The 57,671-nt window shown below is 44.0% G+C and carries 49 protein-coding genes and 1 pseudogene (2 of these 50 only partly in view); 30 read left to right on the top strand and 20 right to left on the bottom strand.

The window, feature by feature from the left end; all coding sequences use genetic code 11:
- The 6 genes from BK120_RS05790 to BK120_RS05765 all read right to left on the bottom strand — a co-directional run.
- Positions 1-355, bottom strand: the 5' end (the start) of a protein-coding gene (locus BK120_RS05790) for a family 16 glycosylhydrolase (RefSeq protein ID WP_076266521.1). Its footprint begins 2,273 nt before the window's first position; the window shows 355 of its 2,628 coding nt (coding positions 1-355); it begins with the start codon at positions 353-355; its stop codon lies off the left edge, out of view.
- Positions 356-549: 194 nt separating this feature from the next.
- Entirely contained in the window at positions 550-2,121 is a 1,572-nt protein-coding gene (locus BK120_RS05785) for a response regulator transcription factor (protein WP_076266520.1), read from the bottom strand.
- A 3-nt stretch (positions 2,122-2,124) separates the two neighbouring features.
- Positions 2,125-3,963 carry a sensor histidine kinase gene (locus BK120_RS05780; RefSeq protein ID WP_076266519.1) on the bottom strand — a complete coding sequence of 613 codons (1,839 nt, stop codon included), beginning with the start codon at positions 3,961-3,963 and terminating at the stop codon, positions 2,125-2,127.
- Between the two features lie 144 nt (positions 3,964-4,107).
- Positions 4,108-5,772, bottom strand: a complete 1,665-nt coding sequence (locus tag BK120_RS05775) for an extracellular solute-binding protein (protein ID WP_076266518.1) — start codon at positions 5,770-5,772, stop codon at positions 4,108-4,110.
- A 79-nt stretch (positions 5,773-5,851) separates the two neighbouring features.
- Complete coding sequence (locus BK120_RS05770) at positions 5,852-6,736, bottom strand: carbohydrate ABC transporter permease (protein ID WP_076266517.1); 885 nt, start codon at positions 6,734-6,736, stop codon at positions 5,852-5,854.
- Between the two features lie 18 nt (positions 6,737-6,754).
- The gene (locus BK120_RS05765; protein ID WP_076266516.1) at positions 6,755-7,675 is read right to left on the bottom strand and encodes an ABC transporter permease; all 921 of its coding nucleotides are present in this window, start codon (positions 7,673-7,675) and stop codon (positions 6,755-6,757) included.
- Positions 7,676-7,822: 147 nt separating this feature from the next.
- Between BK120_RS05765 and BK120_RS05760 the strand changes: the two genes are divergently transcribed.
- On the top strand, positions 7,823-8,569 hold the full coding sequence (locus BK120_RS05760; RefSeq protein WP_076266515.1) for a glycoside hydrolase family 16 protein: 747 nt from the start codon (positions 7,823-7,825) through the stop codon (positions 8,567-8,569).
- A gap of 185 nt (positions 8,570-8,754) precedes the next feature.
- On the opposite strand, the gene BK120_RS05755 is transcribed toward BK120_RS05760, so the two are convergent.
- Positions 8,755-9,510, bottom strand: coding sequence for an SDR family NAD(P)-dependent oxidoreductase (locus tag BK120_RS05755; protein ID WP_076266514.1), 756 nt, complete (start codon positions 9,508-9,510; stop codon positions 8,755-8,757).
- Between the two features lie 152 nt (positions 9,511-9,662).
- On the opposite strand from BK120_RS05755, the gene BK120_RS34525 reads away from it, so the two are divergent.
- The 4 genes from BK120_RS34525 to BK120_RS05740 all read left to right on the top strand — a co-directional run bounded on the left by BK120_RS34525 (position 9,663) and on the right by BK120_RS05740 (position 12,040).
- Positions 9,663-9,980, top strand: coding sequence for a hypothetical protein (locus BK120_RS34525; RefSeq protein WP_083681650.1), 318 nt, complete (start codon positions 9,663-9,665; stop codon positions 9,978-9,980).
- The gene (locus BK120_RS05750) at positions 9,977-10,807 is read left to right on the top strand and encodes a helix-turn-helix domain-containing protein (RefSeq protein WP_083681648.1); all 831 of its coding nucleotides are present in this window, start codon (positions 9,977-9,979) and stop codon (positions 10,805-10,807) included. Before BK120_RS34525 ends, BK120_RS05750 begins: the two co-directional genes overlap by 4 nt.
- A gap of 89 nt (positions 10,808-10,896) precedes the next feature.
- The gene (locus tag BK120_RS05745; RefSeq protein ID WP_076266513.1) at positions 10,897-11,469 is read left to right on the top strand and encodes a TetR/AcrR family transcriptional regulator; all 573 of its coding nucleotides are present in this window, start codon (positions 10,897-10,899) and stop codon (positions 11,467-11,469) included.
- A 73-nt stretch (positions 11,470-11,542) separates the two neighbouring features.
- Entirely contained in the window at positions 11,543-12,040 is a 498-nt protein-coding gene (locus BK120_RS05740; protein WP_076266512.1) for a DUF2798 domain-containing protein, read from the top strand.
- A 107-nt stretch (positions 12,041-12,147) separates the two neighbouring features.
- Here the strand turns inward: BK120_RS05740 and BK120_RS05735 are convergent, their stop codons facing one another.
- A complete protein-coding gene (locus BK120_RS05735) occupies positions 12,148-12,759 on the bottom strand; it encodes a TetR/AcrR family transcriptional regulator (RefSeq protein WP_076266511.1) in 612 nt (203 codons plus the stop codon).
- A 229-nt stretch (positions 12,760-12,988) separates the two neighbouring features.
- Here BK120_RS05735 and BK120_RS05730 point away from each other — a divergent pair, with 229 nt between their 5' ends.
- The gene (locus tag BK120_RS05730) at positions 12,989-14,488 is read left to right on the top strand and encodes a DHA2 family efflux MFS transporter permease subunit (protein ID WP_076266510.1); all 1,500 of its coding nucleotides are present in this window, start codon (positions 12,989-12,991) and stop codon (positions 14,486-14,488) included.
- A gap of 93 nt (positions 14,489-14,581) precedes the next feature.
- On the opposite strand, the gene BK120_RS05725 is transcribed toward BK120_RS05730, so the two are convergent.
- Positions 14,582-15,178: a TetR/AcrR family transcriptional regulator gene (locus BK120_RS05725; RefSeq protein WP_076266509.1), complete on the bottom strand. Its 597-nt coding sequence runs from the start codon at positions 15,176-15,178 to the stop codon at positions 14,582-14,584.
- Between the two features lie 290 nt (positions 15,179-15,468).
- Between BK120_RS05725 and BK120_RS05720 the strand changes: the two genes are divergently transcribed.
- Together BK120_RS05720 and BK120_RS05715 are read left to right on the top strand one after the other, a co-directional pair.
- Positions 15,469-16,575, top strand: coding sequence for an MFS transporter (locus BK120_RS05720; RefSeq protein WP_372238956.1), 1,107 nt, complete (start codon positions 15,469-15,471; stop codon positions 16,573-16,575).
- An 86-nt stretch (positions 16,576-16,661) separates the two neighbouring features.
- Positions 16,662-17,246 (top strand): Crp/Fnr family transcriptional regulator, encoded by a 585-nt coding sequence (locus BK120_RS05715; RefSeq protein ID WP_076266507.1) that lies wholly within the window; start codon positions 16,662-16,664, stop codon positions 17,244-17,246.
- A 5-nt stretch (positions 17,247-17,251) separates the two neighbouring features.
- Here the strand turns inward: BK120_RS05715 and BK120_RS05710 are convergent, their stop codons facing one another.
- Entirely contained in the window at positions 17,252-17,974 is a 723-nt protein-coding gene (locus BK120_RS05710) for a DUF4386 domain-containing protein (protein WP_076266506.1), read from the bottom strand.
- Between the two features lie 97 nt (positions 17,975-18,071).
- Between BK120_RS05710 and BK120_RS05705 the strand changes: the two genes are divergently transcribed.
- The 8 genes and pseudogenes from BK120_RS05705 to BK120_RS05670 all read left to right on the top strand — a co-directional run bounded on the left by BK120_RS05705 (position 18,072) and on the right by BK120_RS05670 (position 27,892).
- Positions 18,072-19,022 (top strand): alpha/beta hydrolase, encoded by a 951-nt coding sequence (locus tag BK120_RS05705; RefSeq protein ID WP_076266505.1) that lies wholly within the window; start codon positions 18,072-18,074, stop codon positions 19,020-19,022.
- 260 nt (positions 19,023-19,282) lie between these two features.
- Positions 19,283-20,089, top strand: coding sequence for an SDR family NAD(P)-dependent oxidoreductase (locus tag BK120_RS05700; protein ID WP_076266504.1), 807 nt, complete (start codon positions 19,283-19,285; stop codon positions 20,087-20,089).
- Between the two features lie 115 nt (positions 20,090-20,204).
- Positions 20,205-20,939, top strand: a complete 735-nt coding sequence (locus BK120_RS05695; RefSeq protein ID WP_076266503.1) for an SDR family NAD(P)-dependent oxidoreductase — start codon at positions 20,205-20,207, stop codon at positions 20,937-20,939.
- Between the two features lie 68 nt (positions 20,940-21,007).
- Positions 21,008-21,427, top strand: coding sequence for a MarR family winged helix-turn-helix transcriptional regulator (locus BK120_RS05690; RefSeq protein WP_076266502.1), 420 nt, complete (start codon positions 21,008-21,010; stop codon positions 21,425-21,427).
- A gap of 177 nt (positions 21,428-21,604) precedes the next feature.
- Positions 21,605-22,264, top strand: a pseudogene (locus tag BK120_RS05685) (3-hydroxyacyl-CoA dehydrogenase); the annotation flags it as partial.
- A 553-nt stretch (positions 22,265-22,817) separates the two neighbouring features.
- Positions 22,818-25,232, top strand: coding sequence for an RNA polymerase recycling motor HelD (helD, locus tag BK120_RS05680; RefSeq protein WP_076266501.1), 2,415 nt, complete (start codon positions 22,818-22,820; stop codon positions 25,230-25,232).
- Between the two features lie 95 nt (positions 25,233-25,327).
- On the top strand, positions 25,328-26,902 hold the full coding sequence (locus BK120_RS05675; protein WP_076266500.1) for a sigma-70 family RNA polymerase sigma factor: 1,575 nt from the start codon (positions 25,328-25,330) through the stop codon (positions 26,900-26,902).
- A gap of 45 nt (positions 26,903-26,947) precedes the next feature.
- Positions 26,948-27,892 carry a hypothetical protein gene (locus BK120_RS05670; RefSeq protein WP_076266499.1) on the top strand — a complete coding sequence of 315 codons (945 nt, stop codon included), beginning with the start codon at positions 26,948-26,950 and terminating at the stop codon, positions 27,890-27,892.
- 87 nt (positions 27,893-27,979) lie between these two features.
- On the opposite strand, the gene BK120_RS05665 is transcribed toward BK120_RS05670, so the two are convergent.
- Positions 27,980-28,588 (bottom strand): TetR/AcrR family transcriptional regulator, encoded by a 609-nt coding sequence (locus tag BK120_RS05665; protein WP_076266498.1) that lies wholly within the window; start codon positions 28,586-28,588, stop codon positions 27,980-27,982.
- 248 nt (positions 28,589-28,836) lie between these two features.
- On the opposite strand from BK120_RS05665, the gene BK120_RS05660 reads away from it, so the two are divergent.
- Positions 28,837-30,042, top strand: a complete 1,206-nt coding sequence (locus BK120_RS05660) for a multidrug efflux MFS transporter (protein ID WP_076266497.1) — start codon at positions 28,837-28,839, stop codon at positions 30,040-30,042.
- A 69-nt stretch (positions 30,043-30,111) separates the two neighbouring features.
- The gene (locus tag BK120_RS05655; RefSeq protein WP_076266496.1) at positions 30,112-30,762 is read left to right on the top strand and encodes an MBL fold metallo-hydrolase; all 651 of its coding nucleotides are present in this window, start codon (positions 30,112-30,114) and stop codon (positions 30,760-30,762) included.
- 115 nt (positions 30,763-30,877) lie between these two features.
- On the opposite strand, the gene BK120_RS05650 is transcribed toward BK120_RS05655, so the two are convergent.
- Positions 30,878-31,279: a RidA family protein gene (locus BK120_RS05650; protein WP_076266495.1), complete on the bottom strand. Its 402-nt coding sequence runs from the start codon at positions 31,277-31,279 to the stop codon at positions 30,878-30,880.
- A gap of 461 nt (positions 31,280-31,740) precedes the next feature.
- Between BK120_RS05650 and BK120_RS05645 the strand changes: the two genes are divergently transcribed.
- Positions 31,741-34,527: a glycoside hydrolase family 3 C-terminal domain-containing protein gene (locus BK120_RS05645; protein ID WP_076266494.1), complete on the top strand. Its 2,787-nt coding sequence runs from the start codon at positions 31,741-31,743 to the stop codon at positions 34,525-34,527.
- A gap of 117 nt (positions 34,528-34,644) precedes the next feature.
- Here the strand turns inward: BK120_RS05645 and BK120_RS05640 are convergent, their stop codons facing one another.
- Complete coding sequence (locus tag BK120_RS05640) at positions 34,645-35,697, bottom strand: phosphatidylglycerol lysyltransferase domain-containing protein (protein ID WP_076266493.1); 1,053 nt, start codon at positions 35,695-35,697, stop codon at positions 34,645-34,647.
- Between the two features lie 150 nt (positions 35,698-35,847).
- On the opposite strand from BK120_RS05640, the gene BK120_RS05635 reads away from it, so the two are divergent.
- Together BK120_RS05635 and BK120_RS05630 are read left to right on the top strand one after the other, a co-directional pair.
- Entirely contained in the window at positions 35,848-36,381 is a 534-nt protein-coding gene (locus BK120_RS05635) for a cysteine hydrolase family protein (protein ID WP_076266492.1), read from the top strand.
- A gap of 81 nt (positions 36,382-36,462) precedes the next feature.
- Positions 36,463-38,046, top strand: coding sequence for a stalk domain-containing protein (locus BK120_RS05630; RefSeq protein WP_076266491.1), 1,584 nt, complete (start codon positions 36,463-36,465; stop codon positions 38,044-38,046).
- A gap of 55 nt (positions 38,047-38,101) precedes the next feature.
- On the opposite strand, the gene BK120_RS05625 is transcribed toward BK120_RS05630, so the two are convergent.
- From BK120_RS05625 to BK120_RS05615, 3 genes are read right to left on the bottom strand one after another with little or no spacing between them, the layout of a single operon-like run.
- Positions 38,102-38,344 (bottom strand): hypothetical protein, encoded by a 243-nt coding sequence (locus tag BK120_RS05625; RefSeq protein ID WP_076266490.1) that lies wholly within the window; start codon positions 38,342-38,344, stop codon positions 38,102-38,104.
- Entirely contained in the window at positions 38,341-38,898 is a 558-nt protein-coding gene (locus tag BK120_RS05620) for an RNA polymerase sigma factor (RefSeq protein ID WP_179089748.1), read from the bottom strand. Before BK120_RS05620 ends, BK120_RS05625 begins: the two co-directional genes overlap by 4 nt.
- Before the next feature lie 10 nt (positions 38,899-38,908).
- Positions 38,909-39,616: a hypothetical protein gene (locus BK120_RS05615; protein ID WP_076266488.1), complete on the bottom strand. Its 708-nt coding sequence runs from the start codon at positions 39,614-39,616 to the stop codon at positions 38,909-38,911.
- Between the two features lie 165 nt (positions 39,617-39,781).
- Between BK120_RS05615 and BK120_RS05610 the strand changes: the two genes are divergently transcribed.
- From BK120_RS05610 to BK120_RS05580, 7 genes are all read left to right on the top strand, one after another.
- Positions 39,782-40,438, top strand: a complete 657-nt coding sequence (locus BK120_RS05610) for a response regulator transcription factor (RefSeq protein WP_076266487.1) — start codon at positions 39,782-39,784, stop codon at positions 40,436-40,438.
- A gap of 4 nt (positions 40,439-40,442) precedes the next feature.
- Positions 40,443-41,882 carry a sensor histidine kinase gene (locus BK120_RS05605; RefSeq protein ID WP_076266486.1) on the top strand — a complete coding sequence of 480 codons (1,440 nt, stop codon included), beginning with the start codon at positions 40,443-40,445 and terminating at the stop codon, positions 41,880-41,882.
- Positions 41,879-42,646: a hypothetical protein gene (locus tag BK120_RS05600; RefSeq protein ID WP_076266485.1), complete on the top strand. Its 768-nt coding sequence runs from the start codon at positions 41,879-41,881 to the stop codon at positions 42,644-42,646. The genes BK120_RS05605 and BK120_RS05600 overlap by 4 nt, the downstream gene beginning before the upstream one ends.
- Positions 42,647-42,930: 284 nt before the next feature.
- Positions 42,931-44,331 carry an ABC transporter substrate-binding protein gene (locus tag BK120_RS05595; protein WP_076266484.1) on the top strand — a complete coding sequence of 467 codons (1,401 nt, stop codon included), beginning with the start codon at positions 42,931-42,933 and terminating at the stop codon, positions 44,329-44,331.
- Positions 44,324-45,220 carry a carbohydrate ABC transporter permease gene (locus tag BK120_RS05590; protein WP_083681644.1) on the top strand — a complete coding sequence of 299 codons (897 nt, stop codon included), beginning with the start codon at positions 44,324-44,326 and terminating at the stop codon, positions 45,218-45,220. The genes BK120_RS05595 and BK120_RS05590 overlap by 8 nt, the downstream gene beginning before the upstream one ends.
- Before the next feature lie 52 nt (positions 45,221-45,272).
- Positions 45,273-46,106 (top strand): carbohydrate ABC transporter permease, encoded by an 834-nt coding sequence (locus BK120_RS05585; RefSeq protein ID WP_372238959.1) that lies wholly within the window; start codon positions 45,273-45,275, stop codon positions 46,104-46,106.
- A 21-nt stretch (positions 46,107-46,127) separates the two neighbouring features.
- Positions 46,128-47,267 carry an efflux RND transporter periplasmic adaptor subunit gene (locus BK120_RS05580; RefSeq protein ID WP_076266482.1) on the top strand — a complete coding sequence of 380 codons (1,140 nt, stop codon included), beginning with the start codon at positions 46,128-46,130 and terminating at the stop codon, positions 47,265-47,267.
- Between the two features lie 372 nt (positions 47,268-47,639).
- On the opposite strand, the gene BK120_RS05570 is transcribed toward BK120_RS05580, so the two are convergent.
- Both BK120_RS05570 and BK120_RS05565 read right to left on the bottom strand, forming a co-directional pair.
- Positions 47,640-49,286, bottom strand: coding sequence for a glycoside hydrolase family 19 protein (locus BK120_RS05570; protein ID WP_144376692.1), 1,647 nt, complete (start codon positions 49,284-49,286; stop codon positions 47,640-47,642).
- 372 nt (positions 49,287-49,658) lie between these two features.
- Entirely contained in the window at positions 49,659-50,270 is a 612-nt protein-coding gene (locus BK120_RS05565) for a hypothetical protein (protein ID WP_076266479.1), read from the bottom strand.
- Between the two features lie 163 nt (positions 50,271-50,433).
- Here BK120_RS05565 and BK120_RS05560 point away from each other — a divergent pair, with 163 nt between their 5' ends.
- Positions 50,434-50,733 (top strand): hypothetical protein, encoded by a 300-nt coding sequence (locus tag BK120_RS05560; RefSeq protein ID WP_076266478.1) that lies wholly within the window; start codon positions 50,434-50,436, stop codon positions 50,731-50,733.
- 109 nt (positions 50,734-50,842) lie between these two features.
- Here BK120_RS05560 and BK120_RS05555 read toward each other — a convergent pair whose 3' ends face one another.
- Positions 50,843-51,889 carry a bifunctional transcriptional activator/DNA repair enzyme AdaA gene (locus BK120_RS05555; RefSeq protein ID WP_076266477.1) on the bottom strand — a complete coding sequence of 349 codons (1,047 nt, stop codon included), beginning with the start codon at positions 51,887-51,889 and terminating at the stop codon, positions 50,843-50,845.
- A 309-nt stretch (positions 51,890-52,198) separates the two neighbouring features.
- A complete protein-coding gene (locus BK120_RS05550) occupies positions 52,199-57,055 on the bottom strand; it encodes an S-layer homology domain-containing protein (RefSeq protein WP_076266476.1) in 4,857 nt (1,618 codons plus the stop codon).
- Positions 57,056-57,465: 410 nt separating this feature from the next.
- Between BK120_RS05550 and BK120_RS05545 the strand changes: the two genes are divergently transcribed.
- Positions 57,466-57,671, top strand: the start of a protein-coding gene (locus tag BK120_RS05545) for a class II fructose-bisphosphate aldolase (protein ID WP_054025684.1). Its footprint extends 652 nt past the window's final position; only the first 206 of its 858 coding nucleotides appear in the window; the start codon lies at positions 57,466-57,468; the stop codon falls past the right edge of the window.

The following is a 57,671-nucleotide window of genomic DNA, read 5'->3' as shown; positions in this document are numbered from 1 at the left end:
AATGCCCCCAGTTTTGGTTATAGACGTAGCCGCTGGCACTGTCAATATTGACCCAGTTGCCCCCTACTTTCACTTTTACGCCTACGTCATCGGAAACATCGTTCCATGTGGCGGAGCCCCCGTTAAATATAGGCATAACGAAACCGTAGCTCGCTTGCCCAACCCCTGATTTTGAAATGACAGGCCCGTCTCCTGCTGAAAAGTAAGCCATAGAGGTAACGGTGGTGCCTGCTGCATCGACGGTTTGAATTTTCGAAAATGGCAATAGCCCGACGCTCGCCATCATCGCTACCGCCAAGAACAAGCTCAGTACCTTCCGCTTAAACCGTTTCTGTGAATGGTGAAGTACCTTCATTATTGTCCTCCTTCAATAAAATATGGTTACTCCTGCGGCTCCTTTTATTTTGAGGCAATTGATTGTGTAAGTACTCGGAGGAAACCGCTTACATTGGAGTGCACCTTTATTCTATCGAATACAATAAACAGCTGGAAAGGTCCATTTGTTTTTGTTATGACCCAATTTTTTGGATTTTCATTATTTTTGAAGGCTTATAGCGCTTTGCCCTGATATTTTCCTTCTCTTTCAAGCTTCCGCCGCATTAGCTGCCGGTACTCCGTGGGCTGCATATTCATAACATCGCGAAATGCCCTTGTAAAGCTTTTGTAGCTTTCATACCCAACCATGGTGGCTACCTCGATAATTTTATGATCGGTTTCGGCTAGCAAGCGGCGGGCCTTATCTAGTCGCACATCGCGCAGGTATTCTGCAAAGCCTTTGCCAATATTCTTTTTAAACAGGTTGGAAAAATAGGCGTAATTAAGCGACACATGGTTGGAAACCATCGCTAGATCCAGCGGCTTATGGTAACACTCGTGTATAAAACGAATGGCTTCATTTAAGTCCTGCGTTTTGCGATAGCTGCACTTGTAATCATAATAAAACTGGTTCAGCCGAAGCAGCTGCTGCTGCAGCGCCTGAATATAATCTCGAATCCCCGGATAATCGAATAGATTCCGCAAGCATTCGATATCAAGCGCCTCTTCCCCCATGTAGGGACGGATCACCCGCTCATACTCCTCCAGCATCTGCACCGTTGCGCTGCATAACTGCTGTGTGTACCTTATATGGTAACGCTGCAGCACATTTTTGTGGAATAGCGTAGAAATGCCTTGGGCAATTTTCCCGCTGTTTTTGGTGCCAATAAGCTGAAACAGGGCATATAGCTCTTCATAGGGAATTTCCCATTGCGACTCCAGCCTATCTATATGCGCGGGTAGGATGCATTTCTTATCAGGGAACAAGTAGCTATGGCGATATAGTTCAAGTACCTGTGTATAGCTGCCGGGAAGCCCTTTTAAGCCTTGCTGAGGTCCTGTCATAGCCGCTGTGGCATCAATCTGACTTGCCTTAAGTGCAGCAGGCAAAGCATTCGTATCTGTGGTCGCATCAACCGCAAGAATCAGGTATGGGCGGTGCTGCAGGCATATATATCCTTGGCTGCCATAGACACGGTAAGCAATAGATTCGATGCTATGGGCACTGTCTGCCCCCGGTTGGTTAATCCACAGCTCTTCCCGCAGCAAGCACAAACGGTAATTGTGCCAAAGTTTTGGGTTTTGCTGCTGAATCTGCCGAATCCATGCCTCATCGTTCACTGCGCCTTGCATAAACATGCAAAGCTCTTTACGGTCTGTCTCCTCAGCGCGGCGGGACATATGCTCCATATTGCGGGAAAGGGCTTGCCGCGCCTTTATTTCCTGACCAATATGCTCTACTGCGGTAAGCAGATCCTCCCGTTTTACCGGCTTGAGCAGGTAGCCTTTTGCCCCAAGCCCAATGGCTTTCTGGGCATAAGCAAAATCACTATAGCCGCTAATTATGAGGTAATCCACGTTGAGGTGTTCTTCTTTGGTTTGCTCCATTAGCGCCAGTCCGTCCATATCCGGCATCATAATATCGGTAATCACCAGATGAATGTTATGCTGACGCAATAAGTGCAGCGCCTCAATTCCGTTAGCGGCACAATAAATAGCGTCAAGCTGCAGTGGAAATTGGCGCAGCATGGCCTGCAGGCCATCGCGTATGTGCTTTTGATCATCTACAATTAGAATATTGATCATGCCCTACCATCCTCCAAGATTCACATTTTCCCAAGGCAAACGTAAGGTTACGCAGGTATAAGCACCCTGTACACTGTCAATTGAAAGACCGCAGCCCTTGCCATAATGAAGCTGCAGGCGCTTATGCACGTTTTCGAGGCCGAGGCCGTTTTTGCTGGTCACAATTGGCGTATCTGAATCGCCGCTCAGCACAGCTTGCAGACTAGCCAGCATCTTCGGATCAACACCCGCACCGTCATCGCGTATCTCAATTCGTAATTGGCTGTCATTCTCGACTTGTACGGTCATTTGTATGTGTACACTGCCGCCTAAAGGTGCCGCGTGATGAACCGCATTTTCAACGATGGGCTGCATGCACATTTTAGGAATAGCATAGTGAAGCACCTCCTGCGGGAGATCCGCCGTCAATACGATGCTGCCACCCTCCATAAAGTTAATGAATTTGATATAGCTTTCGATGTTGGCGAGCTCCTCACGGAGGGCGACGGTATCGCTTCGCCACTGCATGCTGTAGCGCAGCTGTGAGCCTAACGATACGAGCGCATCGGCGATTGCAGGCTGCTGCTGAACTTCCGCCAGCATCCGAATGGATTCCAGCGCGTTATACAAGAAGTGTGAATTGATCTGCGAATGGAGCGAGTGCAGTTGTGCGTTTTTGGCAATGAGCTGCTTATCCACCACCTGCGTCATCAGACGACTAATTTCGTCCAGCATTTTGTTGTAGCTGATGGCTACCTCATCGATTTCATCACCGGTCTCGTGTTCATCGAGGCCGATATTAATCTTCGCATCCAATTGGCCTTTCCGCACCTGACGCATAGAAGATAACACGCTGTCCAATCGGCGGAAAATGCGGCGGGTCGTATGCGATACGAGCAGCATGATCAGGAGCAATACACATAAAGCAATGACTACCACAAAGGCATACCAGCTGCGCGGACCCTTCATCAGTGCTTGATGGGAAGCAATATCTACAACATAAGCGTTCAGTGGAGCGATATAACGGTAAAGCGCGTAGTAGGTTTGATCTCCCACTTGGACCTTCATAGGGCTATCCTGTTGAAGTACATCCAGCTGCCGATGAATGCTGCCAAGGATACTATTCAGCCCCTCCCCAGCGGTTTGAGAAAATAGATGCTGCGGATTATATATATTTTTGGAAGGATTTGTTCCGTCCATGACAACCGAGAAGAAATCCCCTCCGCTCTCCTCCAGCAGGTCGTTGAAAAATACGCTGTGCTCGGCACGGATTTCCATAATGGTAGGAAACTTGTTCTGTTGACCCTGAAGCCGTACCAATCGATAATAGGCTAGCGTATGCTCGCCATCCTTAAAAGCAAACAGGCGGTATGCTGCGCCGCCTTCATCACGAAGGGTCTCCCAATAATCCTGCGGCCAAAACTTGTCATAATGATAGATTTCAGGCCAAATTTCGAACAGGTTAGGGTTATCGACATAAAAGCTGAGCTCACTGATCATCTCATGGCTTTCAATGATATTATGCATCTGCTCAAATTGATTTTGTTTAAATTTCACGAGGCGGAGACCATCCCCGCGCATATTGGAGTGAATAAAATCCACGAATGCCTTTTGAGTCAGCGCTGTCGAGGAAGCGTTTTCAAACATGTCCATTTTGCTGCGCAGCTGTTCGTTCAGCCGTGCGACATGGCTGCTGCCGGTGGCCATAGCGTCTTTGTATAACTGGGCTTCCTGTATACGGATAAATAAAAAGGACACCAAAATGGCAGGGATTGCAATGACTAGGCTAAAGGCCAGAAACAGCTTTTGGGATATGCGGGCATTGCGGTAAAGCTTTCTCATTTTGGTCAGCATATACTTCATTTAACGGTCCTCCCTACCTCCGTAATATACCATATATTACAAACCGGCTGGTAGGTAACAAGGCTTTACTTACAAATGTGTAAGTAAAGCCGGAAATACCGGCCACCATTTCGGCAGCCGGCAGTAAATAGCGTATAGATGTAATTACTCCGCCATTTTTGCTTTTCGTACATCCAGCTCGGCTTGGCGATATTCCATCACCTTGTCGAAACCGTAACTCACGCGGCGGGCAAGAAAATTATCAAAGATTTTATCAAAAGCTGCTTCATCCTTAGCCGTAATCAGCTCAGGCAGCACTTCCTCCCAATTTTGAGAGATGCGTGACCAGGCTACCGCTACTTCAGAATCACCCAGTGGATCTAAGCCTTTGTAGATGCCGCTGTCAATATCGGCCTGCGCATTGGCGAAGTCCTCCATTTGCTTAATGACAGGAGCTTTCTCCGGTCTCCATTGGTTGATAATAACAGGGTTCCGCATCATCCAGTAGGTATCCATAATGCCGTATTCCTTTTCAAACTTTTCAATATCCGTTTCAAGCAATTTCACCATTTCAGCCTTCAGCTGAGGCTTGCCGCTCACCATTTCCCACGTCTCGCCTTCCTTGCCAAGGAATAAATCTCGTTGGCCTTCTTCACTGGCTAGGTACGTCAGGAAGCGGATAGCACGTTCAGGATTTTTAGTTGATTTGCTGATCATTGTAACCATCCAGCCGTCCATGTTGCCAGGGAACAGCTTTGCAGAATCACCCTTACTGTTCTGCGGTCCATCTACTGCAATGTAGTTGGAATCCGGGTTCCCGCTTGCGGCCAGCATCGGATTGACAGCCGTCATTCCCGTCCATTCGCGAATCATCATAAAGTAGCGGGCGTTGTTCGTTTTTTCCTCTACTTGCGTATCGGAGTCCACTAGGAAATCCACATTGATCAGTCCACGCTCGTATGCTGTGCGGAAGGTTTTCAGCCAAGCGAGGTAATCTGGATCGGTAATGCGGTCGTAGACTTTGCCGTCTTTTTCATGCGGAACAGCGAGTAGATTTTGCAGGTATTCACTCATTCCATAAGGAACATTCCCCTGTGCAAAGAAGGGACTAATCGGTTGGCCTTTATACTCGGGATACTTATCCTTGAGCAGCTGCAGTGCATTTAGAAAGCCCTCCGGCGTACTCAAATCTGGTTTGCCCATCTCCTCATACAGATCTTTTCTCACCAAAAAGGTTTGGTTGGCGGCTGTCATGCCTGTTTCATGCATGAGATTAGGGCTGTAGGAATCATTCGGAATGCCATACGTATTGCCATTTTCTTGACGATACCACTTCAGGGTGCCGTCTCCCGCCACCTTGAAGAAGTAGGGATCATACTGTTCTGCCAATTCATTTAAAGCATATACATGGTCGCCTTCCCATAGTTTCTTGACAGCGTTTTCCCAAGAGCCCATAGAAATTAAGTCTGGCAGCTTGCCAGAGGTCATCATTAAGGTAATATGCTCATTTGCTTCGCCAGAAGGTACTTCGAGCTTAATATTGACGCCTGTTTTTTCGGTTACGTACTTGGAAGTCAAGCTCTCTCCCCAGCTGTGGGCATACCAGGATGCGCCTACGAACCAAGATAGCTCGACTGGGCTGGTATCCAGCTGCCAAGCAGGCTGTTCGGGGCTTGGCGTTGATTCGCCTTGTGGCTGCTCGGTACTTTCCGCAGGGGTTGAGGTCGGCTTATTTTCGTTATTCTCCGATTTGGTACACGCGGCCAAGCCTAATGTAAGTATTACGGCTAAAACAATTACCATGCTTAGCTTGATGAGGTTGTGCTTCATGACATGAACACCCTTTCTTTACTGTTTTTTTATAGGCCCCATACGCCTCGCTAACGATTCTTAGAGAAACGCACAGCACTTACCCTTTAATCGCGCCAATCATTACGCCTTTGACCAGATAGCGCTGAATAAAGGGGTAGAACACGAGAATTGGCAGCGTTGCCACCATCATCGATGCAAATTTGATGGAGTTGCCAGGCAGTCTTGCGCCGAATTGAGCCATGGCTTGCTGCTGCATGAAGGACATGGAGTTCTCTGCAATAATTTTGTACAGTATGGTTTGCATAGGCAGCTGATCCTGCGAGCGAATGTAGATTACGCCCTGATAATAATCATTCCAGTGATAGACGGCTGAGAAAAGCGATATGGTAGCCAGTACGGCCATGCTGTTAGGCAATACGATTCGAAACAGAACGCCATAATCGGAAGCACCGTCTACCTTTGCGGATTCCTCTAGGCTATCGGGAATCGTGCGGAAGAAGCTCATGAATATAACCATATTGAAAAAAGTGTACATAGCCGGGATGATGAATACCCAAAAGCTGTCATAAAGGCCCAGCTTTGTCATCAGAATAAAGGAAGGGATTAAGCCGCCTGAAAACAACATTGTAATCAAGGCGATTTTGAGATAGATTTTGCGGCCGATTAAGTTGGATTTACTCATTCCATAAGCCACAATGGCGGTAAATAACACATGTACCGCTGTTCCTATCACCGTGCGCAGCGTAGTAATGTAGAAGCCGTGCATTAGACTTTTATCATTGAATACAACACTGTAGCTGGCTAGTGAAAATTCCTTTGGAAACCAGTTTACGGTGCCCAGCATGGCTTGCTCCGGTGCATTAAGCGAATTTATAAATACGAACCACATCGGGTACAGCGTAATGAAGCAAACTGCCAGCATCAGCAGCGCATTGCACACCTCAAATACGCCAATTCGCCGCAATCTTCTGCGTCTTTCCATGTATCTGCCCTCCCTTTCTTAAAAAATGCTGTCGCCAGTTAATTTCTTGGATGTGTAATTGGCCAAAAATAATAGCCCTAACGCCACAATGGAGCGGACAAATAAGACGGCTGTTGAGAAGGAATGGCGCCCAGATACCAAGCCCATGTTATAGATGTACAAATCTAGGCTTTCGGCCATTTTCATGTTCATGTTGTTCTTCAACATAAAGATCTGTTCAAAGTTGCTGCCGAGTATCCCGCTGACAGCGAGGATAAACAAAATAGCGATGGTAGGACGAATGCTCTGAATGGTAATATGCCACATCCGCTGCCAACGGTTGGCGCCATCGAGCTCAGCTGCCTCGTATAGCCCTGGATCAATGCCAGCGATTGCAGCGATATAAATGATGGCACTCCAGCCCGTTTCCTTCAGCGTATCGGAGAAATAGGTAATCCACCAAAAATATTTAGCGTCACTATTAAACAGAATTTCGCGATCCTGCAGTCCGAGCGCCATCATCAGTTGGTTGATGACACCGCCCTCGCCCAGCCAATTGAGCATAATGCCGCCAAAAATGGTCCAGGCAATAAAGTGCGGCAGGTATGAAATGGTTTGTACTGTGCGCTTAAATCGAATCGTCCGTATTTCATTAAGCATCAGGGCGAAAAAGATGGGAATGGGAAAACCTAGCAGCAGCTTGATGCTGCTCATCCCTAGCGTATTGCGGATCGAGCGCCAAAAACGGTCATCCGTAATAAAATCTTGAAAGTGTTTCAGCCCTACAAAGGGTGATTGCAGCATGGGCTTGGCGATACTGAAGTCCATAAATGCAATAATCAGCCAAAACATTGGAATATAACAAAAGATGAACATCCATATAATGCCTGGGATTACCATGCTTTGCAATTGCCATTGCCTAAAAAAAGTTTTTATTTGTCCCGTCCTGTGTTGAAACATGTTCTGCGCCCCCTTCCTTTTCATCGTATGAAAATAGACCTAGGAAAAAAAGGCCATGATTTTTGACCCTATCCCATTTTTTTGGATTTGTTTGACTGGGCGTCAAAATTAAGTATGCTGTGAATAAATGAAGGGAGTGTGCATGGGATGGGCAAACTTTTATGGGAGCAGGATTTTTTAAATAGAAACACCGATTTGAGCGCATGGAACATTCGACTTGGCAACGATTTGCTTGATAACGATGGCAAACCAATAGACCCGGGCTGGGGCAATGGGGAACAGCAGTTTTATACCGGACATGCTAACAATCTATATATCGATGAATTGGGGCTAAACCTATGCGCGCGACGTGAAGCCATTGAAAAAGACGGTCGGCAATTTGCGTACACCTCGGCCCGCATAGATACAAAAGACCACCTCTCCTTCTGCTATGGAAAGCTTATCGTTCGCGCAAAGCTGCCAGTAGGACAGGGGTTATGGCCAGCCATATGGCTGCTCCCGCAGCATCAGGCTTACGGTTCTTGGCCTGCCTCTGGCGAGATTGACATTATGGAGGCTAGAGGCCGCTTGCCGAGGCAAGTATCCGGAACGCTGCACTATGGGAAGGATTGGGACCATAAAGTTACCGATGAGTTCTCCTACCAGCTTGAACAGGGAACCATTAACGAATTCCGTAATTATTCACTGGAATGGGATGCTGGCTCCATAAGGTGGCTGGTAGATGGACATTGCTTCGCCGAGCGCCCTATGGAGCCGGGCATTATGCCCTTTGACGAGCCTTTTTATTTGGTGCTTAACCTTGCTGTTGGGGGCTGGTATGACAATGTGGCGGTGGATGAAACAGCGCTGCCAGCGGTCATGACGGTTTCAAACATATGGCTGTATCAAAGTTGAAAAAATAGCTGCTTGGGGTCATTTTTGGGGGAAGAAGAATAGACGGAGTTACAACTGTAAAGCCAAGAATAATAGGGCATACCCGTATTGGGAATGCCCTATTTTCGCTATAGTCTGGATGGGGGGGACTTTACTCGCGTATACTTTGAACGGTTTGAATTCAGTAAAAAAGCATTTTCATTCGTTTAAAGTGTCAGCCCACCATCGACCAGTACGATGGAGCCCGTCATGTAGCTGGAGCGATCGGAAGCAAGGAATGTGACGACCTCCGCCAGCTCGTCCGGCTTAGCATAGCGGCCCATTCGCATATTTCCGACTTCCTCTGGTACATATCCACCGGACATGAAAGCCTGTTCTACACTCTTCGTCAGAGCCGTTTCCACACCACCTGGACAAATGCCGTTGATACGGATACCTTTTTTCACATACTCGATTGCCGCACCTTTCGTAAGACCGACAACCGCATGCTTGCTTGCGGAATAAGCGGATGCGCTGTGCTCACTTTTGACTCCAGCTGTCGAAGCGGTATTAATGATCGTTCCGCTTTCTTGCTCCTCCATTACCTTTAATACATATTTCATGCCGAGGAAGACGCCCCGGACATTAACGTTCATAATTCGGTCGAACTCGTTCTCATCAATATCCGCGAGCTTCGAGAACTTCTGTACAACGCCGGCATTGTTGAAGAAAATATCGATACGTCCGTAAGTATCGACGGCCGCTTTTACATAACGCTGAACATCCTCGCTTTTTGACACGTCGGCCGGTACGAAGATGGCTTCGCCGCCCTGTTCCTGAATCATTCGAACCGTCTCTTGACCGGATTCCTGATTAAAATCAACAGCGACAATCGTTGCGCCGTTGCTGGCCATTTTCAAGCTGCTTGCACGGCCGATGCCGCTTCCTGCTCCAGTAACGATAGCTATTTTATTTTCCAACATATGAGTTCATCCCTTTCGAGTGTAATAGCAAAGGATCTTTGCTTTCTTCATTGTAATGCGCTTTCATTTTTGAAAATTGTATTTATCAACGATTTGTAGTACTTTCTTATCATCTTCTTTTTTAACCTTAATCGTACCCTATGGAGGTTCGTATGAATAAGCTCTCTGAACTGGTTGTTTTTGGCCAGCTTCTCTCTGATGTGATTGGAATCCCTGTATTTATCATTCATCCGGGTCGGACAATTGAAGCGGAATATGCTGACCGTTCGCTTCAGTCTAATCCTTACTTTACGTCCATTCGTGAACAGGTGGCGGGCTACGCTTATGCGCTTTATGCTGCAGAGCAGCCGGTTCATTTTACCCGATCACGGCTCCAATATTTTTTTGTAAATGCGATGGATGAGAACCAGCTTACTGGTACGCTTGTCGTTGGTCCGTACATGAATGAGCAGCCGCATGTAGCCGAATGATTTATTATGTGCTTCGCAGGCAGCTCGTTGATTCGTCGATTAGTCTTCTAGCGGATGCAATGTCGATGCAGGAGTCGGTTGTGGAGAAGAAAGAGCCGGATGCTGAGCTGTCGCGAAGACGTCGAAGCGGTATGCTGCACGCCAACCTGTCGCATGAGCGTGTCATGCTGCACTATGTGCGTAGCGGAGAGCGGGAGAGAATAAGAACATTCGTCATGGAATCCATCATTGCCGAGGACGAGTTTGGCGTGCTGGCCAAGCGGAGCAGGATTCGAAGCGAGAAGAACCTGATGATTACGGGAATCGCCCTGATTTGCCGAGCTGCAATTGAAGGAGGAATGCACGAGGAGGATGCGTTTACGCTGAGTGATTTCTATATTCAGCAGCTGGAAGAGAAGGATACACTGCAAGCAATAAGCGCCATCATGACCGAGGTGCTGTTCGACTTCGTTGACCGGGTCTCGGAGGTTCGCCGGGGCCACTACTCACCTGCAATACAGGATAGTCTTCACGAAATCGCTAACCATTTATACGGTGACATTACTCTTGAACGGCTAGCCGAGAGTGCGAATCTTAGCCCCAACTACTTGTCGAGCCTATTCAAGAAGGAGGTTGGACTGACTATTTCCGAGTATGTCCAGCGTGAACGGATTGAGGAAGCGAAGAGGCTGCTCACATTGACCGATTACCCGATTGCCGATATCGCAGCATGGCTGAATTTCAACGATCAAAGCTATTTCAACAAGGTATTTAAAAAGTGGAATGGCATGTCGCCGAAGGCATATCGGAAGAGCGAAAGGCGTCCGGCGCAAAAATATTCGGAATGAAGTGTAAAAAAACACTTACATCGGGGATAAATATTTTGTTATAATACCAAACAGACCAGTCGGTATGTTTTTGGGGGAGATGTTTTAAATTGAATACAAAATCGCTAATCATCGAGAAGGCTACCGTCCTATTTCAGCAAAAGGGATACAAAAGTGTAGGTCTAAATGAAATTTTAAAAGTCTGCAACGTTACAAAAGGAGCGCTGTATCATCATTTTCCAAATGGTAAAGAAGAGCTGTTAATTGCTTGTTTGCAAGCTTTAAACGAAGCCATTACGACAGATATCGAAAATATTTTTAGAAGGTATCCATCAACCATAGAAGCCACACAAGGCATGATCGAAAAACTAATTCACAACTTAGAAACTGACGGTACGATTACCGGTTATACATTTAGCAGTATTGTCAGTGAAATGGGCACAGTGAGTGAGCCTGTCCGAAAAGCATGCAGTGTGCTGTATGAAAATATTCAACATATTTACTATGCGAAACTTGTAGCTGAAGATTATTCTGATGAGTCAGCTGCTGCTATTGCATTGATGATGACTGCTACAATCGAAGGTGCTATGCTGCTTTGTTTAACGCAAAAATCATCAGATCCCTTAAAAACGATCGCTAGAATGTTGCCAAATGTATTGAAGACCTTTAATACAGAAAATTAGTTATGTTGACTGTACCTGATCTGTATTTATCGAATGATTAAACAAAGAAAAGTTTTTTGAAAGGAAGAAGAGAATGAACTTAGAAACAAGATTGCCGAGAAACGGAAAAGAGGGAGCATTGTATGGTGCAATTATTTGTACATTGACCGTTCTGTTTATGACGTCATTAAATATAGTTTTAGCTTCCCGAGAATTTAATGCAGAAGTTGCCTTCATGATTCTTAAAACGCTGCCGATCATGTGGATTATTGTCATGATTTTGGAGCCTGTGTTTATTGGCCGTATCGCTGAAAAATTGGTTGATAAATTTACTGATCCCACGGATAGCTTTAATTCCAAAATTATGTTCCGTATCTTATTTACTGTACTAGGAATGTCAGCTTGTATGACGCTTATTGGTCATATTGTAGGAAACGGTTTTAGTTCAGAAATTTTTAGCAACTTCTTAACCAACTGGCCAAGGAACTTCTTAATTGTACTAATCGCTGAGAGCTTAGTTATTCAACCGATTGCGCGATTAGCAATGGTAAAGCTACATGCTGTCCAAGACAAAAAAACGATGGAATGTTGATGTCACCGCAACCATATAGCATGTAAAGCAACACTACTGAAAATATAAATAAGCTCTTAGTAGAACTGATACGTTCGACTGAGAGCTTATTTATGTTTTCGGAGAAGTTATTCCAGATCTACGCGCTGGTCCGTATTTTGATGCAAACGGAACAGCTGAGAGAGCTGCTTGGCAAGAAAAAGCGGCGTATAAGGCATATCATTGCGAAGCCAGCAGACAATTGTACCAATAAAGGCGGAGGAGCCGTACCAGATTGCAATATCTTTGGATACGATTACCGCCGGTTTAGATGAGTTGGTGTTTTGGTACTCTCTTCTGCTGGTGATAAGATCAACAATTAAATTCGAAAGCTTATCCGTGAAGATTGGTATGCGCTGCGAAGCGAGCAGAACCTTATAAAACTTAGAATTCTCAGCAATATGCTCGAGCACTTTAAGCAGAATGGACCAATCCAAATCAGTAGAACGAGGCTGATTTCGAATATCATGAAGAATAGTATGTATTTCATTAATCATGTCGTCTGATAATCTCTCAAGCATTTCCGGAATATCTCGGTAATGAAGATAGAAAGTAACACGATTGATGGTCGCGCGTTCTGCAATACGATTCACAGTTATTTTTTCTAGATCCGTCTCCTGCAGCAAATCTACAAAGGCGTCTCGAATCAATTGACGCGTGCGAAGTACACGTGGATCCATTCGCGGTGAGGTAGTTGACATAGGTACTCATTTCCTTTCCCTACAGATTATTTAAACTACAAGTATAGTTCTTTATGTAGTTTATTCTCGGTATAGACGACAGAATCTGATGATCTGTAAACTAATAAACATTTTCAAAAAATCTGTAGTTTGTAAATTAGGCGCGATGTAATTATAATCTTTTACATTGAGTTTATTATACTACAAAGTGTTTATTAAATTCACGAACAATTTGAAGGGATTGAACATCATGAGTACAAGTTTAGCTTTTGACAGTAATTCAATTAAGAAAGGTCCCTTATTGTTTGTCATGATACTGGGTGCGTTCATCGCAGTTCTGAATCAGACGATAATGAGCGTTGCGCTGCCAGAGTTGATGATTGACTTTAGCATTGAGGCGTCTACAGCGCAGTGGCTGACAACCGGATACATGCTGGTTAACGGGGTACTTATTCCAATCACTGCATTCCTAATGCAGCGCTTTACGACCCGTGAGCTGTTTCAGTCTTCCATGATCATTTTTCTCGTCGGTACGATTGTTTCGGCAGTTGCGCCTAACTTCGACATTTTGCTAACTGGCCGCCTTATTCAAGCTGCTGGGGCGGGGATTATTATGCCGCTGTTAATGAATGTTATTTTGACCGTATTTCCTCCGGATAAGCGCGGAGCTGCCATGGGAATGGTTGGATTGTCTATTATTTTTGCTCCTGCAATCGGACCTGCAGTTGCTGGTTATGTCATGGAGCATTATTCATGGCGTACGATGTTTTATGGAATGCTTCCAATTGTCGTCCTCATTATTGTGGTTGCTTATATTTTTCTGAAAAATGTAGCTGAACGAACTTATCCTAAAATTGATATTTTGAGTGTCATTCTGTCAACAGTCGGTTTTGGTACCGTTCTTTATGGCTTCAGCAGTGCTGGAAGCAAAGGCTGGTCAAGCGCGGAAGTGATTGCATCGATTGTTATTGGTGTGGTTTCCTTGATTTTATTTACATGGAGACAGCTGATTTCGAAGGATCCGCTTCTTGATCTAAGAGCGTTTAAATACAGCATGTTTTCTCTTACCACCATTATTAATATTGCTGTAACCATGGTCATGTATGCAGATATGATGCTGCTTCCGCTCTATTTGCAGAGTGCACGTGGATACACCGCTTTGGAGTCAGGGCTGCTTATGCTCCCTGGTGCGCTTCTAATGGGACTTATGATGCCGATAACAGGAAAGCTATTCGACCGGTTTGGAGCAAAATGGCTGTCCATTATCGGTATGGCTATTACGATTATCACAACGATCGGCTTCGTTAATCTGACCGATTCGACTAGCTATACGTATTTAGTGCTGATGTCCACAGGACGCCGCTTCGGTATGGCAATGTTCCTGATGCCAATCACTACGGCTGGTCTCAACCAACTGCCAGCAAGACTAAATGCGCACGGTACTGCGATATCCAATACCATCAAGCAGGTAGCTGGCGCGATAGGTACTTCACTGCTTGTTACGGTTATGGCTAGCCGTACAAAAGCACATCTTATAGATATGTCTGCAGCAGGCGACGCGGCTAATTTTTCGAAGGAGCATATTATGATGGAGGCTTCTATTCAAGGTATTAATGATGCTTATCTTGTCATCATTGGAATCGGAGTAGTAGGTCTGGTGCTTTCCTTCTTCATTAAGCGTGTAGGGCAAGCTGAGGAAGTAGAAGAAACTAAAATAGCTCTGAACCGAAAAACGGCTGTTGAGGCGTAAGGAATAACGGTAGTTCCTAAATGTTTGCTCATTACAAATTATTAAGAAGAGCCTCGTGACTACTCACGAGGCTCTTTTTTGGCTTGAAATCAACTAACTGGATTCGCGCAAGTTTTTTAAATAAGCAGCAAAGCTCTTAATATTCATCCGGATATGCCGATTATTGCCTTCAAGCTTGCTCATCATAATGCCGCCCTGCATGATGGAAAGGGAGAAGGTAGCCAGCGCCTCTATATCAAGGTCTTCTTTGAACTCACCGCTTTGCACACCTTCGGATATAATTTTTCTTTTGGCTTCCAGCGTACCTTGCAATGCTTGCTGGGCTTTCTCGCGTAGGCCTGGATGACTGTCGTCGCTTTCGATAGCGGTGTTGAGGAGCGGACAGCCCCCGATGAAGGGAGGCGCTTCAACGACTTTCTCGTATATATTTAAATATGCCAGCAGCTTGCCAGAGGCCGTTTCCTGCTGACTGATTGCATGAGCAAGCTGAGCCCCAACAATACGCCCGGCATAACTAAAAGCTTCATATGCAATCTCATCTTTACTGGAAAAATGACGATATATGCCGCCTTTCTTAATGCCTGTCAGCTCTGTTATATCAGATAAGGATGAGCCCGAATATCCCTTTTGGTTAAAAAGTTCAGCGGCTTTCGTTATGATGTAATGGCGTGTCTTTTCACCTTTCTCCATCGTCATCCCCCGTTCGTAACTGTATTTGTACACGTAGTATATCAAACGAATTTGCACTCTTGCAAAACATACCATCTATGTTATCATAAAAGATACCGAACGGTATCTTTTATGAGCGACAGGGGTGAAACGATAATGGACACAACATGGTTTAAGGAATCCAGCTATGCATGGATTGGATTAGGGTGTCTTTGGATTATTGGATTTATTGGTGCATTGACTAGGTTCAGCATGTCTTTTTTCAGGTGCAAATAGCAATGGATTTACAGATTAGCAGGGGATTTATTTCGATGGCATGGTCGACAAATTTATTAATTACAGCGATATGCGCCCCTTTGGGAGGCTGGCTTGTAGATCGTTACGGTGCAAAAAGGATATTGTTTATAAGTGCAGTCTTGAGTACTTTGGGTACTGGCGTTGTCGTGTTAGGGAACCAGCCTATCTTGTTTTTCATTGGGTATGGTGTAATCTCTGGTTTAGCTGGTATTGGGCTGACGACAAGTTATATATTGATGTTTGAATGGTTTAAGCATCATCGTGCTAAAGCAATGGCACTGCTTGGGAGTGCTTCCTCTGTAGGATTAGCGATTATTACGCCAATTTTTGTATCCGCGGGATGGCTGACTTGGAAGGATGCCTTTATGGCTTCTTTTGCCCTAGGAATTGTTGTGACATTACCTGTTATTTGGCTGGGAATTAAGAGCTCTCAACAGCAAAATATAAAAAAAGCTCAAACCGATCGTCCAGTAGTGATCGAGGAGCATGATATGCCGCTTAAAGAAACAACACCACCCAAGAAATTTGTCCATCTTCCTATCTTTGTCGTGGTCGCTATTGCGCTGTTCACCTGCGGTATTAATATGGGTTCCGTCGAAATGAACTTGGTAGCTATACATCAGTTGGCAGAAGTGTCACCAAGCATGATCGCCTTATCCATGAGTATACTTGGAATTATGGAAATTACGGGGGCTCTCATTTGCGGCTATTTTCTGGATCGATACAATAAATTAATGATGATGTCCATATTGTATGGCATACGTATTTTGGGTTTTGTTTTCCTCTTTATGCACTTGGGAAGCTCGCCCATTGTATTTGCAATCGCGTTTGGAATTACTTATTTAACCGCAGTACCGGGAGGAATCCTTGTCATTAATGAATTTGCGAAAGGGAAAGGAAAACATACGGGAGTCCTTCTTCTATTCCACCAGGGAGGCGGTATAGTGGGAGCTTTAATTGGAGGCTTATCTTTCGATTATTTTGGAAGTTATCAGAACCTGATTGCCGTTGACATTCTAATCTGTATCCTTGTAACGCTGGGGTACTTCATATTATTTACGACCCATAAACGGAAGCTTCGAATCCCCAATAATAAGGTTGCAGCAAGCGAGGCGCTTTGACTTATTTTGAGGGAAGGTGCGCTTTAAAATTCACTTTCTAGATGATATGCTGAACCGTAAAGCGGTACTGATGAAAGGATAACGAGATGAAAAGCATATTGTTTAAGTATATGACTAAATTTACGTCTCTTAGCGATGGGGAACAACAGGCTATTGTCGATGACATCCTTGTCGAGGAATATAAAAAGGGAACAGTACTCCTTAGACAAGGAGATGTTCCCACAAAGTGTTATTTCGTGCTGAAGGGCATTGTCAGACAGTACTTAATAGATGAAGCGGGAAAAGAGGTTACATCGAATTTTTTCACTGAAGAGCAAGCCGTATCGATCTTCAATCGTCATCAGCAAGATAAACCGTCCGCGTATACCTTAACTTGCCTTGAAGATTGTGTATTGGTGGTTGGGGAGCTCGGTGATGAAAAAGGCATGTTTAATAAACACTTACAACTTGAATCAATGGTACGCATAATGGTAGAAGAAAATCTGGGTGAGGTACAAGATGAGTTGACATCATTCATTGCCTCTGCACCTGAAGAACGCTACAAAGCGCTATTACGAAAAAGGCCTCATCTCGTTGATCGTGTGCCCCAACATCAATTGGCAAGCTATCTTGGCATAACGCCAGAGTCATTAAGCAGAATCAAGAAACGGGTCAACACCAGCGATAGTTAAGGAAGCTATCTTTCACTTCTGGGAAGTTTCCCTCCTCTGAGCAGCAGCCAAATTCCAAAGCCTAGCTCTCCTGCAATCATTGGCGCCATAAATACGACGTTAAGTACATCAATTACCCCATCGTATTGTGAAAGAAACGTTTTGCTAAGGTGAACGACGATATAGCCCATTGAAGCAAGCAGCAGTAGAATGCTGATTACTTTAGGAATACGGTTTGATTTTAAAGCCACATAGCCCACAATGAACAAATGCCCGCCAAAAACGACCAAGCCAATAGACCAAATCGATTGGAATGCCTCAAGAAAAAGCATCATAAGAGATTGCGTCTGTTCGATATTAAATGAGACCAACTGGTCTGTATTTTTCGAGAGCAGCCATACAAGGATCAAGTTTAGAATGGCAATTCCGAGTATTGTCGTATAAGTAAGACGGAGCCATGCACCTAGCAATGAAAGGCTCTTATTCAATGGCTCTAGGAACACATAAAAAGCCCAGGTGACTAGAATGTCAGAAATCATAATGATGACCCAGCCAAAGATTTCACCTTTGAAAAGGCTATTTGATGATACGATGTTGTTGAATGTCGCGCTGGCATCGCCTTCCACAACAAGGCTCCCATGGACAAAGCCATAGGAAAAAAATGAGGCAAGAGTCATGATGATGAGTGAAATGCCAGCCGTTAGTGCAGCAGTTTGCTGATTTGATTTTTCTTGTACGGTGAAAGTCATAAGAAAGCCTCCTATAGATCCTGTATTGTTTTCATTTTAACTAGGAGGATTATGACCGGTCATTGACTTAAATCAAGGAAGAGGGATTTTTAAATTCATGAATACGCCTCAAACCTATAATCAATCGGTGGATTACTGGAAGCAATATCAGAAGTTTTTTCCTGAAGAAATGCAGATAAATGAAAACGGATTGCCAAAAGAAGAATGGATGACTTATAACAATGTTCATATTCATCTGGATCGAATGCCTGCTCCGGATGCAAAATTAAAAATTATTTTCATCCATGGCGCTGGCGGGAATGGAAGATTGCTGGCCCCATATGCACGAATACTGCAAACATACGGTTATGAAGTGGTATCGCCGGATCTGCCGCCGTATGGCTTAAGCTATGCAAAATCGGCAAAACAATTAGATTATCAGCTTTGGATTGACATACTTACTGCGTTAATTGATGAGGAATTGAAGCGGGACGGTAAACCGATTATTTTGCTGGGCACTAGTATAGGAGGCATGTTAGCTTATCACACCGCTGTACAGAGTAAGCAAGTGAAAGGATTAATTGCAACAACATTTGTTGATACGTGTGATTCCAGCGTTCGTGATCAATTAGCTCCTAACAAACTCATTAGCCGGTTGGGGAAATTTTTGATGGACAGTTTTCCTAATCTGTTAGATTCCTTACATATCTCTGTTAATCGTGTATCTCGTATGAAATTAATTACGAACAATGTCGAGTTGACCAAGCTTATTATGAATGATGCTCATGCTGCAGGCACGAATATCCCTTTGCGCTTATTAAGAACGTTCTTAAATATGAAACCGGCAATAAAACCTGAGCATTTTGATGTTTGTCCGGTTTTGCTCGTCCATCCTCAATTGGATCCTATGACTCCGTATAGCTTCAGCAAACCATTTTTTGAAAAAATAAAAAGTAAAAAGGAATATGTAGCTTTAGAAGGGGCAGGCCATTTTCCAATTGAACAGCCGGGGCTAGAGCAGATGAATGCTGCGGTGCTATCTTTTTTGAAAACAATAGAGAACGAATAATAAGTAGAACAACTATTCATATCGACTTAAAAAAGCCCTTTTTGCGGAATGCAAAAGGGCTGATATGCGTTTATAGGCTGTACGATTTTATCGCGATGGCGTTTGTCGCTATTTTTCTTGCGTATTTTCGATACCAAATTGTACCCTTGCACGATAATTATTAATTTGATAGTATTTAGACATCGAATAGTTAGACGTCTAAATACAATGCGATCATATTACTTTATCGTGAGTGTCTCTAAGGAAGGGGTTTACGAATAATGGGAAGAATGAACGAGAAAGTGGCGCTTATCACTGGAGGAGCTTCAGGCATAGGCTTGTCCGCAGCTAACTTGATGGCAAAAGAGGGAGCAAAAGTAGTCATTGCCGATTTTAATGCTGAGGGGGCAAAAGAAGCTGCCGAAAATATTAAAATCCAAGGCGGCGAAGCCGTAAGCGTATTTCTTGATGCCGGGGACGAAGTGTCCATTAAGGAAGCAGTTGAATTTACGGTACAACAATATGGTAAAATCACAAGCCTGTTCAACAATGTTGGCTCGACAAACCTGAAGAAGGATATAGATGTTGTTAATGTTGATCTGGATGAGTGGGATCGGCTTATGAATGTTAATTTAAAGAGTGTTTTACTCGGCTGCAGATTTGCTATCCCGCATATGATTCAAGCTGGTGGAGGTTCGATTATTAATACAGCTTCCATGGCGGGTTTTCATGGAGATGCAGTTCGGGTTGCATACGGAGCTTCGAAGGCCGGTGTTATAAATCTTACCAAATATATCGCTACCCAATATGGGAAGAATAACATTCGTTGTAATGCAGTAGCACCTGGATTGATTTTGACGCCGGCTGCTAAAAATAATATGCCCTCGGAGGTATTGGATATCTTCGCTAAATATAACGCACTGCCTTATCACGGAGAACCGGATGATATTGGACATACCGTCCTGTTCCTGGCTTCAAATGAATCCAGATTTATTACTGGACAGACGATTCAGGTTGAGGGAGGGCATTATATTGCAAACCCATCCGTCCCTGATTTTGAGCAATATATGAAATTGGCACAGCATTAATAACAGCTGAAGCGGCTAGCCAAAGTATGCTGACATGAATAATAGAAATTCGCGATGCGGTATTAATGATAGGAACAAATAGCAGATCAATCAAATTACGTGAGGAGTATGCAATATGGGGAAATTGGACAATAAAGTAGCAATCATTACTGGCGGGGCATCGGGTATAGGCGAACATATGGTTAATCTATTTGCACAAGAAGGAGCTATCGTTATTGCCGCAGACATTAATGAGGCAGCTCTTGAAATGGCAAGTCAAAAACAGAATGTTTACGGAATGAAATTGAATGTTGCCTCTGATGATGATTGGCAGGCGCTTGCAAAGGATGTTCATGATCGTTTTGGTAAAATTGATATTCTCGTCAACAACGCAGGCATCTCTTCTGAAAAACCATACGAGCAAATCAATATCGAGGATTGGCAGAAAATGCTCTCCATTAATGGGTTTGGCCCATTTGCCGGGATGAAGCATGTCACTCCCTATATGGCAGCCCAAAAGAAAGGCTCCATCGTTAATATTTCTTCGTACACGGCTTTGATCGGCCAAGGCTTTAATCACTATTCAGCCTCTAAGGGTGCGGTTCGCGCGATCTCTAAAGCGGCGGCTACAGCTTTTGGCCGTCAAGGCATTCGGGTAAACGCACTATTTCCTGGGATCATTGAAACACCAATGACACAAGCTTTAAGCACCTCAAAGGACCTGTTGGACCGCTTAATCCAGGCCACACCTCTACAGCGTTTAGGCCAACCTGACGATATTGCCCAAGCAGCGCTGTTCTTAGCTTCTGATGATTCTTCGTATATTACAGGATCTGAGTTAGTCATTGATGGTGGATACTCAGCTCAATAATGTGTAATATGATGACAGCCCTTAATTTTAATTAAGGGCTGTCATTTATGTGCGCCAAGGAGGTCTTTATGGAAGAGCAAACCATCTTTAATCTCATACATAACATGGATAAGTTCACCAATAAAATGATTATTCAGTGGAACAAGTCATTCAATGAGGACTTAGGTGTTTCTCATGTGCTTGTGCTCGGCCATCTTAAACAAAACGGAAAGAGCAGGCCATCGGACATTGCAAAAATATTAGGGCTTACCCCGCCAACGCTTAGTTATTTATCGGAAAAACTTGTTGCCAAGAAATTAGTCGTCAGATTAATGGATGAGTCTGATCGTCGAATTATTTATTTGGGCATTACCGACAAAGGCGCAGATATTCTTAAAAGAGCACAGCTGGAGGGGCAAAGGCTGCGTACAAATTTATTAGATAAATTGACCGAGCAGGAGCGGGAGCAGCTAGCCAACCTGTATAGTAAGCTGAATAGTGAGGACTAGATTTTCTGTTTACGTACGATTGTGGTTGCGGTGAATCGTACTGGTGTTTGTTAAAAAGAGGATAGGTAAGCCTTGCGAGCTGCCTATTATTTAAAACATGCCTAAGACGGTCCAAAGGACGCTCTTAGGCATGTTCTCGTTTATGCTTATTTCTTTAATTGTAGCAAATTGATAATGATCGTTGATGCCGATCTTGTCATTGAAGCTATACCTGAGGTCGTACAAATGAAAATTGATTTCTACAAGAAGTTGGGAGAGGCTGCTCCTGCCAAAACGATTTTTGCAACAAACTCTTCAATTTTATTGCCAAGCCAATTTGCGGATGCAACAGCTCGTCCGGAAAAGTTTCTAGCGCTGCATTTTGCAAATGAAATTTGGAAAAACAATACGGCGGAAATCATGAGGCATCCGGGAACAGATATGAAGGTATTCGATGAAGTTATTGCGTTTGCGAAAGCCATCGGAATGGTTGCTTTGCCTTTACATAAAGAACAGCCAGGTTATATTTTGAATTCTTTATTAGTTCCTCTATTGGAAGCTGCGCAGTTGCTCCTAGTCAAAGAAGTTGCTGATGTAGAAACGATTGATAAAACATGGATGGTAGCAACAGGAGCACCACTAGGCCCGTTTGCCATCTTGGACGTTGTAGGCATCAATACCGCTTACAATATCGGACTTGCAAAAGCGCAGGCTACAGGTGATCAAAATTTTGAGAAAGTGGCTACGCTATTGAAGTCAGAGTACGTAGATAAAGGAAAGCTTGGAAGAGCTACCGGAGAAGGATTTTATAAATATCCGAATCCTAATTTCATTAAACCGGATTTTTTGAAAAGTTAGTTCTATTTTTACAAAAGAAAAGGAGCTGTCCCAAGTAGATTTATCTACGCTTGGAGCAGCTCCTATTTTTTATGAAGCGTAGGCAGAATGATCTCCTCCCCTTAGCATATTCACAGCTTACGAACCTAGCAGGTCTTATTTTAACCATTTGTAGTGGATTAAAATTGTAACGAACCCCAGAATCGTTATTTCGAGAAAAGCAGCTCATAACACGTTACAAAGCATGCAATAACGTTAATAAGATTCGTTAAAATGGAACGGAAGCCGTTTTCTGCATAATAAGCATCATACAGTTCGTTAGAGAAATGGTCTTGGGATGTTATGAGCTAAATTAAAAAGACCCCGGCAGACGCTGCCGGGGCCAACTATATAAAATAAATTGCGCACAAAGAAGGACTATGTTAATATTAATGAACCACTGATCATTTTATACAAAGTTCGCAGATTTATTACATCTTATCTACACTCTTATCTTATCACATGGATTTACAGTTTGTCAAATGTTCTTTTTCTTCTCCAGACCAAACGAATAAGGAGCGTGTTCAGGAGGATGATGAATGCAAAAGATTGGCAGCAAGAGCAGGAACGGTTGGATATGGTTACGAAACAGCTGCAAGCAAGTATCGCTGAGCTAGAGCCTGAAGTGGATCAGCTTCGCGATCAGGCGGCGGACATCCGCAAACGATTTTGGGAAGAGGTTACGGTCGATACGAGTACAGACGAAGATTTTGAAGAGACCTTCTTAACGATTAAGCAGCAGTCTGCGGTTTTGTCCGAACGGGAACGAAGCCACGCGCAGCTGAAGAGGCAGTGGAAGAGTATGAACCGCTTGCTGCCTTCTCCCTATTTTGGGCGTATCGACTTTCATGAGGATGGTCTTGAATCCAAGGAGCAAGTTTATATCGGCGTATCGTCCTTCGTCGATGCAGATGGTATGAGCTTCCTAGTGTATGACTGGCGTACACCTATAGCGAGTGTATACTATGACTATTCGCCAGGGTTGGTCGCCTTTGAAACACCAGGTGGGCATGTCGCTGGGAAAATGGAACTGAAGAGGCAATACCAGATTCGGGGCGGGCAGATTCAGAATTTGTTCGACTCGAGCTTAACTATAGGCGACGAACTGCTTCAGCAGGTGCTTGGCAAAGGCGCAGATGCACAGATGAAAAGTATCGTTGCAACTATTCAAAAGGAGCAAAATGAGATCATTCGCAATGATAATAGCCGAATGCTCATTGTGCAAGGAGCCGCGGGCAGCGGGAAAACCTCTGCGGCACTGCAGCGTGTGGCGTACTTGCTGTACAAACACCGCGAGAGGCTGAAAGCGGACCAAATCGTGCTTTTCTCGCCCAATCCGATGTTTAACAGCTATGTCTCCACCGTTCTTCCCGAGCTTGGCGAGGAAAATATGCAGCAGACGACCTTTCAGGAATATCTGGAATATTGGCTTGGACGGACATTTCGTCTGGAGGACCCGTTCGATCAGCTCGAATATGTGCTGACGGAAGAATCCGATCCGGGATACGAGGCGAGGATGAAGGGGATTCAATATAAGTCGTCGGAAGTTTTCCTTCAAGCTCTCCGAAACTATGCTTTATGGCTGGGCCAGAAAGGCATGCGATTTCAGGCGATTCAGTTCCGAGATCGTGAATTAATTACCGCGGATCAAATGAAATCGCAATTTTACAGCTACGACCCCTCCATCCGCTTGGTCAATCGTGTCGTTTTACTGCAGGAGTGGATACTGCGTGAGCTGGCCATGCTGGAGCGTAAGGAGCGGGACGAAAGCTGGGTGGAGGAGGAACTCAACTACCTCGATAATGATCAATATGCGGCTGCCTATCAGTTTTTGCGTAAAGATAAAGGGATCTTCGAGTTTGCAGAGCAATATGTCGAAGCCTATAACATCATGAACAATAAGCACCAGCAAGAGGACGATGTATTTGATTTTGCCCAGCAGGAGGAAGAGCTGCTGCGCCGAATGGTTGTAAAAGAAAACTTTAAACCGCTGAGGCAAAGTGTGAGACGGTTGTTATTTATAGATATGGTTGGTATTTATGATCAATTGTTCAGTGATCGTAACGCCTATCAGGAAATGACGAATGAAACCGTAGTGCCTAGTGATTGGACAGAAATATGCAAGCAAACGAAAGAGAAGCTGAGCAAGCTCGAATTGTTTTATGAGGATGCGACACCATACTTGTATTTAAAAGAACTCATTGAGGGTATTCGGACCAATACGGAGGTTCGGCATGTATTTGTTGATGAGGGCCAGGATTACTCGATGTTTCAGTATGAATTTCTCAAAAAGCTGTTTCCCCGTGCTCAAATGACGGTACTCGGTGATTTCGGCCAGGCGATCTTTACGCAGGCGACGAACTTGCACGAGATGGATTCGCCGCTTATAAGGCTTTATGGCGAAACAGAAACGAAACGCTTCTTTCTAGTTCGAAGCTATCGCTCCACCCGTGAAATTGTGGAATTCACGAGATTGTTGCTGCCATACGGGGAGGCGATCGTGCCCTTCGAAAGAGGAGGCAAGAAGCCGCTTCTCTGTATGACGGATAGCAGTGAGAAACGAGTGGACAGAATCGCGGCAGATCTTGCTGCCCTTCAAGCTGAAGGCTTCGAATCTATCGCCGTCATTACAAAGACAGCGACCGAGAGCTGTGATGCCTACGAAGCGTTGACAGACGTGGGCTGTCAGGCGCTTCGGCTCATTACGAAGAAGACGCCTACCTTCGAGAATGGAGTGCATGTCATTCCTGCGTATCTTGCCAAGGGAGTGGAATTCGATGCCGTATTGATCTACGATGCTTCTTCGCAGACCTATCATCGGGAAAGCGAACGCAAGCTTTTCTATACGGCATGTACACGTGCGATGCACCAGCTTATCCTCTACACGACAGGAGATTGGACATCTTATATTCAAGCCGTGGATCGTTCCTTGTATGATTTGGAGCAATAAGGGGCTGCTGTGATTTGCAGTGCAAAAACCAAAACCCGTAACCTTTGAGAAATCCGTTGGCACTTCTATATCATACGGAAGAAAGGAGCGGGAGCATGCTTCAGTATATCGAAGACGCAAAACAAGGGGATCGGCAAGCTTTTGAAACTATTGTCCGGCACTATACAGCAATGGCGAATGCGGTTGCGTACGAGAAGCTGCACGATTTTCAACTAGCGGAAGATGCAGTACAAGAAGCATTCACTGAAGCCTTTCTGCATTTAAATAAACTGCGAGTAGGAGAAGCATTTCCGGGATGGTTCAAAGCTATTGTGATACGGCAATGCTATCGTATTACACGTAGAAAGCATCATCCCATGGTGCCTTACGAGGAAGCTGCACAATCGGCAGAGGCTCAAGTTAGTGTCTCCGATATTATTGAGAAAAGAGAGCTGCAGCAGACCGTTCATGATTCTATAGCTTTATTAACACCGAATATGAGAATTGCGGTTCAATTGTTTTATATTCAAGGGTATTCTCTTCAAGAAATTTCAAGCTTTGTGGGCACTTCGGTTCCGATATTAAAGAAGCGGCTCTTTGATGCTCGTCGAAAATTGAAGGGTGCTCTGCCAGTAGCCGATTTGGTCTCCGTATATAATCATTTGTATGTAGGAGGAAAAGGTGTGCTTCATATTGTAAATGGAGATTCAGTAGCAGAGAAGCTGAGGCAAGGCATCGTGCAGGGCGAGATTTTAGTATGGCGGGAAGTTTACCCTCAAGGTCCTGTGTTTTTAGATTCTGCTGCATTAGACAATCGTTCTAGACGATCACAATATTTGGAACAAACAATGGGTATCCCTCGCTCTGAGTTTGTTCAGGGCAGTGAAGCGCAGGAGAAAGTGTTGGCTGATTTTCATAAATATGAGGAGATTGTGCTTTGGTTTGAGCATGATTTGTTCGATCAGACGATGCTGTGCCATTTGCTCCATTGGTTCTCAGGGCAGTCTTTGCAGAAAACAAAGCTGAGCTTATTGTGCATCGGGCAATATCCGGGAATTGAACTGTTTCGCGGGTTGGGACAGCTTTCTCGGGAGCAAATGGAGACGTTATCGGGGACTTGGAAATCGATTGGGGCAGAAGAGCTGGACTTAGGCAGAACGTTTTGGCAAGCCTATACGTCACAGAATCCACAGCAGCTGCAGCAATTGTTAATTCAAGATACGTCCGTGCTGCCGTTTGCGCAAGAAGCATTTCAATTTCATTTATCGCGGTTCCCATCTATACAAAATGGTCTTGGTATTGTAGAGCAGACAACGCTTGCGATGATCAAGGATGGAATAAACGGTCCGTATGAATTATTTCAGCATGTTGGAAACAAACTCAACGCCTTGGGTATGGGTGATCTGCAATACTGGCATATTTTAAAGGAAATGTCTCGAGATCCGTATCCGTTAATACAAATCGGCGGATTACAGACAATCCCGTCTTATCTTGATTCATCGCTATCATTCCGCGATTGTATCGTTACGTTAACCGAATTCGGAAAAAGGGTGTTGGATGGAAAAGAGGACTGGATCGCGAATAAAGGAATAGATGAGTGGTACGGCGGAGTGCATTTGCAGGGATATTTTCCGCGGTGGCGCTGGAATACAATCGAACAAAAGATCATTGAGATAGGCGCAGAAACGTGACCTTATTTAAAAGATAAAGTTTATGCTTAAAGGTGGGGTGGGGAGATGGACAATCGCATCCTAGAAAGAGGCCTATCGATCATATCGCAGTGCAAGGGTCGAACGGGTGATATATGGGAGGCGCATTTCGGGGCGGCAGCTATCGCAAGCTATTTTTTCGTGAAAGAAAACCTGATGCCAGCCGAGACGTCAGCTCGAATAGCAGCAGAATCAGACGTAATGCTTCGCAGTCGAGCATACGAGCATATCGCTCGCAGCGGAGGAGAGCTGGATGCCGAAACAGCCGAAAAACAAATTCTGGCTGCTCTATTGCCTACAATGGATGGGCTCCACTGGGTCGGACACAATGTTATCTATGCAGCTATCAGTTTGATGGCGATCAGAGAACTTGACGGTTGGGGACATGCGGATGATATTGAAGGCATTACAAGCTTGATTGCATCTTTTAATAAAACCATTCCCGGAAGGTCATGGCTAGGGTATTCGGCATCGGACGTGAAGCGGCTGGAAGTGGCAGAGAGTGATCGCTTTCCTGCTATTCAAAATGCTGAGCAGCTATCCGAATTTATCATAAATGAACTTTCGTCTTTTCAAACCATTTACAGATCAGAGGCTCATCATGATCTAATTGGACATATGCTTACTTTTTCGCAAGCATTAACGATTTTGCATGAGCTCGGTCATGTCGAATATTTTCTGAAAGGCATTCCCTCTATTCAAAAGCTGGTTAAAGTTCTTCGTACCAGTCATCACATAAATCCGGAGCAGCCGCCAAAATTGTTCTCTTCAGTAGAGCGTTGGCCTCTACCACTGGCATGTCGATCAGATTGGCTGCCTGTTGAGGAAGAATACTGGCTGCAAAGCTTTCAACATACGGATTGGGATTTTGGTCACACATTTAAATTCCCGTACAGCTTTTATAATCATATTAACCGGCTCACCACAGCTAACCTTGAAGCAGTGGAAAACTTCCGATACATTATCGGGTAATGAAAACGGCAACCTACGACGGTATTTACTCGTCTAGGGTTGCCGTTTTTTTGCTGTATTTTAGGAAACTATATACGATCGGCATCCTCATGAATGTGTATTGAAGGTTAACCAGATTTGTTCCAAAAACATTTCGGGTGTATAGCCGCGCTCTTCTTTTTGGAAGGAATAGGATTCGCTGCTTAAAGCCATCAACAGCATATCAGCTTTAAAGACGCTGCTTGGTTGAGTGCGCCCGGTTGTTTCCATTTCCTCAAACAGCTGTACTAATAGTTCATGCAGCTCGATGTAGAGGGGACTCTGCGTCCGGGATGCATACCGATTGGTTGGTGTGGATTGTTCAACTCCTGCAAGCAGCTGGGATTTCTTTTCTCTGAAACGGATGAATAAGGTGAGAATCCCTTTTAATCGTTGGCTTGGCGGGGCTGTACGGTTTTGCTTCAAGTACGCTTCAATATTCTCGAAGAGGATAACGATGTTTTCTTTCATTAAATCCAGGCATAATTCGCCCTTGTTGCGATAACGGCGATAGAGCGTTCCCGGCCCGATCTTAGCCTCCGTGGCGATTTGATTCATGCTGACCTGTTCGACGTCGTTTTGCTCGAATAGCCGAAGAGCCGCATCCAGTATACGCTGTCGGTTTTCTGCAGCATCACGACGCTCGGAGCGGCCGTTTGTTTCCTCGGTATCATTCATGACTTCATCACTTCCTAAGTAAGGTTTGCAGACTGCTCTTGACAAGCGGAGACATCTCCGTTTAATATCAAGTGGAGAACTCTCCGGTTAATACTAACATATTCAAATTGAGCTTACAACCTAAGCTCAATCAGCAAAATAATGCCGTGTTTTTGCACATGCATGAGCTGACCGTCGACGCTCGGGTTGTCGCCTAGGGTTGAAAAACGGAGCCTATAGCTGGCTCTGCGGAAAGAAGGCATAACATCATGCCGATTTGGAAAAGAAATTTAATCGTCTGTTGGTTTGGCATGTTTGTATCAGGCGTAGGAATGAGTATGCTCGCCCCTGTATTGCCGCTCTATATCAAGCAGCTTGGTGTTCATGATACAGGCTCCATTGCCCAATATTCTGGAATTGCGTTTGGTATCACCTATATCATATCCGCTATTTTCTCACCTATATGGGGTCATGCGGCCGATAAGTTTGGACGAAAGCCGATGCTCCTCCGCGCAAGCCTTGGGATGGCGATTGTTATAGGCTGTATGGGTTTTGCGACGAATGTGCACGTTCTGATTGGATTAAGATTATTGCAAGGTGTCATAACGGGTTATGCAACAGCTTGTACAACCTTAATTGCGACGCAGACGGATAAGGAGCATTCCGGCTACGCTTTAGGCACACTTTCAACAGCAAGTATTGGTGGCTCATTGCTTGGACCATCAATTGGCGGCTTTATAGAAGAGGGATTTGGTTTACAAAACGTATTTTTTATAACAAGTGGGCTGCTGCTAATCGCATTCCTAACGACAGCCTTATTTGTAAAGGAATCATTCACTCGCGAGGACAAAAAGGTGCTTCCCCTCAAGGCGGTCTGGCAGCTCATTCCTGAGAAAAGCTTAACGATTACGATGTTCGTTACCTTCTTCATATTAACAGTGGCCTTATATTCCGTGGAGCCCATTATTACCGTCTATATTACTCATTTATCCCATGATTCCAGTCATATTGCACTGATAGCCGGATTAACATTCTCCGCTTCAGGTCTGGCCAACATCATTGCTGCGCCAAAGCTTGGGAAACTCTCCGATCGAATCGGGGTTCATAAGGTGATGCTCGTTGCTCTTGCGGCGGCAGGAATTATTTTTATACCGCAAGCTTTTGTGAGTAATCCTTGGCAGTTAATGGGCCTTCGCTTTATATTAGGTTTAACGGCAGCAGGCCTCACGCCTTCCGTTAATGTTCTAATTAAGAAAATAACGCCAGCCCCCCTTACGGGCAGAGTGTTCGGTTTTGCCATGTCGGCCGGCTATTTAGGCGTCTTCGGAGGTTCGATTTTAGGAGGACAGGTAGCAGCTTGGTTTGGTGTTCAATATGTATTTCTCATCACGAGCGCATTGTTGCTGTTGAACGCAGTGTGGGTTTATTTTAACGTATACAAAAAACTTAATAGGCAAGAGAAGCTTACGATGTGAGCGAGTGCGAGATCGTTCTCGGGTTTAGCCAGCGAAATAAGTTAGATATAGGAGAGGAGATTTTTTAATATGCGCATAAAATGGTTCGGTCACTCTTCGTTTTTACTGACTTCGGAGGCAGGGACGCGGGTTCTCATCGATCCCTATTATAAATTTCTAGGCTACCGCATGCCGGTACCCATTGAATCAGATATCGTCGTTGTTACGCATGATCATACTGACCATAATAAAATTAATGCCGCATCAGGCGATTATTTGCTGGTGAATGAGCCTAAGGAATACAGTCGCGGCGATGTGAGCATTACAGGATTCAAGACGTTTCACGACAAGGTAAATGGTGCGAAAAAAGGTCCGAATATCGTTTTTCGCTTCCAGATGGATGGACTAACGATTTGCCATTGCGGAGATCTGGGTCATCTATTGACCGAGCAACAAATAAAGGAAATCGGCAAAGTAGATATTGCCATTGTTCCTGTTGGAGGAAGAATGACACTGGATGGACCGGAAGCTGCTCAAGTTGTGCATCAATTACAAGCGACCGTTGCGATTCCGATGCATTACAGTACGAAGGCGCTAGGGATTTTAGGAAGATTTGTTTTCGCCAAGGCGGATAAGTTCATTAAGGCTGTTGGACATAGGACGACCGAAGTGAATACATTAGAAGTTACAAAAGAAAACGTGTCCCAATTTGCTGGCGTCGTCACGATGCAGTATGAATAATAGAAGGAAAACTCTGTGTTATTAAGGGTTAGATTGCACAAAAGAAGGCTCCGCGAGATGATCATGTCATCTGCGGAGCCTCTTTTAGCTTGATTTATGTGCAAAGAGTCTGGCTCTAGCCTGCTGCCCAAACGTCTAATTCAATTTTTAATTCGGGCAAACCTAATCCTTTGATATAAGCAACCGTCATGGAGGGGGGAGTTTGGCCAAACACTATATCCCAAATGGCATAGAAATGATCCCAATCTATTTCTTCCGTAGCCCAAATGTTGATTTTAATGACATGATCGGGAGTTAATTGTTGTGAAGAGAGGATATCAACAATATTACTCATTGTATTGGTTACTTGCTGATTAAAATCGGTAGGAATATTGTTGTTCTGATCAATGCCAATTTGACCGGAAAACACATACATCTCCGCATTTCTGCTTATTTTCGTTACATGACTATAGCTGCCAACCGGCTTCGCTATATTTTCCGGATTATATCTATGAACAACCTGATTATTTAAATTCATCGTTTGTAAGTCTCCTTATGAATGGAAAATAAACAAATATGAATAGTTTATTTTCACTGTATTTTTATCTTTTTATGATTGAAGACAGACCTATCCCGTCTTAATCAATTTTAGAAAAAAACAGCAGTAGAATACCCGATTCCAACAGATAATGATTTAATCGATCTCTTCTTCATCAAGTATCCCTCCTTCATTTATAAGTAAAATAACTTACAGTAGAATAATAACATTGTTGAAGTGAAAAGAATAGCAAGACTGTTGCATGACACCGATGAGGTAAGAACTGTTAATTTTGCTTTTTTAGAAGCTGTGCTTGTATATTGTTAGTATATCTTTTTTTAAAAAAAGGATTTTATAGGGAACATGCATGGGTTCGTGAAAACTGGAAATGTAGAAAGAGAATAAATACTTTTCTATCGAACCAGCCATATGTGTGGAATAGACAACCGGGAGGAAACAAAATGAGTACACAGAGTCTGGGAGTTCCATTAGAAGGTTTTGCTGAATTTAGTCGAACCGTAGCTGCAGAAGGCGCGGTACTGTTAAAAAATGAAGGACAAGTGCTTCCGCTTCGAGACGGCGAAAACGTTGCTGTTTTTGGCAGAACCCAAGTGAATTACTACCGCAGCGGTACAGGATCAGGCGGGAGCGTCCATGTTTCTTATACAACGAATTTATTAGACGGTCTTCGCGGTAAAAAGAACCTGGCAGTCAATGAAGAGCTTGCGGCTGTCTATGAAAAGTGGATAGAGCAAAATCCATTCGATAATGGCGGCGGCGGCTGGGCTGCTGAGCCATGGCACCAGAAGGAAATGCCGTTAACTGATGAACTAGTGTCGGGCGCAAGAGCTAAATCGAGCAAGGCAATCATTGTGATCGGACGTACAGCGGGAGAAGATCAGGATAATGCCGATGCACCGGGAAGCTATCAGCTAACCTCGGACGAAAAAGCAATGCTGAAGCAGGTAACAGCCTATTTCGAGCAAACCATCGTGGTGCTGAATGTATCGAACATTATTGATATGAGCTGGATGAACGATGAAAGTTATGTCTACCCCATTTCAAGTGCGATCTACTCTTGGCAGGGCGGCATGGAAGGCGGCAACGCCATTGCCGATGTTCTGGCCGGAGAAGTGACTCCGAGCGGTAAATTGACGGATACCATTGCTTATTCCATCGATGATTATCCATCCACTCGAAACTATGGCAATGAATTTAAAAACTTTTATCAAGAGGATATCTATGTAGGCTATCGTTATTTTGAAACATTTTGTCCAGAGAAGGTTCAATATGAATTCGGATACGGGATTTCGTATACCTCATTTAAAGTCGATTCTGAGCAAGCAATACTGACCACTAAAGATGGGAAGAAATACGTTGAAATTGACGTAACGGTTACCAATTCAGGAGCTGACTACGCGGGTAAAGAGGTCGTGCAGGTTTATTATGAAGCACCGCAAGGGAAATTGGGACAACCGGCTAAAGCTTTGGCTGCATTCGGCAAAACCAAAGTGCTTCAAGCAGGTGAATCAGAGCGCCTAACAGTGAGTTTTCCTGTAGATACAATGGCATCTTATGATGACGCTGGTGTGACAGGGCATGCTTCCGCTTATGTTCTAGAAGCGGGAACGTATCGTTTTTATGTAGGAACAAGCGTTAAAAACCTTATTGCAATAAGCGTACAAGGTAAAGACGGTTACGTTGTGGAAGCTCTTCAGGTCGTAGAGCAGCTGCAAGAGGCACTGGCACCAATAGAGGGCTTTAGCAGAATGAAGCCGGGCGCTCGGAAGGAAGACGGTTCATATGAGCTGATTACGGAAGAAGTACCCACTCGCAGCGTTTCCTTAGCAGAACGGATTGAGAAGAATCTTCCTGCAACACTTAAGCAAACTGGAAATAAAGGATTTAAATTAAGGGATGTTTATGAGCAGAAGGTTGGCATGGAAGCTTTTATCGCTCAGCTTAGCGACCAAGATTTGGCTGCCATTGTCAGAGGAGAAGGCATGAGCAGTCCGCTTGTTACGCCGGGTACAGCTTCGGCTTTCGGCGGAGTAAGCGACAGCTTATTTAATTACGGTATTCCCGTTGCTTGTACAGCAGATGGCCCGTCAGGTATTCGCATGGATAGCGGGCAGAAAGCGACTCAGGTTGCTATTGGTACTTTGCTTGCGGCAACTTGGAATGCAGAGCTGGTCGAAGAGCTCTACGTTATGGAAGGGCAAGAATTGTTAAGCAATAACGTAGATGCTCTGCTTGGGCCTGGCCTCAATATTCGCCGTAGCCCGCTGAATGGCCGCAACTTTGAATATTTCTCAGAAGATCCGCTCATTTCCGGCGTATTTGCAGCAGCATGTACTCGAGGAATTATGAAAGGCGGCTCTAACGCTACGCTGAAGCATTTTGCCTGCAATAACCAAGAAAAGCATCGCAGTAAAGTAGACGCTATCGTATCAGAGCGCGCTCTTCGTGAAATTTATTTGAAAGGCTTTGAAATTGCGGTAAAAGAGGGCGGCGCGAATTCAATTATGACCTCCTATAATCCAATTAACGGACATTGGGCGGCTTCTAATTATGATATGAACACTACCGTGCTTCGCGGCGAATGGGGCTTTAAAGGTATTGTCATGACAGACTGGTGGGCCATCATGAACGATGTCATCAATGGAGGAGCAGCGGATCGTAAATATACGAACTGGATGGTTCGTGCACAAAATGATCTATATATGGTTGTTCCTAACTATGGAGCGGAAATCAATGGCTGGGATGACAATACGATTGAATCGCTGGAGAATGGAACGTTAACAAGGGGCGAGCTTCAACGCTCTGCGATGAACATTTGTGAGTTCATTATGCATGCCCCTGTATTCTCGAGAAAACAAGTCATTGAAGAGAAGGTCGATACATTCAAAGCGAATGCATCTCTATCTCCGGAGCAAGCACAAGTACTTTCTGAGAATGCACAAGTTAAACCAGCGGCGGTAGGATCAAGCTTTATGAAAGTGGATCAAGCTGGCCAATACCGGATTATTGTCAGCATTATGTCTCCTGAGCCTGAACTGGCTCAAAGTGCTTGCAACGTGACACTGAACGATCAATTGATGACGACTATTCAGACGAATGGAACGGAAGGCAAATGGATCAAGCAGAAGCTTGTGAAAGTCGAGCTGGAAGAAGGTCTTTATGAACTGAAGCTGGAATTCATCAAACCAGGCTTGCAGATTGAATGGATCGAATTTAAAAAAGTGTAATGCAGAATAGCTGTGCGTAATACTTACCAGAAAAAACGAGGGCACCCGAAAGGGTGCCCTTGATTTTGCCTGCTTATAAAATCGGTATAGTAATGCTGTGACTTCATTGCTCTGCGACTAAGCCCTTTTCTTTGAAGACAGCACTTTGTGTATAAAATGCTTAGGCGGAATTTGGCTGGGCGATTGTTTATTGGAATCGTTAGAATGGATGATTAATGCTAGTAGCGCAACGTTTATGGAAGTAGCTGCAGCCTGCGAAACGAGGTAGACATTTTCCCAGTTTGGAGCGAATTTATTTTTATATTCATAAAGCCCTTTAAAGTTATACAGCTTGTTCCCATACTTATAGAGAAGCTTGATGATGTGCGAATCAGTAACGTTAGCAAGCGGAGCCATGCCTAAGCTGCAAACATCATAGGCTTGTTCTTTGGCCCAAAGGAACAGGGAAACAAATAGAACATCCATTGTGCCATGCGGGCATGCTTTTGTATAACGCATGAGATCAACCGTTAATCGCCGACAAACAGATTCTGCTTCCATAAATGGCTGATGATCCCCTGCAATGGTAACAAACGCTTCATAATTTCCATCAGGCCCAACGAGCACCGCGACTGGAAAACGCATGACATACTCCTTTGCGAAAGAGCCTACAGAAAAGCTTTTTTCTTTCCGATTACCCAGCCATTCATCTGAAATGTCTTGAAGACGATGGAGGAAGGAGTCGGAATATGGCGGGTGCAGAACCTCGAAGGTAAACCCGGAGCGTCCAAATTTATTCATGCGATTTCGCAGCTTAAGCCATTGCTTTCCATTCAGTTGAAAGGTAGATAAGTCGACCTGTGCTTCTTCTCCGATCTTGGAGCAGCGCAGCCCAAGCTTCTCATACAGCGATAGAAATGAGGATTTTGCTTGATAGAATACGGGTATTTGCTTATTCTCATTGCAGTCTGCTACAAACTGCTCAATAACGCGCCTAGTAAACCGGGGGTTTCCAACTGGGTCGCCAAGTACAATTCTTCTATTTAAGGCTGTGCGGTACACGATCAAAGCCTCGTAATCGGAATCCCAGAACCATTCTTTATCGCCAAGGTAGTATAAATGCGTGTGTGAGTTATTGCCGTATCTTTCAAGCAGTTTTGTCAGACGTTCTTCAGAATTGACATCAATCATGGTGAAGCCTCCAAGTAAGCAGTCTCTGGGAGCCAGCTGAAATAATATTTGTCTTCCTATTAAACAGGGATTATAGTTAAAAATTATACCAGTAATACCTAAGTTTTAGGTTTTTTTCTTGCGAATATAACGAATGTGGAGGAAGTTTTCATGAAAAAAGCATTGGTCGTTATCGATGTACAGGAAGCCTTTTTTTCGTTGCCGGAAAATTATCTTTACAAAAAAGAAGAGTTAGTAGCGCGAATCAATGAGTGGATTACTGCCGCGCGGGAGGGCAATGTCCCCATTATTTTTATCCAGCATACAGATTATGACAACGCAAATGATGAATTTTATGTAGATTCACCGGATTGGAAGCTGCATCATGGGCTCGACATAAGGGCTGAAGACACAGTCATACGCAAAACAAGCTGGGATTCGTTCTACGATACCGAACTAGCATCTACGCTAGAGGAAATGTCGATTGAGCAGCTTATATTTGCTGGAGCACAAACGGAGTTTTGTTTGGACACCACCATTCGGGCAGCTTACAGCCGTGGTTACAAGAACAATATTTTAGCGAAAAACAGCCATAGTACATTAGATAACACCGTCCTGACTGCACAAAAAATCATCGAACATCATGAGAAGGTTTGGAATAGAAGATTTGTTAATATTCTTGATGTAAATGAAGTGGCATTTTAGGAGCGCAATCTATTTTCAAGCCTACTTTTACTAGAAGAAATGATATAATGGTAATAATTTCTAATGGGAGGGCTTGAAGAAGTGCGTTTAATAAAAAATGCTTTATTGCTAGTCTTAATATTTAGTTCTTTATCGTTATTTGAGTATGGGAATTCGGTCAGCGCTGCCAGTAAGCCACTCATTAAGGTTATTGTTGATGGTGCTGAGATTAAACTGCCCGTAAATCCGATCGAGGTTAAGGGCAGCGCAATGCTGCACGCAAAAAGTATTTTTGATGCGCTGAAAATCAGCTCGAAATTCGACAAAAAGCGGATTACCGTGAATCACGGGGGAGTTACTTTTAAAGCGGAAGTAGATCAAACGCGTATTTATATCGGAAATCGAGAGCTTCGTTTGACACAGCCGCCTATTGTAAAGGACGGACGCACTTATGTACCGGCACGATTCATTGCCATTGTACTTGGCAAGGATGTGAAATACGATTCGAAAAATAGCCAACTGGTTTTCGGATTGACTGAAGATGCGAAAAAGGCTTTACTGCGTAGTTTGTTTGAGGCTGCGAGGAAGGGCGATGCCGCTGCGGTTACAAGCTTGATAAAGCGGGGAGCGGACCCGAATGGTAAATTGCTCGTCGAATATTTAGATAATACACCATTAAATTATGCTATCTCTAATAACAGAACGGATGCTGCTCGTGCACTATTAAATGGCGGGGCTACAATTAAGGATGCTGGTTCAGACATAGGCTTTAGTGTAATTGTGCTCCAGAATGCTGAATTGCTGGATTTACTGCTTACGTCAGGACTAGACCCAAATTATAAGGATAGGACGGGTTCGCTGCTGGAGTCAGCATCAGGCATTATTGGCATTTCTGAGAATGGAACTTTTTCAAAGGACTTGTATCCTTCCCCAGCTCTGGTTGATACATTGTTAAAGCACGGAGCTGACCCGGGGATAGACAACTCCCTCTATCGTGCTGTCCATGCTCAAAATTACAGTATTGTACAAGCTCTACTGAAAGCAGGCGCTGATCCTTATAAAACGAATCAACACGGCACTACACCGTATGATTTAAGTGTTCAGCGAAATATAAACCGTTGGCTGATCATACAGGAAAAACGTGTTGGACTGCCAACGCTAAGCATTACGGATGCTAAGGGGAACATAGTTGAAAATGGAAATTTAAATCTTCGCTCCATGGATGATTTTAAGAGCCCGCAATCCTATGTTGATTGGACTGCTGGACAAATTCATGTGGATGAGCCGAATGGCAAATATCAAGTCGTGAACGTAACGGTAGACGGTGGCACGTATATTTTACCGCAAAGTTTTAACTTTACGATCCAAGGTGAGACGGTAACACCGAGCACGTTAAAATTGCCTGATTTCAATGTCAATGGTACGTTAAGCAGTGAATTAGTTCCCATAAATGGCGGATATATTATGCTTTATCATAATCAAACATCTACATTAACTTTTATAAAAATTAATGCGAAGACGTTTAATCTCTATGCGCCTGCGGGGCAGTATCGGATCGTTGGATACCGTGATGTTTCTAATAAAGCGCATAGTGTAGAAGACGATGTAACCATTACTAATACAGGTGAAGTTCAGGCTATAGCAATCGATCTAAAAAAAGTAGATAACCCTATGAATCCATCGTAAATAAATTTTAAAAAAGGGACCGCTCGAGGCGGTCCCTTTCCATATGTTAAGACGATTATCCAGAGCGTTTATATAAATAGGGTGAAACGATAAAGGATTTATTATGAAATGGCATCTGATTAAATAACGAATGCCACCATTCGCAGCCTAGATCGTCCGAAACCGTAAAAAGTTGTGTGTTGATTTCATCTGTTTGCTGTGAAGAAAGCTGGACATGATGAGCCCAGGTATCCAGCAATTCATCCAGCATTAGCTCGACATCCGAAGGCAGCTTCAAATCTGACTCGTAATCGCTCATCCATTTCCCTTCCTTCCTACAGCCTTTTCTTTGTCTTTGGGCAGCATACCAAGCGTTTCGGCAAGCTGACGGCGTGCCAGCAGTATTTTATAGCGAACGGTGCCTGAAGGCAGCCCAAGCGCAGCGCCGATTTCACCGCTTTTCATACCGCCAACAGCCTTCATGAGCAGTATAGAACGAAGCTCCTCGGGCAGCTCTCGGATAGCTGACTCAAGCTCGTGAAACTGCTCACGGCCTGCTAACAATTGTGATAGGTCACCATTCGGACTTGGAAAGCTATACAGCTGGATTTTGGATACAGCTTGTTTATAGCTCTGCGATTTCCGATAATAATCCTTTACCCGATTGGCAGCAATCGAAAATATCCAATACAATTGTTGATCCTCGGGTATGCTTTCGACGACATCTTTGCGGTTCCAGATTTTCATGAATACGTCCTGCAGCAGGTCGGAGGCCGTTTCTTTACTTTCTGTTCGTCCGAGTAGATAAGAATAGATTTGCCTTGAATGTGTACGATACAATTGCTGAAACAAAGCCTCTGCGTTTATCGGCATAGCTTGCTTCTCATTCATTATCTCTGGTTTTGATCGTTCCTGTTTTTGAAATGGCAAGATACTGGAGTAGAGGTACAATTGCTTTCGAAGCTGTTATATCGCCGATGACTACAATCTCGGAAACTTTGCTTTTAATTAATTCGAGTTGAACATCCTCATCCATTTCGAAATTTCCAATCAGCACCATGCACATTTTTTCCTCAACGAATTCAAAGAAGCTGTTGGAGAACGTGTCATCTCCTAGAAATAACCGCACATTGGAGGACGTATTGGAATAATAAATGATTTGACCGAGCATGCGCGATATGGCGCTTCCTAATACGACCTCGCTCCCTTTAGGCAGTATCAGCTGTCCAGCTAAAATCACATCTTGAAACCCGATCTTCTCCACTGGTGAAGTGATGACCGCTTGCCCCGCAATGACGACAATATCCTCAGGAGCGCCATTGCTGTTGGCAAAAAACTCGCCTCCCAATGAAACTTGCCCGGACAAGATTTTCACTTTGCCTGCCGTAGAAGGGACTAAACAAACGCATCCAATATTTTGCTGGGGTATGCGATTCAAAGCACTAGATAGTGATTCTGGGGCAATTATGATACCAATGTTGCTAATGGAGGTCACATTAGCCAAGTCCTCAGCTTTCACTCCAGTCAAATCGAGAAGACCCATATTCTCCAAAGCTCTTTCTTGAACATTAGCTTGCTGCACGTTTTCCATACGCTTCACGCTCCCATCATTTTCTAATTACACTAAATATAACGTATGACATTTAAAAGTGTTGGAAGAGAACAAAATTAGTTAATTCATTGCATCTTTAACGTTGCTTCGTTATCGTAGCATTAAGAGCGATACATTAATGATACGTGTTAGGAGATTCGGGAAATGAAAAAAAAGATCTTGATTGTTGAAGATGATATTCATATATCCAAAATTATTAAAATGAATCTCAACCTTGTGAATTACGATACGGCGGAGGTTTATGACGGCTTGGCGGCGCTGGAGCTGCTTCAGCGGGAAAAGGTTGATCTTATATTGCTGGATGTGATGATCCCTCATTTGGATGGATTTGCGCTGATGGAACGAATTAAGCCGTACCAGATACCGGTTATTTTTTTGACGGCCAAAAACTCTGTCTACGATAAAGTGAATGGATTGAAACTGGGAGCCGATGATTACATGGTTAAGCCTTTCGAGGCTATCGAGCTGCTTGCCCGCATAGAGACGGTATTGCGAAGATACGGCAAAGAAGAAAGTGTATTACAATTTCAATCTATTACAGTCAATATGGATAAACGAGAAGTAACCAGTCAAGGGGAAGTAGTCGAGCTGACGCCGAAGGAATATGAATTGCTTGTTGTTTTGCTGAAAAATAAGAACATTGCCCTCTCGAGAGAGCAGTTCATTAGTAAGGTATGGGGCGGCGACTATTATGGCGAGACGAGAACGGTCGATATGCATATTAAATCGCTGCGCAAGAAGCTAGAGCTGCAGGATTACATCAAGACGATTTATAAACTCGGTTATCGGCTGGAGGATTAAGAGGATGAAATTTTGGCAAAAAATTTATGTCTTCTCTATTCTAGTTTTCATCATTATTTTTAACGCTGCCTCTATTATGGTGATTGAGCGGAGCCATAATCGAATGCTTAAGCAGGAAATCAACAACGCTTTAAGCCAGAACATGAGCATCCATTCCAGCGTCGATGCGATTGTACCCATCCTTCGAATCTATGACTCCATTGATTACGAAAAAACGGTATTAACGAGAATTGCTAATGAATTTGTTGGTAAAAATAACGAGCAGCTCGTTTATTTAGATATTAGAGACGAGCAAAATCGGTCAGTCTTTAACAATACCGATTTTCAAATCCCAAAGCAACGTGAGGAACTGGACAAGCTCGCCGTAGACGAAATTAGTTATATTTTGCGGGATATCGATCAGCGAACGATACTGTTCACATCAAATATTGCGAATATAAACCATAAAAGCTATGTTTTCACCTATATGATCGATGTTACTTCTGTGTACCAGGACCGGGTGGATCAATATCAGTTTTTTGCCAAAGTAGATGTGGCTGCCTGCTTCCTCTATATGCTGATTATGTTTTTTGTAAGCCGAGGGCTAACGAGGTCGATTGACCGGCTTAGCCAGACCGCGCAGGTTATTGCACAAGGCGATTTCTCGGAGCGCGTCCGGATAAAATCAAAGGATGAAATTGGCATGCTGGCTCAAAATTTCAATGATATGGCTGCTGTTGTTGAGGACAAAATTACGATTCTCGAGCGAAATAATGAAGAGAAACAGCGGTTCATCAACAATTTTACTCATGAATTGAAGACGCCTTTGACTTCCATTATTGCCTACGCCAATTTTATGAGGACAACCAAATATAACGAGGAAATGTTTATGGATAGTTTGAATGTCATTTATTCGGAAGGAAAGCGTTTAGAGTCGTTGTCATTGAAGCTCATGAACCTGATTTTGCTGCAGGAGGACGATTTTCAGATGGAGCTGCACGATTTAGGGGCGATTTTCGCTGAATTAAAGCCGACGCTTAGTGTAATGGCGAGCGAGAAGCATGTGGGGATGATCGTGGAATGCGAACCGTGCGAGCTGCTGGTGGAGAAGGATTTGATAAAGGTGTTGATCTCCAATCTTGTAGATAATGCGCTGAAAGCTTCAGCCCCGCAGCAAACCATTATACTGCGTGCTCTGTGGCGCGGAAATCAATATATTTTGCAGGTGCAGGACGAGGGTATCGGCATTGCCAAGGAACATCAGGACAAAATATTTGAACCTTTTTATATGGCGGACAAGTCTAGAACAAGAAGCAGTAACGGAGCAGGTCTAGGGCTTGCGATATGTCAAAGTATTGCAGGCGTACATCATGCTGCAATCCATATTGCAAGCAATGAAAATCAGGGCACAACCGTAGAAGTTGTGTTCACTCCGGGTCATCCGAAAGGCGGGATTAAGGAATGAACAAGCTCATTCTGGTTATGGTGCTCGCAGCGCTCGCAATCATTTCGACGGGGTGCGGAAACGTATTGGATAGGACCCCCAAAGATACGGTAATGGTTAAAAAAATAACGAAAGAAACGGGCAGCAACGATGTGGAATACGAGGGTGTTCTGTCCCAAGAGGCGGTGAAGACGCTTAGTTTGAATGCAGTCAATAAGTATTTGGAAAAGAGTCTAACGATTGATGAGCTGCAATTTGAGCTGATGGCTATTGACCAGCATAAATTTAGAGAACTGCTAAATGAAGCGGAGTATGGAACTAACCCCAGACCGGAAAGGGCGCAGGTGATTGAACAGGGCGCTGAGGCCAAGCTGGATTATCAAACAGAACTGGATGACATTTCTGGCGGCTTGTATTATATAACGCTGACTAGATTGTCTGATCCTAGTGAAGTATATGACATCGTGCTGAACGCCAAAGACGGTGATGTGATTAGACTTTCCGAAGTGGGTGTCGTACGGGCCCCTTCCTCCAGCAGTCAAAGTGAACAAGAGAAAATCATTGCTCTCGCAAATGCGTTTATCGATATAGAAGGAAGTTACTCTTTATCTGAATTGTCGCTGAATGAGGACATTACCCGCTGGGACAGCGTTGTGGAATTGTTTTATACGAGTAAGGAAGATGAGAAGCTGAAATATTGTGTCACGGTGAATGTGAGGCAAAATAAGGTTGTCGGGTTTAGCAAGGACGTTATGGCGTTGTTAAGTTACTATTCTAGACTGTAAATAGAGTGAGATGAAGAGAGCCAATTGCATGTGCAATTGGCTTTTTTGAAATATAAGAATTTATAAGTTTGTTAGCTTATAAAGGGCTTATATTTCACCGTCAAAGCTACTTCAGCGTCTAAAGGACGCCGAAGGCGTTTTTGCTTGCATTTTTATATTTTACAACTTCAATACAACTCTATCTCACTTATCATATATCCAGTCACTATACTGATGAAGTAATGCCTCGGAACGATAAAAGTGCAAGCAGTAGACAATGATAGCAATTGAAAGGAAGAGAACCTATGAAAAAAGCATTGTTCATTTTGTTGACGATAATGATGATGGTTGTATCTGCATGCAGCTCTGCTGCAGGCGGAAATTCAGGAGGTACGCAGACACCTAACGAGGGGCAGGCCGGTACAAATCCGCCTAAGGAAGAAACGGTTGAACCGAAAAACAGCAATGAGAAAAAAACGATTGTGTTCTCGACTTTTTTTCAGAACGATTTCTTTGTAGAAGCCAAAAAGAAATATGAAGCCAAGCATCCCAATATCACCATTGATCTCAAATACATCGATACAGAGGATGCGGATTTAGAAGTCAATTTGGAGAAGTTTATCAAAACGACAGGTACGGCTTTGTTATCCGGTAAAGGGCCTGACCTGATTGAGATGGACCAGCTGCCATCAGGGGATTATATAAAAAAACAGCTGCTGGTCAATATGAGTGAGATGATCGATAAGGACCCAACATTTAAGAAGGAACAGTATTTTGGCAATATTTTAGACGGAATGAAAGTGAACGGAGGATTATATGGGATGCCGCTTGGCTTTTTTATTTATGGTCTCTTCGGCAATAATACGTTGATCGAGAAAAGTGGCGTTAAGATTGACGACAGCCATTGGAACTGGACTCAGTTTATAGAAACGGCTAGAGAACTCGTCAAGCATACAGATGAAAATCAATCGGTATTAGGCACAAGTCAGCCGGAATATATGATTACGCAGCTGGTTAATGATCAATATGGGACGTTTGTGGATAAGGAGAGCGGGAAGGCTAATTTTGACTCTGCTGCCTTTACTGATTTGCTGAAAGAAGTAAAATCCGTGTTCGATGACAAAATTATGAGTGGAGATAAAGGCTTTCCTATATTTAGAGACACCCAAATTAACTCGCCTGACGATTATATTCGTGAGATAAAACAAAGCGAGTTTTTGACAGAAGGTCTATCCCACAAAACAAAACTATACTTAAAGCCGATCGCAAGCGGTCAGCAGGCAGGCGGCTCCTTCAGAACGTATCAAACGCTGGGCATAAACGCAAAGTCTTCTGTAAAAGAGGAGGCATGGGATTTCTTGAAATTTATGCACTCTGATGAAATGCAGCATCGAGCAGGCAGTGCTGGCTTCCCACTCAGTAAAGCTTCATACAGCAGGGTCGTCCAGGATGTATTAAAAAAAGGAACGGTTAAGTCTGATCAACCGATCGGGCCGATGAAAGGCAAAGTGTTTGAAATTACCCAAAAGGATATTGATGATCTCGATAAATTCCTTACTGGAGCCAAATATTCGGTTCAGTTCAACAATACTCATATTGATGACATTGTAAGGGAAGAGTCCTTAGCTTATTTCGCCGGACAAAAAACGCCTGAAGCCGTGGCAAAGCTAATTCAAAATAGAGTGACGACTGTTTTAAATGAATAGGAAAAGCATCAAAAGTGTTCTAATCAGGCTGCTGCGCAAGGATGGTGCTGCGGCAGCCTGCTTTTTGGCACCGAGCCTGATTGGTTTTTCCTTATTTTATCTTGTCCCGTTTGCCATGGGAGTTGTGTATTCCTTTCAGGATAGTACCGTTAACGGCTCATTTGTTGGTTTGGACAATTACAAGGATTTGCAGGCCAGCGCATCCTTTCGGAAAGCGGCAGCCAATACATTTCTGTTTACTGGCGTTAGTGTACCGCTCATTATCGCTTTGTCTTTGTTGTTTGCGCATTTGCTGAATCAAAAGCTGTTTATTCGAAATTGGCTGCAGACCGCCTTTGTACTGCCGCTTGTCGTGCCTGTCGCATCTATTGTGATGATATGGCAAATCATGTTCGACTGGAATGGGACATTGAATGCTTGGATGCAGAGCTTGCATCTGGATCGAATAGATTGGATGAAGTCGGAATGGTCAATCGGTGTGTTAGCCATCGTATATACGTGGAAAAACATCGGGTACAACATCATATTATTTTTGGCGGGGCTCCAAAGCATTCCTAAAGACTATTATGAGACTGCGGATATCGAGGGTGCGGGCATTTTCCATAAATGGATTCATATTACGCTCGTTTATTTGACTCCGACCCTGTTTTTTGTCGTCCTTATCTCTATTATTAATTCGTTTAAAGTGTTTCGTGAAACGTATCTGATCGCAGGCAACTATCCTCATGACCGCATCTATATGCTGCAGCATTATATGAATAATATGTTTTTATCCCTTGATGTACAGAAGCTGACAGCCGCTGCAGTTCTAATGGTAGGCTGTATTCTTGCTTTTGTAATGGTCATGCTTTCCATCGAACGGCGTTTTCGGAATTCCATGGATGGGTGAAAGGGTGGTGAAAGGATTGCCATTATTTAAAAAGCTTGTGTTGTCAGTTATCATGGGGGGGCTTGCTGCGGCAATGCTATTCCCCATTGTTGTTACATTTTCCAATTCATTCATGACAGAGACTGAAATTGACTATAACTACAATCTCATTGGCAAGATGGTTAATATTGCGGCAGGGGAAAAAGACGGATATATCAATTTAAAGCTGATCCCAGATTGGGTATCATTTGGTCAATATGATGAAGTATTGGTTCATAAACCGATGTTTCTCCATATGTTTTGGAATTCCGTGTTTATTGTTGTACCCATCATTGTTCTGCAAGTGATGATCGCATCTCTAGCCGCTTATGCATTTGCCAAGCTGCGGTTCTGGGGGAGGGATAAGCTGTTTGTCGTATATTTGATGACCATGCTTATGCCATTTCAAGTGACGTTAGTGCCCAATTATATTATTGCGGATAAGCTGGGGCTCATGAATACAACTTCCGCCATTATACTGCCGGGGATATTCAGCGCTTTTGGCGTGTTTATGCTCAGGCAGTTCATGATGCATATTCCATATACGTACGTTGAAGCAGCAAAAATAGATGGGGCAGGGCATGCAACCATTTTTTATCAAATTATTGTACCGCTCGTCAAGCCGGGTATCGCCGCTTTAATTGTTTTGTTATTTGTTGATAATTGGAACATGGTTGAGCAGCCGCTTATATTTCTTGAGGACACATTCAAGCAGCCGTTGTCACTCTATTTATCGCGTATTAGCGAGGGTGCAAGGGGCGTTGCTTTTGCTGCCTCCGTTTTGTATATGACTCCGATGGTGCTGTTATTTTTATATGCAGAGTCTTACTTTGTTGAGGGTGTTCAGCTATCGGGAATTAAAGGTTAGCCCATTCACGGAGGGATTTTAATGGAATTACAACTAGCTGGCCAAGCAGTGCCTGGACGCAAAAGAAAAATTCGCCTTCTGTTTGGCTTGTTTATGGGGCTGTTAATCGGATTTACGCTGTTTAGCAATACGCTAATGTCCTTAACCTTACCCAAGGTCGTGTTAGTCACGCCAAACCGAGGTGAACTTAATCATGACTTTCAAGGCAGCGGTATTGTGAAATGGCGGGTGCAAACGGCTTTGTCGGGTGAGCCTGGGATAAGGGTAAACAAAGTGAATGTTAAGGAAGGAGAGCCTGTTAAGAAAGGGCTGGTATTGATTGTTTATGACCAGAAGGCTGCAAAAAATCAAATACTAGATGAGCAGGCCGCTCTTAGTAAACTGCAGCTCCTCGATAAAGAGCTGCAGCAAAGCTATGTCGAAGCCTCCCAAAGCGGAGATGAGAAGAGCATCGAAAGCGCCAAACATGCGCTGAAGGTAAACGAGATAGATAGGGATATGCAGCAGCGGAGAATTCAGAAGCTGCAAGAGAATTTGGCAGAAACGAGCACACTGGTTGCGCCTTTTGACGGGATTGTAACCAAGGTTGGCGCGGTCGAGGGTTTGGCTTCATCCGAAGGAGGACCTGCTGTTATGATCGCCAACACGAGTCTTGGCTTTGAATTTGAAATTCTAGTTCCCGAGGCTGCAGCGGCTCCTCTGGAAAAAGGAGCGAAGCTTGATGTTCAATTGAGCGGCACTCAGGCTAGACAAATCGAGGGCAGCCTAGTGGAAATTCAAGACACTGATGCTCTTAGCCCAGCAGGTGAAGGCGGAAGCACAGCCTCACATACGGCAATGAAGAAATTGCTTGTTGCGATAAAGGATAATCAATTGCAGGGGGGAGAGCGTGCCGAGGTTATGCTGACTCAGAAGACAGATGATGTCATTCTGGTACCGAGTAAAGCGATTCACGATGAGGGAGACAAAAAATATGTGTTTGCCATGGAGGAGAGGAGTGGACCATTAGGCAACGCCTTTTACGTTCGCAAAGCGTACATTACAGTCGTTGATTCAAATGATACACAATCTGCCGTTACAGATGGGCTGTTCGAACAGCAGTCCATTGTATTCGAGAGCGGAGATCCGCTTCAGGATGGTGACAAGGTTCGCGTTCAGTAGGTAGGAAGCAGGAGCTTTACTCCATCTATTGCAACATGTATACGGAGGGACTTTCATTGATTGTAAGTACAAAACTTCACATCCCCCACGTGCGTCATTTTTTAGTATCTAGGCCGCGGTTGATACATAAGCTTAATGCGGGGATGGAAGCCAAGCTAACGCTTGTTTCTGCGCAGGCTGGATACGGAAAAAAGACAGCTTTAAGTGAATGGGTGCGGCAGTGCGATAGAGCTGTGGCCTGGATTTCACTGGATAAGCAGGATAGATGCCTGCATTTAACTTAAAACAGCAGCCCTTATCATGTAGGGGCTGCTGTTTCTGTCTTTTCAGCTGCATCAATGGCTATTAAACTTGATAGGAGTTAATGTAATTTTAGAACGGGCTCATCCCAATTGTATTGATTTTCTCGCCAGTTATACTGATGCCCATTCTTGTCGTAATGTCACGGTAATGACCAACACGGCGACCGACTCGGTAGTCCGTCTCGTCTTTGTTTCCTTCAAAGTTGCCGTTAATAATCATAATGGTTACACCAAACCCAGCAGGTGTTAACCCTTTGGCAATGTCTGACGCAGATGGTGTCCAGTTGCCGATCATTACATCATGTGCAGAAGGTTTCGGCGGTTGAGGAGTCATCCAAAATAAGATAGCTGTCATAAAGCCTAGCTTGCCGTCGTTTACGATTAATTCAGGTTGTTGGAGCAATGTGTTCTGAGTGCCATAAATAATTCCGCTAATAAGTCCGTAATTGTAGTTCCAGCTAAGCTGAATCGGTCCACGTCCGTGATACGACTTGCCTGGAACTGGAGGGAATTCGGCATGGCTTTGAATGTACCCTGTGTTTGTGGAATTAATATAAGCGACTTCTTCATTCCAAAATAGTCCCCAGCTCAGCTCGCCGCCAGGTGCTGTCGCCCAGCCTCCGCCTGTTTCATGCGCAATATTGGCGAGGAAAGCTGCCAGCTCGCGCTTGCGGTTTACAGTGGAACCTTCTTTAATAAATGTGCCAAAATCAACCGTTTTAGAGATGACCGGTACGGTTAAATTCCATGAAGCGTTGAAATCTGCATTTTGAGAAATGAGTGTTTCTGTTTTCGTTGTTTTGTTCAAGCGGAATACACGGTTGTTCCATGTAGCACCTTGGCGGTATTCAAGCTTGTACTTAATGTTTGCAACGTCTGTTACTGCAGCGATTAGGTTGTCATAAGAATAATAGTCGACTTGACCAGGTTTATAATACGTTTTGCTAGCAGCGAAAGTGTGCCATGCAGGTGTACCAATACGCATCGGGAACAGTGCTTCATATTCTGTTTTTGGCAGTGCGGCTTGTACGGCTGCCGCTGCGTTTGCTGGTGAATATTGAGGGTCAATTCCGCCCCATTGTGCTGTAATTTGTTCATCGGTTAGAACGCGGCTTTGTCCGACATTTAGTTCGGCAAGAGAGGTTTTTACGGTGATGGCCGTACTTGCTGTTGTGTTGCTGGAGCTGTCTTTTGAGGATACAGAGTAGATATACGAAGTGTCAGGCTGCAAGCCAGTATCGGTGTAAGTTAATGTGGAGGCGTTTGTGGAACCAACTTTTGTAGTGCCGCGGTAAATATCGTAACCAGTTACAGCAATGTTGTCTGTTGCAGCATTCCAAGTTAATGTGACTGAATTAGCGGTTTTTCCTGGCGAGGCAAGATTCGTTGGAGCTGTAGGCGGAGTTGGATCTTGGTTGCCCCCGCCCGTACCTGGCTCAAGCAGCAGCCATGGTGAGCTCGATGGAGCGCCAGCACCGGGTACATCGCCTTGTGTCCACCATTTGGCTCGATAGTTGTAGTTATTGTAGCTCACTTCATCGCCGGTTAAATACACTTGAGTGGACACCCACGGTGAGGCCGTTAATGCAGCTTGCTGCTGAGCAGCATTGGCGGACACGGTTTTTGACACCGCTTCCAATTGAGCCAATAATAACAAAGTGGATAATACAATGACGCTTATGCGGATGAGCTTTCTGCTTATCAGTTTGCGTTTCATAGACATCCTCCTAAACAATTTTGTTAATTTCAACAACAAGTATATAATCTTCCAAATATTTAATATATAGACGGTAATAACTATATTATTTTGTTTGTTTGTGTCGATTGTTACAACATTCGAACTATTTTTAGGGATAAATTTATGAGATATTAATATTTTTATGTAAAATAATACAAAAATACCCCAGTGCAATTGTACTGGGGCTTTGATCGATTTATTCGGTGTCTCGTGCAGCGTTAGAAAGGCCAAGCCAAGGTCCTAGGGTAGACCTTGTGCTATCTGTCGTATAGAAGCAGTCAAAAAGTAAGCTCAGGCCATTGCCAGATAACCCCCTAGTTTCGTTGATAATCATTAACGAAAAGACTTGCTCTAAATTGAGCAAGTCACAAACCGTCGCATATTAAAGCGATAAAGAGGCTGATTTTTTTTATAAGCTATTAATATAGGGTGAACTTCTATGATCCCCTTTTGTGCTCTTGTTACTTTAATATCGCGAATTTCCCAATAGTCGCCTGTTAGATGAATGCCGTAAGAACCATCATTGGTAGCGGGTCCTTGCAATATAGGGGGATTAGCTGGGTCACAACCCTTCAAAACGATGCGGCTGCCGGAAGTGCCGCTGGCGCCCGAATAGAAAACACCAGTTGGAACGCCGTTAGCATCCAATCTAGGATCACCGCTTGCAGCTCGAATACCTGAGTAGGACCCTGGCGCAATCGTGATTATTGTACCAGCGCTCGCATTGATCATCGCAGCTTGAATAGCAGCTGCGGAGGTTAATGCGCCGGAACAAGCTGCTATCCCACCGGACTGTGTAGTTGCGCTGACGGTATTGCTCGAAACCGATTGATTGCCTGCCGCATCCTTTGCTTTTACGTAATAGCTGTAGATTGTCGATCCGGACAAGCCAGTATCACTGGCTGTGGTTGCTGCTACCGATTTGAGAAAACTGCCGCCGCGGTAGATGTCATATCCAGTCACGCCCACATTATCCGAGAAAGCGTTCATCGGGCTGAGGTGTTTGGTGAGGGACAGCTTTAAGAAAAATTACGAGAATTTAATAAAAATTACAAAGAAAATAATGTAACATTATGTTATTGTGGAAAATATATCAAAAATAAAATTAAAAGGAGGGGTAAGTATTATGAAAAAAATAGAAATTATAAAAATAGGGCCGAAAAGTGCTTTTAAAGCGACATTATATTTTGCTATTATTCCATTATCCATTATGGTTGCTTTAGGCTTTCTAGTCGCCATTATTGGACTCGCTATTGGCAAGCCAGGCTTACTGATTGCAGGAATTCCTTATATTATAATGCCCGTTATACTAATTTTTGTTTATGGCTTGATTGGGATGTTAAGTGCCTTCATCTATAGTAAGCTAGCTACAAAGTTTGGCGGTCTTGAAGTAACGGTTGTAGAAAAGGATAACCTTATAGGATAATCCGTCATGAAAGACCGATCTCAGCTTCGTGTAGAACGCTGGGATCGGTCTTTCATTTTTAAATGTACGGTTGGTTATGCACGGACAGCGCACTTCTTCCAAAATCATATTATTCTCCTTGTTTCTCGTGATGTAATAGCCAGTTTTTACGTGTTAATCCACCGCCGTAGCCACCTAAATCACCATTTGAGTTGATGACTCGATGGCAAGGAATCATAATCGCAAGCTGATTTGCGCCATTGGCCTGAGCGACAGCACGATAGGCGGATGGTTTACCGAGTGCGGCGGCGATGTCTGAATAGGAACGTGTTTCGCCCGGCGGAATTTTCATTAATTGCTCCCATACGCTCTTTTGAAAAGGTGATCCAAGCAACGAGACAGGGGTTTTGAATTCGGTCAGTTTTCCATCAAAATAACGGGTCAATTCACTTTCAATCGATTGGATCGGTTCCGTGACACCTGGAATGATGGCGGATTTTGTCCGTTGACGAAGCCTTTCTACTTCGCGCTCTAGCCCTCGCCGATCAACAAATTCAAGAAGATAAAGTGCACTCTCATCCCCAATCGCAATCATCGGCCCAAGCCTTGTATCGATCCAAGAAGCTTTCAGAACCTTACTATTCTCTACTAATGTAGGCGCGGCCCCCATAATTCGCGAGAAAGCATCTCTGAAACCGCTGCTGGATTCATAACCAGCAGATAGCTGAGTATCAATGATCGTTTGACCCGATCTAATGTTCTTCAAGGCAAGTCCCATGCGGCGGGCGCGAGCATATTCAACAAACGTCATGTCAAATCGCTTCTTGAACTGACGGCGCGCCGTTGATTCATCAACCGAAAGGTTTTTGAAATCTTGTTCCTTCCATCGTTTTTCAGGATTTTCCTCAACGGCAGCAACAAGCTGGCGAACAACCTCCGATACATGGTTTGGGTGGGAAAGCGGACGGCATCTTTGGCATGGCCGATAGGAGGCAAGCAGCGCTTGTTGTGCCGTCTCATAAAATTCGCAGTTTTCAAATTTAGGCTTTCGTGCCGGGCAAGTTGGACGACAGAACACGCCAGTCGTTTTGACGCCTACATAAAATACGCCTTCATACTCCGTTCTTTTCTCTAATAATGCCCTGTAGTATTCTTCGTTACGCTCTGCAGGTACCATGTATGCACGCCCTAATCTTAGATTATGCTCTTATTATAGAGCCTTCAGAAATATAACGTAGCCGAAAATCAGGCATTTATTTTTTTGATTCGCATGTACTCAGATGACGTTCGTAATCTGATTACCAGAATGCAATCCAACAACGGATGACGCTTATCTTGGCTTTGACACGGCTTTACAGTCCTTCATGTTGATTGCGCAGTAAGAGAAAAGCCAAGAAATATGCTAGTTATAACCCAGCATTTTCTTGGCTTTTGAGTATGAATAAATTGTCGAGCTTGAATCCACTTCAATAGCGGCAGGATGGTGCTATTGCTTAAATAAAAGCTCTTTACCATCCGAAAGATACGTATAATAGTGATCTTTTGAAGCTTCTTCAATATGCTCGAATGCCCAGTGAGCAGAAGTCGCATCCGGCCAAGATGGTGTGGTCACGCCTGTAAGCGGTCCTCTTCCTAGCAAACGGTTCATAATAGTAACTGCTTGCGCACGTGTTACATATTCCTTCAGACCGAACGAGCCATCTTCAAAACCGATCATAACCCCCGCTTTGTTTACAGCGGCAATAGCTGCTGCAGCCCAATGCTGATCAGATACGTCCTCAAATGTGTTCGTGAATGGTCCGTTAAGATCAGCATTTAACCATTTGGCCGCAATCATTGCCATTTCGGCTCTCGTTATGCGGTCATTTGGCCGGAAGTTGCCCTGCTTATCGCCAATCATTAATCCAATATCTTGTAGCTGCTCGATGTTAGCTGCGGCCCAGAAGCCTTTTGCAACATCCGGGTAGAGCTTTTGGTATTCATAAACATTAGGTAAATTTTTGTTGCGTGCTAGTAAAGCCGACATCTCCGCTCTCGTGATCGTGTTATTCGGGCGGAATGTGCCATCAGGGAAGCCTTTAATATAAGCATTATGATGGCCAGGGTTTGCAATGTTCAGGTCAGTGAAAGACTTCAAAGTGCCTGTGAAGCCGCTGCCCGGCTTATAAGATACGGTTGCTCCATAACCAACGGGAATAGGATTCTTCAACTGAATAATAACTTGATTGCCATCCATTCTAACGTCTTTTATTTCCACTGCCTGGCCACTAATTTTTACTATAAAGCCTGATATGTCCGCCTTACCGCTGCCATCAACTAGATCAAGAACAATGGTTCCCGCTTTTGGATCGATGGTGGTCTTCTTTACTTGCTCCGTCACAGGCTGAGCGGGTATGACGGTGCTTTCACCTGTCGACCGTTCTGTTAACTGAATAACGGAGAAAATGCTAAACTTGTCAATTTCAATCTCTAGCCCAATTGGAGTGTCACCGCTGTACACAATGGCAGGTTTCATTACTACTTTTTCTCCATCGCTATGCTCTACAAAGATTCGCAGCGAATCTAAAAAACTGTCGTAGTTGCTTGCAGGCACGGTGATTCCGTTCTTTGCAAATGGTAAGAACAGTGTTGTTGTGTAATCGCGATAGTTTGTTTCAATTTCCAACGAGGAGCCGATCACTGCAACATTTCGGCTTCCAGCTGCTGCTCTGACAACTGTCTCATTCACAATGCTGGTATTTAATTCCGATTGATGACCAGCATCTTTTACTGGAATTAAGCGGAAAAACAAGTCAAGATAACGATCTGCCATTTGGTCAATAACGTTTGCAGCAATGGATATAGTTGCATATTCTGTACGTATATCCAACGTATTTTGGTTTGTGTTTAACAGTCTTAAAGATTGTCCAGGAATTTCGACAGCAATCTCACCTGGCTCGTCTCCTGCAACCTCATCAACAAGTACAGTTGATACTCCGTTTTTTGTTCTAAGATCATTAATAAACCTTGCTGCTGCTGCCGGATCAAAAATGGCTTTGTCAATTTTTACTCCGTTTGACAACATAACACGATTAATGCCAACCGGCTCACTCACCTCGTTGTCTGAGCCGCCAACAACAGGGACTTGTCGATAATTCTCGATTGTTGTCTTTGTTAGGTTCTCGGCTTTGACAATTAACAGGAATGTGCGGGTTTTCGTTACACCATTTTTAGAAACGGAAGCGGTGAGTATAACACTCTCATCCTTTGCATGACGATGAACAAGTGTCTTAATTGATCCATTCTCAGGCAATGAAATTTCAATTGCACTTGGCTTGTTGGAAGCCCAATCGATCATCGTTTCATTTGCCCCTGTTGTTACAATGAGTACAGGAAGCGTAACACTCTCCCATGTATCGTTTGCTTGGTAACCGATCTGCAGAGCCCTCAGTGCATCATCAATTGCTTCGTCTGTCGTGAATTCGACCGTTATAAGCAAGGGCTTGCTTTCATATCTGTCTTTTTCCGTTAATGTCACTTGAATTTTGGTTCCAGGCTCAAGGTCAAGTCCTCCGATGACCACGGTTCCCGTCTCTTCTCCGGTATTTACCGCACGTTTCAACTCTGTACCATTCTCGTCGTATACAATAATGGTCGCCCCAGCAGGCACCTCTACTACCTTAACGCTGCCATTCGATACACTTGCTTTAACCTTTGAACTTTCCGGTGAGCCACTATCTATTTTTGCTGTGCTAGAAGTGGATGGGCTTTCCAGCTTTCCAACTTCTGCAATTGCAACCTTAACCAAGTCTCCCTCACCAAGTACATGCGGGGCTTCAATGTTAACTACAACGGTAGCTATGGACGTATCCGTGTTTGTAACTGTACCAATAACATCGCCGTTCTTGTCATATACGTTGATAGTTGCACCTGGTGGTACGTCTTTAATGGTTACTGCGTTTTTCGTTGCGTTTGTTTCCACATTGTTGCTCTCAAGCGGAGCGCTTTCCGTTTTTGCTTCGCTCGATATCGGTTTACTTTCCAGATGACCGTCTTCTGTGATCGTAACTTTTACAATATCGCCTTCAGCAAGCGCGTTTGTAGGTTCAATAGTAACGACAACGGCTGTTTTTGATGTGCCTGTATTTGTAGCCTTACCGATAACATCACCATTCTCGTCGTATACTAGAATGGTTGCACCCGGCGGTACATCCTTGACGGTTACGGTATTGTTTGTTGCGTTCGTTTTAACGTTATTTGTGTCAAGCACGCTGTCCAGCTTCGCTTCGCTAGACACTGGCTCGCTTTCGAGCTTGCCTGTCTCTGTAACTGTAACTTTAATGTTGTCTCCTGCCACAAGCGTATGCGGTTCTTTAATTTCAACTACGATATCTGCTTCCGTGCCAGTGTTAGTAGCTGTTCCAATAACCTCGCCGTTCTTGTCATAAACGTTGATGGTTGTACCTGGCGGTACGTCTTTAATCGTTACCGTATTGTTCGTTGCGTTTGTTGTGATTTTTTTCTCGTCCAACGGGTCGCTCTCCAGCTTCGCTATGCTTGTTACTCGTTCGCTTTCTGGCTTGCCGTCTTCTTCTGTAATTGTAACCTCAATGATGTCACCTTCTTGAAGCTTGGTTGGCGGATCAATAGTGACTACCACTTCTGTTTCTTCATCGCCGTTGTTAGTCGCTGTACCGATGAGCTCGTCATCGTCACCATACACTTTAACAGTCGAGCCCGGTGGGACGTCTTTAACGGTTACTGTGTTTTTGGGTACATTCGTAGTGATATTCTCTTTTTCAGGCGCACTGCTCCGTAAAATAGGAGATACTGCTGTTACGTTGCTGGCTACTTCACCACTTTTTGCATATGAAATATCAATCTGGCTGGCGCCAGCTAGTATATCCTTGCCTTCGTCGGTCAATGTCAAGTGGGCCGTTCCGTTCGTTGCAATTGACGAGGTTGCAATGACTTCATGATTGTCGTCGTATAGGGTTACGGCTACTCCATTCGGAACGCCAGTAATCATCACATTACCTTTAGCCGTATAGGACAATACGATGTTATCTGCTACAGGCGCCTCAGTCATAATCGCTGAGCTGCTCGCAGAAGTGCCTCCGTTACGGGTGACTACGGTAATATTGTTAGTACCGGCCTGCAGATGACTCGAATCATCAAAGGTATAAACAAGCACGCCTTCACTATTTGTACTGTACTCGCCGTCTACTAATTGATTGTTAACATAGATATCAACCTGTTCATTAGGCAAGTTATCACTTTTGCTAATGCCGTTGACCTTGATATCAATACCCGTCTGTGCTCCAACACCTGTGGAGAATACTTTATTGATTGTAACTGCACTTGGTCCTTGCTTGTAATTTCCGTCGGATTTTAGTCCTCCTTCAACGTAGGAGTTTTTGAAATACCATGCCAGAATATCATGATGGGAGTTGGCTCCCCCTGTACTTGCGCCAAAGCCTACATATACCTCTTTGTTCATAAGGGATTTGCCGACATTGCGAGTCAGTGATCTGTTATCCGCATTCGTTCGATTATTACTTAAACCATAGGTAGTGGTAAGATTGCCATTCTCGTCATAATCAACCCAAACATGAACGTAAGCATTGCTTGCGCCGTAATCGTACAAACGGAAATTAGCGCCTTGCAAATTATCAATAACATCGCCGCTGCCCTGTTGATGATGGTTGTTGCCATTCATTACAATAGCGACATGATCGGCAGTAGGGCCGTTTGGATTCGTTACCGGATGATATTGATTTAAGCGATTAAAAGGGGTGTTGGGGTCATTGTATTGAATTCCCTTATGAGGTCCGATGTTTTTCCACGTATCGAACTCTACTCCTACGGAGTTTGGAATACCGGCATAACCTACGCCTTCGCCTACCCCGCCTAGAACAGGAGTCGGATTATCCTGAATAATAAAAGTTAGACCATCAGCGGGTCCCGGAAAGTTTAAATTATTTAACGAAGTGCTCCCATTCAAATGCATGACAAAATAAGTGCTAAAACCGCCGTCAAGCTTAATCTTATTTGTTCGAACGACAATTCCGCTCGAATCATTCGTTACCGGCACTACTCTTAATCTTCCGTCTGCTGTTGTTGCGTTGTTATTTCGGCCCGGGTTAACCGGGAAGCTCAACACTCTGGTCGCATCATTAGATACAACTGCAGTAGGACCAGTATGAGTAAACTTTTGCCAACCCACATAGATTGGAAGCGAGTCAGGCTCGGAATCCGCCAGCACAGGCGTTATTGGTGCAGCCGCAAATACCAAAATAAAGGAAGTAACAACTAATAAAATCCTTCTAAAAAATGAATCTTTGTGTAGATGATCAACATGCATGATTTTTCCTCCTGGTTGTTGTCAACAATTTGTAAAAAAATATGCTAATTAGAACTTTCCTAATTGTACCATTCGATTCTGGACAAACTCTAAACATCCCTTGATATGTTGATCAGCACTTGTAAATCATGAATAAAATTACTTTATTGCTTCACTTTATTATTTTCGAGAAAAAAATGATGAAAAACCTATGTGTAAGCGATTGCAGCTGGGAAGTGTTCGTTATTTAGGGGCAAAATAAGTTGATTTATTAAAGGATAAAGATGTACAATAGTTGGGTGATTGATAAAGAAGTATCGGGTATTCAGAATGTTAATGGTCCTGACTATGCATTAGTGATAATTGTCACAATATAATCAGGCATTTACATGATTAAAAATAGTTAGTTAAACTCTAAGGAGGATTTTAATATGGCATTGGTATCGATGAAAGAAATGTTGAACAAAGCGTTAAAAGAAGGCTATGCAGTTGGTCAATACAACATCAACAACTTGGAGTGGACACAAGCCATTCTAGGCGCTGCTCAAGAAGAGCAATCCCCGGTTATCCTTGGCGTTTCTGAAGGCGCAGCTCGTTACATGGGAGGTTTCACAGTTGTAACTGCAATCGTGAAATC

This window comes from Paenibacillus sp. FSL A5-0031, assembly GCF_001956295.1.
Taxonomy (GTDB): Bacteria; Bacillota; Bacilli; order Paenibacillales; family Paenibacillaceae; genus Pristimantibacillus.
Note: the sequence above shows the minus strand (reverse complement) of the source record. Positions and strands in the feature narration are given on the sequence as shown.

Excerpts from the sequence above, each read along its gene's own strand:
- BK120_RS05785 (WP_076266520.1), bottom strand. The coding sequence starts at position 2,121 with ATGATCAATATTCTAATTGTAGATGATCAAAAGCACATACGCGATGGC.
- BK120_RS05780 (WP_076266519.1), bottom strand. The coding sequence starts at position 3,963 with ATGAAGTATATGCTGACCAAAATGAGAAAGCTTTACCGCAATGCCCGC.
- BK120_RS05775 (WP_076266518.1), bottom strand. The coding sequence starts at position 5,772 with ATGAAGCACAACCTCATCAAGCTAAGCATGGTAATTGTTTTAGCCGTA.
- BK120_RS05770 (WP_076266517.1), bottom strand. The coding sequence starts at position 6,736 with ATGGAAAGACGCAGAAGATTGCGGCGAATTGGCGTATTTGAGGTGTGC.
- BK120_RS05765 (WP_076266516.1), bottom strand. The coding sequence starts at position 7,675 with ATGTTTCAACACAGGACGGGACAAATAAAAACTTTTTTTAGGCAATGG.
- BK120_RS05760 (WP_076266515.1), top strand. The coding sequence starts at position 7,823 with ATGGGCAAACTTTTATGGGAGCAGGATTTTTTAAATAGAAACACCGAT.
- BK120_RS05755 (WP_076266514.1), bottom strand. The coding sequence starts at position 9,510 with ATGTTGGAAAATAAAATAGCTATCGTTACTGGAGCAGGAAGCGGCATC.
- BK120_RS34525 (WP_083681650.1), top strand. The coding sequence starts at position 9,663 with ATGAATAAGCTCTCTGAACTGGTTGTTTTTGGCCAGCTTCTCTCTGAT.
- BK120_RS05750 (WP_083681648.1), top strand. The coding sequence starts at position 9,977 with ATGATTTATTATGTGCTTCGCAGGCAGCTCGTTGATTCGTCGATTAGT.
- BK120_RS05740 (WP_076266512.1), top strand. The coding sequence starts at position 11,543 with ATGAACTTAGAAACAAGATTGCCGAGAAACGGAAAAGAGGGAGCATTG.
- BK120_RS05735 (WP_076266511.1), bottom strand. The coding sequence starts at position 12,759 with ATGTCAACTACCTCACCGCGAATGGATCCACGTGTACTTCGCACGCGT.
- BK120_RS05730 (WP_076266510.1), top strand. The coding sequence starts at position 12,989 with ATGAGTACAAGTTTAGCTTTTGACAGTAATTCAATTAAGAAAGGTCCC.
- BK120_RS05725 (WP_076266509.1), bottom strand. The coding sequence starts at position 15,178 with ATGGAGAAAGGTGAAAAGACACGCCATTACATCATAACGAAAGCCGCT.
- BK120_RS05720 (WP_372238956.1), top strand. The coding sequence starts at position 15,469 with ATGGCATGGTCGACAAATTTATTAATTACAGCGATATGCGCCCCTTTG.
- BK120_RS05715 (WP_076266507.1), top strand. The coding sequence starts at position 16,662 with ATGAAAAGCATATTGTTTAAGTATATGACTAAATTTACGTCTCTTAGC.
- BK120_RS05710 (WP_076266506.1), bottom strand. The coding sequence starts at position 17,974 with ATGACTTTCACCGTACAAGAAAAATCAAATCAGCAAACTGCTGCACTA.
- BK120_RS05705 (WP_076266505.1), top strand. The coding sequence starts at position 18,072 with ATGAATACGCCTCAAACCTATAATCAATCGGTGGATTACTGGAAGCAA.
- BK120_RS05700 (WP_076266504.1), top strand. The coding sequence starts at position 19,283 with ATGGGAAGAATGAACGAGAAAGTGGCGCTTATCACTGGAGGAGCTTCA.
- BK120_RS05695 (WP_076266503.1), top strand. The coding sequence starts at position 20,205 with ATGGGGAAATTGGACAATAAAGTAGCAATCATTACTGGCGGGGCATCG.
- BK120_RS05690 (WP_076266502.1), top strand. The coding sequence starts at position 21,008 with ATGGAAGAGCAAACCATCTTTAATCTCATACATAACATGGATAAGTTC.
- helD (WP_076266501.1), top strand. The coding sequence starts at position 22,818 with ATGAATGCAAAAGATTGGCAGCAAGAGCAGGAACGGTTGGATATGGTT.
- BK120_RS05675 (WP_076266500.1), top strand. The coding sequence starts at position 25,328 with ATGCTTCAGTATATCGAAGACGCAAAACAAGGGGATCGGCAAGCTTTT.
- BK120_RS05670 (WP_076266499.1), top strand. The coding sequence starts at position 26,948 with ATGGACAATCGCATCCTAGAAAGAGGCCTATCGATCATATCGCAGTGC.
- BK120_RS05665 (WP_076266498.1), bottom strand. The coding sequence starts at position 28,588 with ATGAATGATACCGAGGAAACAAACGGCCGCTCCGAGCGTCGTGATGCT.
- BK120_RS05660 (WP_076266497.1), top strand. The coding sequence starts at position 28,837 with ATGCCGATTTGGAAAAGAAATTTAATCGTCTGTTGGTTTGGCATGTTT.
- BK120_RS05655 (WP_076266496.1), top strand. The coding sequence starts at position 30,112 with ATGCGCATAAAATGGTTCGGTCACTCTTCGTTTTTACTGACTTCGGAG.
- BK120_RS05650 (WP_076266495.1), bottom strand. The coding sequence starts at position 31,279 with ATGAATTTAAATAATCAGGTTGTTCATAGATATAATCCGGAAAATATA.
- BK120_RS05645 (WP_076266494.1), top strand. The coding sequence starts at position 31,741 with ATGAGTACACAGAGTCTGGGAGTTCCATTAGAAGGTTTTGCTGAATTT.
- BK120_RS05640 (WP_076266493.1), bottom strand. The coding sequence starts at position 35,697 with ATGATTGATGTCAATTCTGAAGAACGTCTGACAAAACTGCTTGAAAGA.
- BK120_RS05635 (WP_076266492.1), top strand. The coding sequence starts at position 35,848 with ATGAAAAAAGCATTGGTCGTTATCGATGTACAGGAAGCCTTTTTTTCG.
- BK120_RS05625 (WP_076266490.1), bottom strand. The coding sequence starts at position 38,344 with ATGAGCGATTACGAGTCAGATTTGAAGCTGCCTTCGGATGTCGAGCTA.
- BK120_RS05620 (WP_179089748.1), bottom strand. The coding sequence starts at position 38,898 with ATGCCGATAAACGCAGAGGCTTTGTTTCAGCAATTGTATCGTACACAT.
- BK120_RS05615 (WP_076266488.1), bottom strand. The coding sequence starts at position 39,616 with ATGGAAAACGTGCAGCAAGCTAATGTTCAAGAAAGAGCTTTGGAGAAT.
- BK120_RS05610 (WP_076266487.1), top strand. The coding sequence starts at position 39,782 with ATGAAAAAAAAGATCTTGATTGTTGAAGATGATATTCATATATCCAAA.
- BK120_RS05605 (WP_076266486.1), top strand. The coding sequence starts at position 40,443 with ATGAAATTTTGGCAAAAAATTTATGTCTTCTCTATTCTAGTTTTCATC.
- BK120_RS05600 (WP_076266485.1), top strand. The coding sequence starts at position 41,879 with ATGAACAAGCTCATTCTGGTTATGGTGCTCGCAGCGCTCGCAATCATT.
- BK120_RS05595 (WP_076266484.1), top strand. The coding sequence starts at position 42,931 with ATGAAAAAAGCATTGTTCATTTTGTTGACGATAATGATGATGGTTGTA.
- BK120_RS05590 (WP_083681644.1), top strand. The coding sequence starts at position 44,324 with ATGAATAGGAAAAGCATCAAAAGTGTTCTAATCAGGCTGCTGCGCAAG.
- BK120_RS05585 (WP_372238959.1), top strand. The coding sequence starts at position 45,273 with ATGGGGGGGCTTGCTGCGGCAATGCTATTCCCCATTGTTGTTACATTT.
- BK120_RS05580 (WP_076266482.1), top strand. The coding sequence starts at position 46,128 with ATGGAATTACAACTAGCTGGCCAAGCAGTGCCTGGACGCAAAAGAAAA.
- BK120_RS05570 (WP_144376692.1), bottom strand. The coding sequence starts at position 49,286 with ATGAAACGCAAACTGATAAGCAGAAAGCTCATCCGCATAAGCGTCATT.
- BK120_RS05560 (WP_076266478.1), top strand. The coding sequence starts at position 50,434 with ATGAAAAAAATAGAAATTATAAAAATAGGGCCGAAAAGTGCTTTTAAA.
- BK120_RS05555 (WP_076266477.1), bottom strand. The coding sequence starts at position 51,889 with ATGGTACCTGCAGAGCGTAACGAAGAATACTACAGGGCATTATTAGAG.
- BK120_RS05550 (WP_076266476.1), bottom strand. The coding sequence starts at position 57,055 with ATGCATGTTGATCATCTACACAAAGATTCATTTTTTAGAAGGATTTTA.